Genomic DNA, 55744 nt, shown 5'->3' with positions numbered 1-55744 from the left:
GGGGGTGATACCGGATCATTCAGTCCGCTCACTTACGACAGGATGAATACATTTGTGGCGAGGGAGCTTGCTCCCGCTTGGGTGCGCAGCACCCACAAGAAGGGGCCGCTACGCTCCCCAGCGGGAGCAAGCTCCCTCGCCACGGGTTTCGCGCTGTCCTTTAGTGAACAGCATAAGGTTCATTCAGTCGGGTTTCTTCTTCAACTTGGGGTTGGGGAAGAACTGCACCGCCTGGACCTTGGCGTCCGGCACTTTGAGCGCTGAGGTGTTGACCCGGGTACCCAATTCTTTGGGCACCGACAGGCCTTGCTCGTTGAGCGTGTCGCTGTAGCCGCAGGCCACGCACTCGCGGTGCGGCACGCCGTCTTCGTTCCACATCATCAATTTGTCCGGCTCACTGCACGCCGGGCAGACCGCCCCGGCGATGAACCGTTTCTTGGTAATCACAGGCTCCTCACTCATGCTGCCGCGTCCTCGCTCAGGCCGCTGTGGCGCAAGAGTGCGTCAATCGACGGCTCGCGGCCACGGAAGTCGACGAACAGCACCATCGGCTCCTGGGAACCGCCACGGGCCAGGATCGCCTCGCGGAAGGCGCGGCCGGTGTCGGCGTTGAGTACGCCTTCTTCCTCGAATCTGGAGAACGCATCGGCCGACAGCACTTCGGCCCATTTGTAGCTGTAATAGCCCGCCGCATAACCGCCGGCGAAAATGTGGGCGAAGCTGTTGGGGAAGCGGTTGTAGGCCGGCGGACGCATCACCGAGACTTCGTCGCGCACGCCTTCGAGCACTTGCGCCACGCTGCGACCGTCGCCGTGGGTGGCGTGCAGTTCGAAGTCGAAGAGCGAGAACTCCAGCTGGCGGACCATCATCAGCCCGGACTGGAAGTTCTTCGCCGCGAGCATCTTCTCCAGCAGGTCCTGGGGCAGCGGCTCGCCGGTTTCGTAGTGGCCGGAAATCAGCGCCAGGCCTTCCGGCTCCCAGCACCAGTTTTCCATGAACTGGCTCGGCAGTTCCACTGCGTCCCAGGCCACGCCGTTGATGCCGGACACGCCGGCATGATCGACGCGGGTCAGCAGGTGGTGCAGGCCATGGCCGAATTCGTGGAACAGGGTGGTGACTTCGTCGTGAGTCAACAGTGCCGGTTTGCCGCTGTCGGCCGGGGTGAAGTTGCACACCAGGTTGGCGACCGGGCTTTGCAACACGCCGTCGAGGGTGCGACGACGGTCGCGGGCACCGTCCATCCAGGCGCCGCCGCGCTTGTTGGCGCGGGCGTAGAGGTCGAAGAAGAAGCGACCGACGTGCTGGCCGTTTTCCTTGATCTCGAACAGGCGTACGTCCGGGTGCCAGCTGTCGAAACCCTTCAGCTCGGCGATCTCGATGCCGTACAGGCGTTGCACGATGGCAAACAGGCCGCTGAGCACTTTGTCGATCGGGAAGTAGGCGCGCAGGGCTTCCTGGGCGACGCTGTAGCGTTGCTGGCGCAGTTTTTCACCGTAGAAACCGCTGTCCCAGCTTTGCAGGTCGGGGCAGCCCTGTTCGGCGGCGAAGGCTTTGAGCTGTTCCAGGTCCTGGGCGGCGAACGGTTTGCTGCGTTTGGCCAGGTCGCGCAGGAAGCTCAGCACCTGATCGCTGGATTCGGCCATCTTGGTCGCCAGGCTCAACTCTGCGAAGTTGGCGAAGCCCAGCAATCGGGCCAGTTCCTGGCGCAGGTCGAGGATCTGTTCCATCACCGGGCCGTTGTCATTCTGGCCGGCGTTCGGACCCTGGTCCGAGGCGCGGGTGCAGTAGGCGGCGTAGACTTCTTCGCGCAGGGCGCGGTCTTCGGCGTAGGTCATCACCGCGTAATAGCTGGGGAATTCCAGGTTGATCAGCCAACCGTCCAGCCCCTTGGCCTGGGCGGCCGCAGCCATTTGCGCCTTGGCCGAGTCGGTCAGGCCAGCGAGGGCGGCTTCATCGGTGACGTGCTTGGTCCAGGCCTGGGTCGCGTCCAGCAACTGGTTGGAGAAGCGACTGCCCAGCTCGGACAGCTTGCTCTGCACCTCGGCGTAGCGCTTTTGCTGCTCGGGCGGTAGGTCGATGCCCGACAGGCGGAAGTCCCGCAGGGAATGTTCGAGGATGGTTTTCTGCGCGACGTCAAAGCCGGCAGCTTCGGGGCTGTTCGCCAAGGCTTCGAAGGCCTGGAACAGCTCGCGGTTCTGGCCCAGCTCGGTGGAGTAGGCACTCAATGCCGGCAGGCAGGCCTCGTAGGCTTCGCGCAATTCAGGACTGTTGCGCACGGCGTTCAAATGGCTGACCGGGCTCCAGGCGGCGCCCAGGCGGTCATTGAGCTCGTCCATCGCCAGCACCAGGCCGGCCCAGGACGGTTGTTGACCCTGGGTCTTGAGGATTTCAGCGATGGCGGCGCGGTTGTCAGCCAGGATCTGTTCGATGGCCGGTTGCACATGCTCGGCACGGATCGCCGAGAATGGCGGCAGGTCGTAGGGCTGCAAAAGAGGATTGTTCACGCTCACGGTTGGCACCTTGGCTGGAAGAAACTTGCAGCCATAGTAATTACAATCGACGTCCACCGCAGCTAGCAGCGCCTATCAGTAGCAGAGAGAGAGCCTATCGTGACCCTTCGCACGTACCAGAATCACCGCCCGCGGCTTGCCCGAGGTGCCTTTGTCGACAGCACCTCGGTGGTGATCGGCGACGTCGAAATCGGCGAAGACAGCTCCGTCTGGCCGCTGACGGTCATCCGCGGCGACATGCACCGCATCCGCATCGGCGCCCGCACCAGCGTGCAGGATGGCTGCGTGCTGCACATCACCCACGCAGGTCCCTTCAACCCCGATGGCTTCCCGTTGCTGATCGGCGACGACGTGACCATCGCCCACAAAGTCATGCTGCACGGCTGCTCGGTGGGCAGCCGGGTATTGATCGGCATGGGCAGCATCGTCATGGACGGCGCGGTGGTCGAGGACGACGTGATCATTGGCGCCGGCAGCCTGGTGCCGCCGGGCAAACGCCTGGAAAGCGGCTTCCTGTACGTGGGCAGCCCGGTCAAACAGGCCCGGCCGCTGACCGACAAGGAGCGAGCGTTTTTCACCTACAGCGCGGCGAACTACGTGAAGCTCAAGGATTTGCACCTGGCGGAAGGTTACGATCAGGTTTGAGGCGCCCACTGTCGATCAGGGTGATTCATCGTGGCGAGGGAGCTCGCTCCCGCTGGGCTGCGAAGCAGTCCTCTTTTTTTTGTGAGCGCTTCGCGCTGGAGCGCCAGCCCGGTCAAGCGGGAGCAAGCTCCCTCGCCACGTACTCGTTTCAGTCCTTAAAATGGACGGCATTTGCACCGCTGCTGGGAGCTTTCATGCACCACCAAACCCTACTCTTCGACCTCGACGGCACCCTTACCGACCCGCGCGAAGGCATCACCCGTTCGATTCAGTTCGCCCTGGGCAAACTGGGCATCGACGAACCCGACCTGACCCGCCTCGAACATTTCATCGGCCCGCCGCTGTTGCAGGCGTTCATGCAGTTCTACGACTTCGACGAAGCGAAGGCTTGGGAAGCGGTGAATTTCTATCGCGAGCGGTTCAAGGTCACCGGGTTGTATGAAAACCGCGTCTTCGACGGCGTGCTGCCCTTGCTGGAAACCCTGGGCAGCCAGGGCCGGCAGTTGTACATCGCGACGTCCAAGCCCTGGGTCTTCGCCCGGGAAATCGCCCGCCACTTCGACTTCGCCCGGCACTTCAAAGTGATCTATGGCAGCGAACTGGACGGCACCCGCACCGATAAAGTCGAATTGATCGCCCACCTGCTCGCTGAAGAAGGCCTCGACCCGAACGACACCCTGATGATCGGCGACCGCAAACACGACCTGATCGGTGCCCGCAGCAACGGCTTGAGCGCAGTGGCGGTGGGCTACGGGTTCGGCAGCCACGAAGAACTCAGCGCCGAAAGCCCGGCGTATCACTTCCAGACGGTGGATGAGTTGCACCGGGCGTTTTTGCGGGATTGATGAAATCGCTTTTCGCGAGCAGGCTCGCTCCCACAGTGTTCCGAGGTGTTCGCAAAATGCGTGATCGCCGCCAATACCTGTGGGAGCGAGCCTGCTCGCGATGAGGGCAGCCGGTGTGGGGCGGCTTTGCGCCCAGCGGGAGCAAGCTCCCTCGCCACGGGGCTAGCGGTTGTGCATGAAGCCCTGGTTTGGTTTCAGCTCCTGAACTGGCTCGGCGCGACGCCGCTCCAGCGTACAAAGGCGTGGCGGAAGCTGGCGGTTTCGCTGAAACCCAGTTTTTCAGCGATCTGGTAGATCGGCAGTTGGGCTTCGCAGAGCATTTGCTTGGCCCGCTCGAAGCGCAGCTCGTCCAGCAAGTCCTGGTAGCTGCAACCCAGGCCCTTGAGGTGTCGGCGCAAGGTGCGTGCCGAGCAGTTCATCTGTTCGGCCAGGCCTTCCAGGCCGGGGGCGGCGTCCAGTTGGGCGTCGAGCAGTTGGCGGATTCGCCCGAGCCAGGCCTGGCGGCCGGTGAATTCGGTGTTTTGCCGGCGGCAGCGTTCGGCCATGGCCTGGTGCGTGATCGGGTCGGCCAGCGGCAGCGGTTGTGCGAGCCAGCGTCGGTCGAAGGCGAACGCATTGTCGAGGCTGTCGAACTGCACCGGGCAATCGAAGCAGGTCCCATAGCGCCCTTGGTAATCCGGCGCCGGGTGTTCGAAGCGCGCCGCGTGCAGGGGCAGCGGGTGGCCGAGCAGGTCGTTGCAGATGACTTTCAGCGAAACCATGCAGAACTCGGCATTGAACGCGGCCAGGGCCGGGTCCTCCCGGTAGTTGCTGGCGCTGAACCAGATGTGCTCGCCGTCTTCCACCAGGCTCAGGTCGAAAAGTGTTCCCAATAGCGCCGGGTAGCGCAGCGCCAGTTGCAGGGCGTCACCTAAGGTGGCACTGGTGAGCAGGGCATAGCCGAGCATGCCGTAGGACGAAACGTGCATGCTGCGCCCCAACTCCAGGCCGATGTCGCGCTTGAGGGCCACGGCGTTGGCGCAGACCTGCAGTTCCTGGTTGGTGGTGATGCGCGTGTCGGCGCGGCTCAGGTCCGCCGGGCTGATGCCGCTGCCGGCCAGCAATACCTCACCGGACAGCCCTTCGTGTTCAAAGGTGCTGAGGACCAGGGAGACGGCGTTAAGGGTGGTGAGGTGGGAATGCAGCATGTCCGTTTCCAGCCTTGGGAAGCTGGAAACGGAGCAAGTTATATGCCGGGTACTTCAGTGTGACGTCGCTGTTGTGGCGAGGGAGCTTGCTCCCGCTGGGCTGCGCAGCAGCCCCCAACAGGCAACCGGCTCTATCCAGGTCAAATGGCGCTGTCTGCTTTACGACTGCTGCGCAGCCGAGCGGGAGCAAGCTCCCTCGCCACAAAAGCCCGTCACCACAAGTTGATGCAGGGCGGTGTCAGATAAGCTCACCACACAGATCCAGCTCAACCAGCCGCCGAACCTCTTCCACCGCCAGCCCGGCGCCAATCAACGCCTGCAACTTGCCGAACGCCGCCTCGCGGGTCATGCCGCCGCCGGACAGCACGCCGACCCCGCGCAAACGGCTGCCGGCCTCGTAGACGTCCAGCTCGACGCCGCCTTCATGGCATTGCGTCACCGCTACGACCACCACGCCGTTATCCCGTGCCCGTGCCAGGCTGGCGAGGAAGGCCGGGTTGTCGCTTGGCCCGGTGCCGCTGCCGTAGCATTCCAGCACCAGCCCCTTTACGCCGCTGCCCAACAGGCCGTCGACGATTTCGGCGCTGATGCCGGGGAATAGCGGCAGCGCGGCGACATTTGCCAGCTGCTTGGGCTGGTCGTAATTCAATTGCGCAGACAAGGACGCGGCTTTCACGCCACCGCCCTGGCGCTCCAGGCGCTTGAACGGATGGCGACCGAAGCTGCGCACTTTCGCGCAGCGGGTCGGCGCCAGCAGCTCACCGTGGAAATACAGGTGCACACCCGGCGCCAGGCCCTGGCCGAGGGCGACCAGCGCACCGCTGAGGTTTTCCCAGGCATCGCTGTCGGTCACGCCGGCCGGCAGCATCGAGCCGGTAAAGCACACTCGTGCATGCAGGCCCAGCAGTTGGAAGCTCATCGCCGCTGCGCTGTAGGCCAGGGTGTCGGTGCCGTGCAGGATCAGCACGCTGTCGCAGCCCTGCACATCCACGGCATCGACCACCGCTTCGCGCAGTTGCTGCCAGTACGCCGGGGTCATGTTGGCGCTGTCGATCAGCGGCGCCATTTCCCGGAAGCGCCATTGCGGGATGACGAGTTCGGGCTGGCTGTGCAGGTAGCCGCGCATCCGCGCTTCGAAGCCGGACGCCGGGGCCAGGCCGTTGGCGCTGGCCTGCATGCCGATGGTGCCGCCGGTATAGAGCACCATGACGTGCTGGGCGGCAGGGTAAGAGGCGGAATTCATTGATGGGTCTCCTGGACGAATACACCTTGCGCCGCAGCATGCCTGCGTGCGCAAGGTGTGTCACGTCGAGTGGCAGGACGCCACTCGTTGCGGTCTGTCGCGGCGGGTGGCGGGGAGCCACCCGCCAGGGCGATCAGCGTTGCGTGGCAGGCGTGCCCTGGGCTGCGCCTTGCTCGCGTGGAGCCGATTGGCTTGGGCTGGTCGGCCAGGCCTTCAGGTCCAGGTCCAGATCGGTGAATTTGCTGGAATCGAACACTGGTTGCTTGACGCCGGCGCGGCGCTGCTCGTCGTAGTCGCGCATCACGCGCAGGCCGACCTTGAACAACATGGCCAGGGCCATCAAGTTGACGAAGGCCAGGCAGGTCATGGTGATGTCGGCGAAGGCGAACACGGTCGAAAGATCCTGCATCGAACCCCATACCACCAGCGCCAGAACCAGGCCGCGGAAAACCATCAGCACGACGCGGTTGCGGCTGAGGAACTGCAGGCTGTTCTCGCCCAGGTAGTAGTTATAGAGGATGCAGGTGAAGACGAACAGCGACAGCGCGACGCTGACGAACACGCGTCCCCAGTCACCGACCACGGCGGCCAGCGAGTTCTGGGTCAGGACGATGCCGTCACCTTCGAAGCCCGGGGTGTAGAAGCCCGACAGCAGGATCAGCAGCGCGGTGCAGGTGCAGATCACGAAGGTGTCGAGGAACACGCTGAAGGCCTGGACCACGCCCTGGGCGCCCGGGTGCTTCACGGCGGCCACGGCGGCGACGTTCGGCGCACTGCCCAGGCCCGCTTCGTTGGCGAACACGCCACGCTTCACGCCCATCACGATGGCGCTGCCGAGCAGGCCGCCGAAGGCTGGGTCGAGGCCGAAGGCGCTCTTGAAGATGGTTTCCAGCATGGCTGGCACGTGTTCGATCTGGGTGCCGATCACGTACAGGGTCACGCCGATATAGGCCAGGGTCTTGATCGGTACCAGTAGGTCGGACACCGCGGCGATGCGTTTGATGCCGCCGATGAAGGTGATGGCCAGCAGCACCGCCAGGACGATACCGGTGTGGCGTGGATCGAAGGCAAAGGCGTTCTGCAGCGAGTGAGTCACGGTGTAGGACTGCAGGCCGATGAAGGCGAAGCCGTAGGTGACCAGCAGCAGGATGGAGAACACCACCGCCATGCCTTTCAGCTTCAGGCCGTGCTGGATGTAGTAGGCCGGACCGCCGCGGTACAGGCCGTCGCCGTCGGCGCGCTTGTAGACCTGGGCCAGGGTGCATTCGAAGAAGCTGCTGGACATGCCCACCAGTGCGGTGACCCACATCCAGAACACAGCGCCCGGGCCGCCGAGGGTCACGGCGATGCCGACACCGGCGATGTTACCGGCGCCGACGCGACCGGCGAGGCTCAGCATCAGGGCCTGGAACGAGCTCAGCTGGCCTGCCTGGCCGTGAAGGGACTCTTTGAAGACACTGAACATGTGGCCGAAATGGCGGAACTGGACGAAGCGCGAGCGGATCGTGAAGTAGCTACCGAGTCCCACAATAAGCAGGATCAGCACTTTCCCTGAGAGGAAGTCGTTGATGACTTCGAGCATGAGTATTCCTCGCTGTTTTTTGTTTAAGCAAATACTGGCCATTTGGAAACATCGCGTTACATTGGTCGGCGAGCGACACAACAGGCGAGGCGATGTTTCGTCCCGGACCACTTCGCGGGTTTGTTATTAGTTCGGGTTTCGCATGTGTTGGGCCTCGTTACCGACGACCGCTCACGCGAAGAGGGGCGGCACTATACCGATCAGTGCGGTGCCCGTCTGCACGGTTGTGGTGCGTCCGCCGAAACGGACCTTTTGCAACACCTGGCCTTTCGGTCAGGTTCTTGTGGGAGCGAGCCTGCTCGCGATGGCTGGCGACACGGTTTTTTCCAACGGCAGCGCGTCATCGTTCATCGCGAGCAGGCTCGCTCCCACAGGTTCAGGCATCCTCGATTGACAGCTTTCAATTAAAAAAAAGGGCTTGGGGAAGGTCCCCAAGCCCTCAAAAGGTGAGAGGTGTCTAGTCCCTCGACCTGGTGAGCAATGGTCGCGTCGATCACGCTTTGAGCGGGACCAGACGCGGAGCGATCATGTTTTCCGGGCGCAGGATGTCGTCGAGCATGGCGTCGTCGAGCAAACCTTCTTCGCGCACCAGTTCCAGCACGCCGCGGCCGCTTTCCAGGGCAACACGGGCGATGCGGGTGGCGTTTTCATAGCCGATGTACGGGTTCAGGGCAGTGACCAGGCCGATGGAGTGTTCGACCAGTTCGCGGCAGCGCGCTTCGTTGGCGGTGATGCCGACGATGCAGTGTTCGCGCAGCATGTCCATGGCCCGTTGCAGCAGGCGGATCGAGTCGAAGATCTTGAAGGCGATCAGCGGCTCCATCACATTCAGCTGCAGTTGGCCGCCTTCGGCCGCCATGGTCAGGGCCAGGTCGTTGCCGATGATCTGGAACGCCACCTGGTTGACCGCTTCCGGGATCACCGGGTTGACCTTGCCGGGCATGATCGAGCTACCTGGCTGGCGAGCCGGCAGGTTGATTTCGTTGATGCCGGTACGCGGCCCGCTGGACAGCAGGCGCAAGTCGTTGCAGATCTTCGACAGCTTGACCGCGGTGCGCTTGAGCATGCCGGAGAACAGCACGAAGGCGCCCATGTCGGAGGTGGCTTCGATCAGGTCGGCAGCCGGGACCAGTGGCTGGCCGCTGATGGTTGCCAGGCGCTGCACGGCCAGGGCCTGGTAGCGTGGGTCGGCGTTGATGCCGGTGCCGATGGCGGTACCGCCCAGGTTCACTTCGGTCAGCAGTTCAGGCGCCAGGGACTTCAGGCGCGCCAGGTCTTCGCTCAGGGTGGTGGCGAAGGCGCGGAATTCCTGGCCGAGGGTCATCGGCACGGCGTCTTGCAGTTGGGTACGGCCCATTTTCAGGACGTGGCTGAATTCCTCACCCTTGGCAGCGAACGCCTGAATCAGGCTGTCGAGGCTGGCCAGCAACGCATCGTGACCCAGCAGCAGACCCAGGCGGATCGCGGTCGGGTAGGCGTCGTTGGTGGACTGCGCCATGTTCACGTCGTTGTTGGGGTGCAGGTACTGATATTCGCCTTTCTGGTGGCCCATGGCCTCCAGCGCGATGTTGGCGATGACTTCGTTGGCATTCATGTTGGTCGACGTGCCGGCGCCGCCCTGGATCATGTCCACCACGAACTCTTCGTGGAAATCGCCGCGGATCAATCGTGCACAGGCTTCGCTGATGGCTGCGTGCTTGGCTTCGCTGAGCTGGCCCAGCTCGCGGTTGGCGTCAGCGGCGGCTTGCTTGACCATGGCCAGGCCGACCACCAGCTTGGGGTAATGCGAGATCGGGACGCCGGAGAGACGGAAGTTGTTTACCGCTCGTAGGGTCTGGATGCCGTAGTACGCTTGCGCCGGTACTTCGAGTACGCCAAGCAGGTCTTTTTCTGTGCGGAAAGATGCAGCGGAGGACATGATAGAAATCATCTCGATAAGGACCCGGTCTGAGCCGGAACGCTGCGAATCCTAGGCCTGGATAGAAATTTGGGCCAATGCTGTTAAACACTGGCCTATGCAGATTCGGCATAATGCCGGTGTGACGCCGAAGGTGCGGCGAACGTGTGACCTGTTTTGGTGCGTCGGGAGGTTGTATGAATCTTGAAAGCAAGTGGCTCGAGGACTTCAGTGCCCTGGCCGCGACCCGGAGTTTCTCCCAAGCGGCTGAACGGCGCTTCGTGACGCAGCCGGCGTTCAGCCGACGCATCCGCAGCCTTGAAGCGGCGCTGGGCCTGACGCTGGTCAACCGTTCCCGCACGCCGGTGGAGCTGACGGCAGCGGGGCAGTTGTTCCTGGTGACGGCGCGCACGGTGGTGGAGCAGTTGGGCGAGGTGTTGCGTCACTTACATCACCTGGAAGGCGGACAGGGCGAGGTGATCCAGGTGGCAGCCGCGCATTCCCTGGCGCTGGGTTTTTTCCCACGTTGGATCGCGCAGTTGCGCAACGACGGGATGAACATCGCCACGCGGCTGGTGGCGACCAACGTCGGCGATGCCGTGCACGCCCTGCGCGAGGGCGGCTGCGACCTGATGCTGGCCTTCTACGATCCGGATTCGGCGATGCAGATGGATCCTGAGATTTTCCCATCCCTGCACCTGGGACAGACCGAAATGCTCCCGGTCTGCGCCGCCGATGCCGGTGGCAAACCGTTATTCGACCTCGAAGGTGAAACCAGCGTGCCATTGCTGGCCTACAGCGCCGGGGCGTTCCTCGGGCGTTCGGTCAACCAGTTGTTGCGCCAGCGAGCGCTGCGGTTCACCACGGTCTACGAGACGGCCATGGCCGACAGCCTCAAGAGCATGGCCCTGGAAGGCCTGGGCATCGCCTGGGTGCCGCACCTGAGCGTGCGCGCCGAACTGGCCAGGGGCGAGCTGGTAATCTGCGGCGGGGCGCAATGGCACGTGCCGCTGGAAATCCGCCTGTATCGCTGCGCCTTGGTGCGCAAGGCCAATGTGCGGCTGCTGTGGCGCAAGTTGGAGGGTGGGGTGGCACAGGGTGTCCCCCATTCTTGATAACGACACATATCCCCTGTGGGAGCGAGCTTGCTCGCGATAACGGTGGGCCAGTTTGCACCGATGTCGCTGATCCGACGCCATCGCGAGCAGGCCCGCCCACAGGGAATTGAGGTGTGCGTTCGCTGACCTTCGGGTCAATAAAATCGCCGTTTAACCGCAAATGACAGATGGTCGCGACAGGGGCTGTTTATCTGCTTCATTGCGGTATACTGCGCGGCCTTCGGCCGGTCCAGATCGGCCATTATTCGTACAACAAGCCACGCCGGTTTCCCGCGTGGCTTGTTGTTTTTTGACGCGCCTGCGGGCGCCCAGAGAGAAGAGGCACGTTGATGAGTGCATTGGTTGGCGTGATCATGGGCTCCAAGTCCGACTGGTCCACCCTTAGCCACACCGCCGATATGCTGGAAAAGCTCGGCATCCCCTACGAGGTGAAAGTGGTGTCTGCCCACCGCACCCCGGACCTGCTGTTCCAGTACGCCGAAGAAGCCGAGGCCCGTGGCATCGAGGTGATCATCGCCGGTGCCGGTGGCGCGGCTCACCTGCCTGGCATGTGTGCGGCCAAGACCCACCTGCCAGTGTTGGGCGTGCCGGTGCAGTCGTCGATGCTCTCGGGCGTCGATTCGCTGCTGTCGATCGTACAGATGCCGGCCGGTATCCCGGTCGCGACCCTGGCCATCGGCAAGGCCGGTGCGATCAACGCAGCCCTGTTGTCGGCAAGCATCCTGGGCGCCAAGCACCCACAGTTCCATACCGTGCTGAAAAAATTCCGCGCTGAGCAGACAGACAGCGTCCTGGACAATCCAGACCCACGCATTGCCTGAGGTGGTTGACGAATGAAGATCGGTGTAATCGGTGGCGGCCAGTTGGGTCGCATGTTGGCCCTGGCAGGTACGCCGCTGGGGATGAACTTCGCTTTCCTGGACCCGGCGCCGGACGCCTGCGCTGCCGCGCTGGGTGAACACCTGCGAGCCGACTACGGTGACCAGGATCACCTGCGTCAGCTGGCCGATGAAGTCGATCTGGTGACCTTCGAGTTCGAAAGCGTCCCGGCCGAAACCGTGGCCTTCCTGTCGCAATTCGTCCCGGTCTACCCCAGCGCCGAAGCCTTGCGCATCGCCCGTGACCGCTGGTTCGAAAAGAACATGTTCAAGGACCTGGGCATCCCCACGCCTGCTTTCGCCGACATCCAGTCCCAGGCCGACCTGGACGCCGCCGTCGCCGCGATCGGCTTGCCGGCGGTGCTGAAGACCCGGACCCTGGGTTATGACGGCAAGGGCCAGAAAGTCCTGCGCAACCCTGAAGACGTGGTCGGTACGTTCGCCGAACTGGGCAGCGTGGGTTGCCTGCTGGAAGGCTTCGTGCCGTTCACCGGGGAGGTCTCGCTGATTGCCGTGCGCGCTCGTGACGGTGAAATCCGTTTCTACCCGCTGGTGCACAACACCCACAAGGACGGCATCCTCAAGCTGTCCGTCGTCAGCACCGACCATCCGCTGCAGGCCCTGGCCGAGGACTATTCGAGCCGGGTGCTCAAGCAGCTCGATTATGTCGGCGTCATGGCGTTCGAGTTCTTTGAAGTGGACGGCGGCCTCAAGGCCAACGAAATCGCGCCTCGGGTGCACAACTCCGGGCACTGGACCACCGAAGGTGCCGAATGCAGCCAGTTCGAAAACCACCTGCGGGCGGTGGCCGGGCTGCCGCTGGGCTCGACCGCCAAGGTCGGTGAAAGCGCGATGCTGAACTTCATCGGCAAGGTGCCGGACACCGAGAAGGTACTGACAATCGCCGACTGCCATCTGCACCATTACGGCAAGGCGTTCAAGGCCGGGCGCAAGGTAGGTCACGCCAACCTGCGCTGTGCTGACCGGGCGACCCTGGCCCAGCAGATCATCAAGGTCGAGACGCTGATCGCCGAGCAATAATCTGCAACATGGTTGGAACCATTCGTCGGTCGAATTCTCTCATGGCAAGGTGCCAAAGCCCGACTAGGCTTTGGCATAAGCTTCTCAATCGAACGGGGAATTGCCATGGGAATCATTGGAACCATCTTCATCGGCCTGATCGTCGGCCTGCTGGCGCGCTTCCTTAAACCGGGCGATGACAGCATGGGTTGGATCATGACCATCCTGCTGGGTATCGGCGGTTCGCTGGCAGCCACCTACGGCGGCCAGGCCCTGGGCATCTACCAGGCTGGCCAGGGCGCGGGCTTCATCGGTGCCCTGGTGGGCGCGATCGTGCTGCTGGTGATCTACGGCCTGATCAAAAGAAACTGATTCAAATGCGACAAAGCCCTCTGCTCGCGGCGCGTGCAGGGGGCTAGAATGCCCGGCGTTTCACTTTTCACTCATTGCCGAGCCCTTTCATGCGCCGTCTAGTGTTGACCCTTCTTCTGTTGAGCGGTGGCCTGGTCCAAGCCGCCGAACTGCCGGAAACCGACTGGCTCGAACTGATGCCCAAATCGGACCAGAAAGCTCTCGAAGCCATGCCCGAGATCGACCACAACTCCCCCGAGGCCGACGGCACGTTCACCCATAAAGGTGGCCTGAAGCAAAGCAAAGGCTTGCCGGCGGTGATGTATTCGACCAAGACCGTGGCGTCGATGAACGACAAGCACATCCGCATCGGCGGCTACCCGGTGCCCCTGGAGACCGACGCCAAGGGCCGCAGCACCCTGTTCTTCCTGGTGCCATACCCCGGCGCCTGCATCCACGTCCCGCCACCGCCGCCCAACCAACTGGTGCTGGTGCGCTATCCCAAGGGGCTGAAGCTGGACGACATCTACACGCCGCTGTGGGTAACCGGCACGCTGAAGATCGAAAAGGTCGACAACGACCTGGCGAGCGCGGCGTATGCGCTGGATGCAGAGAAGGTGAGGGTGGTGCAGGAAGCGGACCTGTAGACGTACGACGGGCCTGACACAAATCCCCTGTGGGAGCGAGCCTGCTCGCGATTGCGGTGCACCAGTCACAAAAAAAGCTGGCTGACAGTCCGCCATCGCGAGCAGGCTCGCTCCCACATTAAGTGTTTTTGTGGTGTGGCTTAGAGCGGCTTGCTACCGATGCTCACGCCAAGGGTGTGGCTGGCCTCAGGCAACAGCGTCACCACATCCTCCATCACATTCGCCGTCTCGATGCACAGCATCCGTTGCCAGCCATCATCGGCCATGTCACTGAACGCCTTGGCGCGTTCGATCCAGGGGTTCCAGATCACCGCCGAACGCGAGCCACTGCTGGTCAGTTCAATCCGGCGCCCCCACTGTGGGTCAACGATGCTCAGGACGGGCGGAGTTTCGAGGTAGATACGGTCGGTCTCGCCGGCAAAGTTCAGGTGGCCTGTTTGAGCGACGGTTTTCCAGTCGTCCAGGGTTTCGATATAGCGCAGGCCATCTACCCCTTCGACATGCACGTTGCGTACGTCGCTCACGGCGAAATAACTGTGCAGCGCCTGGCTCAAGGTGACGGTTTCGCTGCCCCGGTTATGGCTGGTGAGGCGGATGTGCAGCTGCTCGTCCATCACGATGGTCAGGCTCAGGTCCACCTGATGCGGCCAGCCCGAGAGGCCGTTTTCGGGGTAGGGCAGGACGAATTCCACTGCCAGGCTTTCGCCTTGGGTCTGGATGCCTTTGAGTTCCCAGTCCATCGCTCGCACCAGTCCGTGGGCGGTGGCCGGGTCGTTGCTCACCCGCATGGCCTGGACGCTCTCGGGGTTGCGGGTCAGGTTACCGAACCACGGCCAGCAGACCGGTACACCGGCACGGATGCTTTTGCCGGCTTTGAACGTGGCCTGGTCGTTAAGCCAGATCAGCGGCGGCTGGCCGTCGACCTGGTAGCTGAGGATATGCGCGCCTTGCTGGGCCACCAGCAACTCGGCCTGGCCGTGGCGGATGCGCCAGGCGTTCAGTTCATCCAGTTTGACGGCTTCGACGTTGGGCGTAGGCATGTTGCATTCTCGCTCGGGAACAGGAACTGCAATGGACCACAAAACGGTCGCCGTGTTTAACGGGCGCGTGGCGGGACCGAACGCGTGCGACCGCTGCCGTCGATGGCGACGAAGACAAACACCGCCTCGGTCACTTTGCGCCATTCGCTGGACAGCGGATCGTCGCTCCAGACCTCGACCATCATCTGGATCGAGCTGCGGCCGATTTCCAGGGCCTGGGTATAAAAGGAAAGCTGCGCACCCACCGCCACCGGCACCAGGAACGCCATGCGATCGATCGCCACGGTGGCGACGCGTCCGCCCGCTACCTTGCTGGCCATGGCCGTGCCGGCCAGGTCCATCTGGGACACCAGCCAGCCGCCGAAAATATCGCCAAAGCCGTTGGTCTCACGCGGGAGTGCGGTGATTTGCAGGGCCAGGTCGCCTTGCGGGATTGGATCTTCTTGTTCGAGCTCTATCATGCCGAGGGGCCTCTGACCCGTAACTCTGTCTTGTGCTTCAGGGTGAACAGCCGTCTTTGAAAAAAACGATTCATCCCGAACATGCCAGGTTCTTCACGTTTTTCGTCAAGGCGTGCCAAGGGATACTCTGCGAAACCGGCTGGTCTTGTACTACACCACCAACGGCGTTTTCGCACAGCAACCCCTTACAGAGTGTTGCAAGGTTGCGAGTATATCGGGCGATAGGCGTCGCGACGACCATTGGGTTCCGATTTCGGCTGTCAATCACGCGCCTCTATGTGCTTTTTCGAACAATTTGCTATCGTGCCGGACCTGCCCAGGCCCCAACCCGTTTGCCAGGGTTGCAGAAACTACTATAAGAGAAGTCCTTGCCATGACCCTTGCGCCTTCGAGCACGGCGACGCCATCCCAACCCGCACGACCGTTGACCCGCAACGATTACAAGACCTTGTCGCTGTCGGCCTTGGGTGGCGCGCTGGAGTTCTACGATTTCATCATTTTCGTGTTCTTTGCCACCGTGGTCGGCAAATTGTTCTTCCCCGCCGACATGCCCGAATGGCTGCGCCTGATGCAGACCTTCGGTATTTTCGCCGCCGGCTACCTGGCCCGGCCGCTGGGCGGGATCATCATGGCCCACTTCGGCGACCTGCTGGGACGCAAGAAGATGTTCACCCTGAGCATTTTCATGATGGCGGTACCCACCCTGATCATGGGCCTGCTGCCCACCTATGCGCAGATCGGCATGTGGGCGCCGATGTTGCTGCTGCTGATGCGGGTCATCCAGGGCGCGGCCATCGGCGGCGAAGTGCCGGGCGCCTGGGTATTCGTTTCCGAACACGTTCCGGCGCGGCACATCGGCTACGCCTGCGGCACGCTGACTTCGGGTCTGACGGCCGGGATCCTGTTGGGCTCGCTGGTGGCGACCGCCATCAACAGCATTTATACCCCGGTGGAAGTGGCGGACTACGCCTGGCGGATCCCGTTCCTGCTGGGCGGTGTGTTCGGCCTGTTCTCGGTCTACCTGCGTCGCTGGCTGCACGAGACCCCGGTGTTCGCCGAGTTGCAATTGCGCAAGGCCCTGGCCGAGGAAGTGCCGTTGCGGGCGGTGCTGCGTGACCATCGTGGCGCTATCGCCATTTCGATGCTGCTGACCTGGCTGCTGTCCGCCGCCATCGTGGTGTTGATCCTGATGACCCCGACCGTGTTGCAAACGGTTTATCACTTTGCGCCGACCACCGCGTTGCAATCCAACAGCGTGGCGATCGTGCTCTTGAGCGTTGGCTGCATCCTCGCCGGTGTGCTGGCGGATCGCTTCGGCGCCGGACGCGTCTTCGTGTTTGGTTGCGCGGCGTTGCTGGCCAGTTCCTGGACCTTCTACCACAGCCTGGCCGACCACCCCGGCTGGCTGTTCCCGATGTATGCCCTCACCGGTCTGCTGGTGGGTACCATCGGTGCAGTCCCGTATGTCATGGTCAAGGCCTTCCCGCCGGTCGTGCGTTTCAGCGGGTTGTCGTTTTCCTACAACGTTGCCTACGCCATTTTCGGCGGCCTGACGCCGATGATCGTCAGCCTGTTGCTCAAGGAAAGTCCGATGGGGCCGGCGTATTACGTGGCGATCCTGTGTGGGATGGGGATTGTGGTGGGGGCGTATCTCTGGAAGAAGGGGCGCTAGGCACCGAGTCTTTCATCGGCTTTACCGGCCTCATCGCGAGCAGGCTCGCTCCCACAATGGTTCTGCGCACACCGCAAACCCCTGTGGGAGCGAGCCTGCTCGCGATTAGGGGGCATCACGAATCATCCTGCAAAACTCAATGCTGGCCTTTCATCCAATTGTCATATTTCAGCCATAGAGTGTTCACACGGCTTACCGATACTTGGCCGACTTAACACACCCTATCTGCTAGGAGTAAGGCATGAAACTGAAGCGTTTGATGGCGGCAATGACGTTTGTCGCTGCTGGCGTCGCGACTGCCCACGCGGTTGCCGCTGTTGACCCTGCGATCCCGAGCTACACCAAGACCACTGGTGTATCGGGCAACCTGTCCAGCGTCGGCTCCGATACCCTGGCCAACCTGATGACCTTGTGGGCCGAGAACTACAAGAAAGAATACCCAAACGTAAACATCCAGATTCAAGCCGCCGGTTCCTCCACCGCGCCGCCCGCCCTCACCGAAGGCACCGCCAACCTGGGCCCGATGAGCCGCAAGATGAAGGACAACGAACTGCAAGCCTTCGAGCAGAAGTACGGCTACAAGCCAACCGCTATCCCGGTGGCCGTGGACGCCCTGGCCGTCTTCGTGCACAAGGACAACCCGATCCAGCACCTGACCATGGAACAGGTCGATGCGATCTTCTCGTCCACTCGCCTGTGCGGTGGTAAAGCCGATGTGAAAACCTGGGGCGACCTGGGTGTGACCGGCGACCTGGCCAACAAGCCGGTGCAACTGTTCGGTCGTAACTCGGTATCCGGCACCTACGGCTACTTCAAGGAAGAAGCCCTGTGCAAAGGCGACTACAAGCCTAACGTCAACGAACAACCAGGCTCGGCTTCGGTCGTGCAGTCGATCAGCTCCTCGCTGAACGGCGTCGGTTACTCGGGCATCGGCTACAAGACCGCCAGCGTGAAAACCGTGGCCCTGGCCAAGAAAGGCAGCTCCGAGTTCATCGAAGACACCGAAGAAAACGCACTGAACGGCAAGTACCCGCTGTCGCGTTTCCTCTACGTGTATGTCAACAAGGCGCCGAACAAGCCGCTGGCCCCGCTGGAAGCCGAGTTCGTGAAGCTGATCCTGTCCAAGCAAGGCCAGGAAGTCGTGGTCAAGGACGGCTACATCCCACTGCCAGCCAAGGTAGCCGCCAAGGCCCTGGCTGATCTGGGCCTGTCCGAAGGCGACAGCGTCGCCAAGAAGTAACACCTGAGCCCGGGCCAATGCCCGGGCTTTCTGTGGGAGTGAGGTTACTCCCACAGACACTAATTTCCTGTCCGCTGCCGGTTTCCACGGGCGGCGGATTTGTTGCGTCACTGCATTGTCATCTTTCTGTCATACAGGATCGCTAGGGTGTGCGCATGAATGATCTGGCCAATTCCCCAATGACTACGACTTCCCCTCCCAAGCGCATTGACTTCAATACGCCTGAGCTGCAACGCAAGCGCCGCATCCGTGCGCTCAAGGATCGCCTGACCCGCTGGTACGTGCTGGTGGGCGGCCTCGCCGTCCTGGCGGCCATCACCCTGATTTTTTTCTTCCTGGCCTACGTGGTGCTTCCGCTGTTCCAGGGCGCTGAGCTGACCCGCAAGGACTCGATCACCCCGGCCTGGATGCAGGACGCCGGCAAGCCCCTGATGGTAGCCATCGAAGAGCAGAACCAGGTCGCCATGCGGGTTTCCGACAAAGGCCAGGCGTTGTTCTACAACCTCGACAGCGGTGCCGAACTGCGTCGTGTCGACCTGCCGATCCCGGCCGGCACCAACGTGGTGTCCATCGGCGAAGACCAGCCCGGCAGCCCGCTGGTGGCAATCGGTCTGTCCAACGGCCAGGCGCTGGTGTTCCGTCACACCTACAAAGTCAGCTACCCGGACGGCAAGAAGACCATCACGCCGGCCATTGAATACCCCTACGGCGAGTCGCCGATCACGCTGAACGAGCAAGGCGCGCCGCTGGAGCACGTCAGCCTCAACGCCACCGATTCGACCCTGCTGCTGGCCGGGTCCAGCGGTGCCCAACTGCACGTCCTGTCGCTGACCAGCGAAGAAAACATGATGACCGGCGAGGTCACCAGCGAGCAGACCCGCATCGAGCTGCCGCAGATGACGGAGCCGGTGAAGAACATCTTCGTCGACCCGCGCCAACAGTGGCTGTATGTAGTCAACGGGCGTGCCCAGGCCGACGTGTTCAGCCTGCGCGACAAGAGCCTCAACGGCCGTTACAAGCTGTTGGAAAACGCCGACGCCCAAGTCACCGCCGCGGCCCAACTGGTGGGCGGTATTTCGCTGATCGTCGGCGACTCCAAGGGTGGCCTGTCCCAATGGTTCATGGCCCGCGATCCTGACGGCGACCAGCGCCTGAAGCAGATCCGCACCTTCCAGATGGGCACCACGCCGATCGTGGAAATCACCGCCGAAGAACGCCGCAAAGGCTTCGTCGCCCTCGATGCGGCCGGTAAGCTCGGCGTATTCCACAGCACTGCCCACCGCACCTTGCTGGTGGACCAGGTGGTCGATGGCCAGGGCGTGTTCGGCATGTCGCCGCGGGCCAACCGGCTGATCGTCGAGCAGGGCGGCAAGTTGCAACCGCTGCTGCTGGACAACCCGCATCCGGAAGTCTCCTGGAGCGCGTTGTGGAGCAAGGTCTGGTACGAAAACTATGACGAGCCTAAATATGTCTGGCAATCGACCGCCGCCAACACCGACTTCGAACCCAAGCTGAGCCTTTCGCCGCTGACTTTCGGTACGCTGAAGGCTGCGTTCTACGCGATGTTGCTGGCGGCGCCGCTGGCAGTTGCGGCCGCGATCTACACCGCCTACTTCATGGCCCCGGGCATGCGCCGCAAGGTCAAACCGGTGATCGAGCTGATGGAAGCGATGCCGACGGTGATCCTCGGCTTCTTCGCCGGCCTGTTCCTGGCGCCGTATGTCGAAGGTCACTTGCCGGGCATCTTCAGCCTGCTGATGTTGCTGCCGATCGGCATCCTGGTGGCCGGTTTCGTCTTCAGCCGCTTGCCTGAATCCGTACGCCTGAAAGTGCCGGATGGTTGGGAAAGCGCGCTGCTGATCCCGGTGATCCTGTTCGTCGGCTGGCTCTCGCTGTACATGAGCCCGTACATGGAAGCCTGGTTCTTCGGCGGCGACATGCGCATGTGGATCTCCCATGACCTGGGCATCACCTACGACCAGCGCAACGCCCTGGTGGTCGGCCTGGCGATGGGCTTCGCGGTCATCCCGAACATCTATTCCATCGCCGAAGACGCCGTGTTCAGCGTGCCCCGCGGCCTGACCCTGGGCTCCCTGGCCCTCGGTGCCACGCCGTGGCAGACCATGACCCGCGTGGTGATCCTCACCGCCAGCCCGGGTATTTTCTCGGCGCTGATGATCGGCATGGGCCGTGCGGTGGGCGAAACCATGATCGTGCTGATGGCCACCGGCAACACGCCGGTCATGGAAATGAACCTGTTCGAAGGCCTGCGCACCCTGGCGGCCAACGTCGCGGTGGAGATGCCCGAGTCGGAAGTCGGCGGCAGCCACTACCGCGTGCTGTTCCTCTCGGCGCTGGTGCTGTTGCTGTTCACCTTCGTCATGAACACCCTCGCCGAGCTGATCCGTCAGCGTCTGCGCAAGAAATATTCGTCGCTTTAAGAAAGGTAGAAGTCTGTGAAACAGAACTCCCTGAAAGGATGGTTCAAGAGCGGCGCCCCTGGCGTCTGGATCAGCGGTGGCGCGGTGTCCATCGCGGTGATCATGACCATTGGCCTGCTGGCGGTAATCGCCGTGCGCGGCCTGGGCCACTTCTGGCCGGCGGACCTGATCCACGCCAACTACAACGTGCCGGGCATGCCCGCGCATTTGGTGGTGGGCGAAGTGGTGCAGAAGGAAGAAGTGCCACGTGAACGTCTTAAAAGCGCCGGCCTGCCGGTGCCGGACGAAGGCCCTGAGTTCATGACCCGCGAACTGGTCAAGGTCGGCAACCGTGACCTCAACGGCACTGACTTCACCTGGATCGTCGGTGACTGGTTGAGCAACCAGACCACGCCGCCGGAGCTGATGGCCATCGAGCGTCGTGAGTGGGGCAACTTCTACGGCTACCTGGTCAACGTCAAGCAGGATGGCAAGGTCATCGCCGAAGGCGAGGCCGCCTGGCCGGAACTGCAGGCCCGCGTACAGCGCGTCAACCAGCTGGCTGCCGAGCTCAAGACCCTGGAAAAAGTCGACATCGGTTCGATCAACGCCGGCCTGGAGCGCGTGCGTCTGCATGGTCGCAAGCTGGAACTGGACGGCAAGCTCGATGCCGCCGCCCAAGCCGACATGGACAGCGAGCGCGCCGAACTCAATGCTCGCTACAAGGAGGTTGAAGCGCGCCTGGCCGAGCTGCACGCTCAGTTCAACCGCGACAGCCTGACCGCCCGCGACGCCAACGGCAAGGAAGTGGAGATCGGCATCGGCAAGGTGGTGCACGCCTACCAGCCGAACGCCATGGGCACCTTTACCAAGCTCGGTTTCTATTTCAGCAAGGTCTGGGAATTCCTCAGCGACGACCCACGTGAAGCCAACACCGAAGGCGGTATCTTCCCGGCGATTTTCGGCACGGTGATGATGACCCTGATCATGGCGATGATCGTGACGCCGTTCGGCGTGCTGGCGGCGGTTTACCTGCGTGAATACGCCAAGCAGAACACCTTGACCCGAGTCATCCGGATCGCGGTCAACAACCTGGCGGGTGTCCCGGCGATTGTCTACGGCGTGTTCGGCCTGGGCTTCTTCGTGTACGTGCTGGGCGGCTCGCTGGACCGGCTGTTCTTCCCCGAAGCGCTGCCGGCACCGACCTTCGGTACGCCGGGCCTGCTCTGGGCGTCGTTGACCCTGGCATTGCTGGCGGTGCCGGTGGTGATCGTGGCGACGGAAGAGGGTTTGGCGCGAATCCCGCGAACCGTACGCGAAGGTTCCCTGGCGCTGGGTGCGACCAAGGCCGAGACCTTGTGGAAAATCGTCCTGCCGATGGCGAGCCCGGCGATGATGACCGGCATGATCCTCGCCGTGGCCCGCGCCGCCGGTGAAGTGGCCCCGCTGATGCTGGTGGGCGTGGTGAAACTGGCGCCGTCGCTGCCGCTGGATGGCAACTATCCCTACGTGCACCTGGACCAGAAGATCATGCACCTGGGCTTCCATATCTATGACGTCGGCTTCCAGAGCCCGAACGTCGAGGCGGCGCGGCCACTGGTCTACGCCACGGCGCTGTTGCTGGTGCTGGTGATTGCCATATTGAACCTCTCGGCGGTGTGGATCCGTAACCATCTGCGGGAAAAGTACAAGGCGTTGGATAGCTAACAGCCAATAGCTACAAGCGGCAAGCTAGAAGCCGCTTTTGCCCAAACTTGCAGCTTGCAGCTCAAAGCTTGCAGCTACGAACGGAGTGAGCCCATGCAACACGAAGCACATACACACGGCATCAACATGTCGGCCCTGGGTCGCGACAAGCAGAGCCTGAACCTGGCCGAGGAAACCGTCGCCATCGAAGTGCCGGGCCTGAGCCTTTTCTACGGCCAGAAGCAGGCGCTGTACGACGTCAGCCTGAACATCCCGAAGCAGCGCGTCACCGCGTTCATCGGCCCGTCGGGTTGCGGCAAGTCGACGTTGCTGCGCACGTTCAACCGCATGAACGACTTGGTGGACGGTTGCCGCGTCGAAGGCGAGATCAACCTCTACGGCAACAACATCTACCGCAAGGGCGAGGACGTGGCCGAGCTGCGTCGTCGCGTCGGCATGGTGTTCCAGAAGCCCAACCCGTTCCCCAAGACCATCTACGAGAACGTGGTCTACGGCCTGCGCATCCAGGGCATCAACAAGAAGCGCATTCTCGACGAAGCCGTGGAGTGGGCGCTCAAGGGCGCGGCGCTGTGGGACGAGGTCAAGGACCGCCTGCATGACTCGGCCCTGGGCCTGTCCGGCGGTCAACAACAACGTCTGGTGATCGCCCGCACCATCGCCGTGGAGCCGGAAGTGCTGCTGCTCGACGAACCCTGCTCGGCCCTGGACCCGATCTCGACGCTGAAAGTCGAAGAGCTGATCTACGAGCTCAAGTCCAAGTTCACCATCGTCATCGTGACCCATAACATGCAACAGGCGGCGCGGGTTTCGGACTACACCGCGTTCATGTACATGGGCAAGCTGGTGGAGTTCGGCGACACCGACACCCTGTTCACCAATCCGGCGAAGAAGCAGACCGAAGACTACATCACCGGCCGCTACGGCTAGCGGCAGCTGCGAGCCGCAAGCTTCTAGCGGCAAGTAAAGGCAGTTCAGCGTAACGACACACATCAGCTTGCAGCTTGAAGCTTGCAGCTCACAGCTTTTGCGGAGCAAAACCATGATTTCGAAGGAAGGCCTTACTCATCACATTTCCGCACAGTTCAACGCCGAGCTGGAGGAAGTGCGCAGCCATCTGCTGGCCATGGGCGGGCTGGTGGAAAAGCAGGTCAACGACGCGGTGACCGCGCTGATCGAGGCCGACTCCGGCCTGGCCCAGCAGGTGCGCGAAATCGATGACCAGATCAACCAGATGGAGCGCAACATCGATGAAGAGTGCCTGCGGATCCTGGCCCGTCGTCAACCGGCCGCTTCCGACCTGCGTCTGATCATCAGCATTTCCAAGTCGGTGATCGACCTTGAGCGAATCGGCGACGAAGCCACCAAGATCGCTCGTCGTGCCATCCAGTTGTGCGAGGAAGGCGAGGCGCCGCGTGGTTACGTCGAGGTCCGTCACATCGGCGACCAGGTACGCAACATGGTCCGCGACGCATTGGACGCCTTTGCCCGGTTCGATGCCGACCTGGCACTTTCCGTGGCCCAGTACGACAAGATCATCGACCGCGAATACAAGACCGCCCTGCGCGAGCTGGCGACCTACATGATGGAAGACCCGCGCTCCATCTCCCGGGTGTTGAGCATCATCTGGGTGCTGCGTTCGCTGGAGCGTATCGGCGATCATGCACGCAACATCTCGGAACTTGTGATCTACCTGGTGCGTGGCACCGACGTACGGCACATGGGCCTGAAGCGAATGAAGGAAGAAGTTGAGGGCACCCCGTCCGAAACCCCTAATGTTCCGGTTGAAACTGACGATAAGTAGGATTGCCAAGAAAAGCGCCCGGCCTTCTGGTCGGGCTTTTTTTTGGGTTTTTTTTAACCGAATGCAGCACCCCGTGAACGAGAAGTCCCGGCGTGACTGAAGGTTTTTGGCAATGTGCCATCAGTAAAAGCGGTATGCTTGCCGGGATTTTTTAGAGGTGTATCTGGATGAGTAAGGTCAGTGTATTGGTCGTGGACGATGCGTCGTTCATTCGTGACCTGGTGAAGAAATGCCTGCGCAATTATTTCCCGGGCGTGCGCATCGAAGATGCGGTGAACGGCAAGAAAGCCCAGGCACTGCTGGCGCGCGAAGCGTTCGACCTGGTGCTGTGCGACTGGGAAATGCCGGAAATGTCCGGCCTTGAACTGCTGACCTGGTGCCGCCAGCAGGATAACCTCAAGGGCATGCCGTTCGTGATGGTTACCAGTCGCGGCGACAAGGAAAACGTGGTCCAGGCGATCCAGGCCGGCGTTTCCGGCTATGTCAGCAAGCCCTTCACCAACGAGCAATTGCTGACCAAGGTCAAGCAGGCCCTGCACAAGGTTGGCAAGCTCGACACCTTGATGAACAGCGCCCCGACCAAGATGAATTCGGCGTTCGGCAATGACTCCCTCAGCGCCCTGACCGGCGGCAAGGCAGCCCCGGTCGCCGCTGCCGCACCTGCTGTGAATCCAGTCGCCAGGCCCGCAGCGGTGGCCGCCGCGCCGGCGGGTGGCTTGCTCAACAGCCCACCTGTCAAGGCCCCGGCTGCAACGCCGACGGGCAATCGTGGCCAGGGCCAGTTGCGCCTGTCCAGTGGAACCCAGGCCTGCGTGATCAAGGCCCTGAGCCTCAAGGAAGCGCTGTTGGTGGTCAAGCGCAGCGACGCCCTGCCACAAGTGCTCGAAAGCGCGGTGCTGGACATGGAGCAGGGCGACAACGCCGAAACCGCGCGTCTCAATGGCTACCTGCACGCTGTCGTCGCCCATGAGCAAACGCCTGACAGCGAATGGTTGCAACTGACGTTCCGCTTCGTCGACAAAGACCCGCAGAAGCTCGACTACATCTCCCGCCTGATCGCCCGCGGCACCGCCCAGAAGCACTTCGTGCCGGGTGCTTGATCGGCGGCGCCTGCTGGTCCGTCATCGCGAGCAAGCTCGCTCCCACAGGGGTCTTCGTTACGACGGGATCAGTGTGGGAGCGAGCCTGCTCGCGATGAGGCCGTCACATTCCACATCGCGTTCTGATTCACTTTTGAAACATCTGTCGACTACGCTGGTCCATCCCAGCTGCTAGGCTGCTGTGCAGGCCTTCATTTTTCGACAGAACCTTTGCCCATGCTCGCGCCCTTGTTGTTCGCCTGCGGTCTTGTCTTGGCCTCCACCTCGGCCATGGCCATGACCATCTACAAATCCACCGATGCCCATGGTGTGGTCTCCTATAGCGACCGTCCCAGCAAGGGCGCCCAGGTCTTCGTCTTTCGCGATCGCATGGTCGAGCATCTGGAGCGTCAGGTGTTTCTCGATATCAAGAAGCAGAAGGGCGCGGACGCGGTGTATGTGCGCAATGATCTTTACGCGCCGGTGGAAATAGAGCTGAGTTTCGTCGACCTGCGTAATGTCAGTGGGGCACCGAGCCGGCCGATTCGCAGGGTGCTGCCGGCACGCAGCAACCTGCGCCTGGCGCTGCTTACGGCCACCCAGCCCGGCAGGCCGCTGGTGTATACCCCACGGTTCGAATATTCCCTGGGCGACCCTGCCGGTACGGCGCAGGCCTATCGCTACCCGCTGCCGTGGCGCGGTGGGCCGTTCCGGCTGAGCCAGGGGGCGAACGGTCAATACAGCCACTACGGACCGAAGAACCGCTATGCCATGGACATTGCCATGCCCGAGGGCACGCCGATCATCGCAGCGCGGGGCGGCGTGGTGATCAAGACCGAAAACCGGCAGACCGGTCGGGGCGACGATCCGTCAGGCAATTTCGTACGGGTGCTGCACGACGACGGGACCATGGGCGTCTACCTGCATCTGCAGAAGGGTTCAGTAAGCGTGCGTGAAGGACAGCGGGTGGGCGTGGGCACGCCGTTGGCGCTGTCGGGCAACACCGGCAACAGCTCCGGCCCGCACCTGCATTTCGTGGTGCAGCGCAATACCGGGTTGGGGTTGGTGTCGATTCCGTACCAGTTCGATCGCCCGGTGGGGGAGTTGCCTAATTTTGCGGTGGGCAAGCAGTGATGCCATCGCGAGGCTCTTGTGGCGAGGGAGCTTGCTCCCGCTCGGTCGGTCCGACGCCTCGGGCGAAGCAGTCGTCGCTTTAGGGCCGCTTCGCGACCCAGCGGGAGCAAGCTCCCTCGCCACAGGTCTGCGTGTTCCCGCCTGAAAAAGCGTTCCCCTGTGGGAGCGAGCCTGCTCGCGATGGCCGCGCCGCCGACCCTCGGTCAACCACTCAATCGAGCATCAACACCTTCGCCAGGATGATCTTCGGCCCTTTCATCTTCTTGATGATGATCCGCAGGCCTTCGACTTCCAGCACTTCTTCCTCTTCCGGTACGCGCTTGAGGGTCTCGTAGACCAGCCCGGCCAGGGTCTCGGCCTCGACGTGGTCCAGGTCGATGCCGAGCAAGCGCTCGACCTTGAACAACGGCGTGTCGCCACGCACCAGCAGCTTGCCCGGCTGGTAGGCCAGGATGCCGCGTTCGGCCTTGCGGTGTTCATCCTGGATGTCGCCCACCAGCACCTCCAGCACATCTTCCATGGTCAGGTAGCCGATGATGTTGCCATCGGCTTCCTCCACCACTGCGAAGTGCGAGCCACCCTTGCGGAACTGTTCCAGCAGCTGTGACAGCGGCATGTGCCTGGACACGCGCTCCAAGGGACGGGTCAGTTCGGCGAGGTTGAACGACTCGGGGATGTGGTCCAGGGCCGCCAGTTCCAGCAGCAGGTCCTTGATGTGCAACAGGCCGACGAACTCCTGGCGCTCGCTGTCGTACACCGGATAACGGCTGAATTTGTGGCGACGGAACATCGCCAGGATTTCCTTGAGCGGCGCGTTGAATTCCAGCGTCACCAGATCTTCCCGGGAGTTGGCCCAGTCCACCACTTCCAGCTCACCCATCTCCACGGCCGAGGCCAGCACACGCATGCCCTGGTCGCTGGGGTCCTGGCCCCGGCTGGAGTGCAGGATCAGCTTGAGTTCTTCCCGGCTGTAATGATGCTCGTGATGCGGGCCGGGCTCGCCTTGGCCGGCGATGCGCAGGATGGCATTGGCGCTGGCGTTGAGCAGGTAGATCGCCGGATACATGGTCCAGTAGAACAGGTACAGCGGCACGGCCGTCCATAGCGACAACAGTTCGGGTTTGCGGATCGCCCAGGATTTGGGCGCCAGCTCGCCGACCACGATGTGCAGGTAGGAAATGATGAAGAACGCCGTGAAGAACGAAACCGCCTTGATCACCTCCGGCGACTGCACGCCCACCGCGCCCAGCAACGGTTCGAGAATGTGCGCAAAGGCGGGCTCGCCGACCCAGCCCAGGCCGAGGGAGGCCAGGGTGATACCCAGCTGGCAGGCGGACAGGTAAGCGTCGAGCTGGCTGTGGACGGTACGCAGGATGTGTCCGCGCCAGCCGTTCTGCTCGGCGATGGTCTCGACCCGGGTCGAGCGCAGCTTGACCATGGCAAATTCGGCCGCAACGAAGAAACCGTTGAGCAGAACCAGGAGAAAAGCGAAAAGAATCATGCCGAATTCGGCGAAGAGTGAAACGAGGGACAAGCCAGGGGAAGGGTCCATGATGGGGTTTTGCGGGTTCCGTAGAGTCGTAAGGTTAGAAAATGAGCACCTGAAAAGGCAGGCGCAAGTCAGCCAATGTAGCGGCTGACTCCGCAGTTGCCTAGAGGTGAATGCCGGTCGGTATCAATCGGCGGAGCTGGCAAGACGGGCGCGAACCACTTGGGCCGGGGCGAAATGGCAGGTGAACGTGCTGCCGTGGCCGGGCACGCTGCTGATCTCCATGCGCCCGCGATGCCGCAGCAGCACATGCTTGACGATCGCAAGGCCCAGCCCGGTGCCGCCGGTGTTGGAGTTGCGGCTGGAATCGACGCGGTAGAAGCGTTCGGTCAGGCGCGGCAAGTGTTTGGCATCGATGCCGATGCCTGAATCGCGCACGCTCAGGTGCGCGCCTTGCTCGTCACCCCACCAGCGCACGTGGATCCGGCCTTGCTCTGGCGTGTATTTGACCGCGTTGAACACCAGGTTGGAAAACGCGCTGCGCAGTTCCGCCTCGCTGCCTTTGAGCTGCACCGCCGGGTCGGCTTCCAGGGTGATGGTCTGTTGCTTGGTGCCGGACAGTTCCTGGGCGTCTTCGCGGATGATCTGCAACAGATCGTCGATGAGCACCGGCTGATTGTCCGATGGGTAATCGGTGGCTTCCAGCTTTGCCAGCAGCAGCAAATCGTTGAGCAGCGTCTGCATGCGCCCGCTTTGCTGGTGCATCTGCTGCAAGGCCCGGCTCCAGCGTGGGTTCACTTCCTCGACGTTGTCGAGCAGGGTCTCCAGGTAACCGCAGATCACCGTCAGCGGTGTGCGCAATTCGTGGGACACGTTGGCGATGAAGTCCTTGCGCATCTGTTCCAACTGATGGATGCGAGTCACATCCCGCACCAGCATCAAGTGCTCGTTGTTGCCGTAGCGGGTGATGTACAGCTGGATTCGCAGCCGATCATTGGTGGGCGAAGGAATTTCCAGCGGCTCGGCGTAGCTGTCCTGCTCGAAATATTCCTTGAAGCGCGGATGACGCACCAGGTTGGTCACCGGCTGGCCGCTGTCCTGGGGCGTCTTGAGCCCGAGCAGGGTTTCGGCGGCACGGTTCCACCATTCCAGGTTGCCATCGCTGTCGAGCATAATCACGGCGTCTTTCAGCGCGGCGGTGGATTCCTGGACCCGGTCGATCACCGCTTGCAGGCGCCCGCGAACGCGCTGGTCGCGGCGTTGCAGGTGATAGATGCTGTCGAACACGTCGCCCCACAGGCCGTAGCCGTCGGGCGGGGCTTCGTCGGGTTGATGCAGGCGCAGCCATTCATGCAGGCGCAGCAACTGCTTGAGGGTCCAGGCCAGGTAGAGCCCCAGCCCCGCGGCCAGGCTCCAGCCGTAATAACCACTGATCAGGCCGATCAGCAAACAGCCGGTCACCAGCAACAACATGTGGCGAATCAGGGTGCCATGCCAGTTTTGGTTCACGTGACGCGCGTCCTTGTCAGCTTGTCGGGCGGTAAGGGCTCGGATCAGGCCTTGGTGGAGAAACGATAGCCGGTGCCGCGCACGGTTTGTACCAGATTCTCATAGGCATCGCCGAGGGCCTTGCGCAGGCGGCGGATGTGTACGTCCACGGTGCGTTCTTCGACATACACGTTGCCGCCCCAGACCTGGTCCAGCAGTTGGCCGCGGGTGTAGGCGCGTTCCTGGTGAGTCATGAAAAATTGCAGCAGGCGGTATTCGGTCGGGCCCATCTCGGCGGGTTTGCCGTCGATGGTCACGCGATGGCTGATGGGGTCCAGCAGCAGGCCGCCGACTTCGATCGGCGCTTCGCCATCGGTCGGCCCGGCGCGGCGCAGCACGGCCTTCAGGCGCGCCACCAGCTCCCGAGGAGAGAACGGCTTGGTGATGTAATCGTCGGCACCGACTTCCAGGCCCTGGATCTTGTTGTCCTCTTCGCCCTTGGCGGTGAGCATGATGATTGGGATGTCACCGGTCAGCTCGTCACGCTTGAGACGCCGCGCCAGTTCGATGCCGGACGTACCGGGTAGCATCCAGTCCAGCAGGATCAGGTCGGGCTTGCGGTCGACGATGATGGCGTGAGCCTGTTGGGAGTTCTCTGCTTCCATGCAGTCATAGCCGGCCATCTCCAACGCAACGGCAATCATCTCGCGGATGGGCGCCTCGTCGTCGACGATCAGAATGCTCCTGCCAACCATGGGGTAATCCTCTTGTCATTTAACTGTCTTGCGCCGCATTAGATAACGGAATTATTGCAGTCGTGTGACAGTAATTTCATCGGCCGGCAGCGTGGGGGATCCTGGACTAAGCTTTGAGTCCGAATCCTGACAACCACAAAAGAAGGTTTCCATGACTTACTTCACCCAAACCACCAAGGCCCTGGCGTTGATGGCTGCCCTGGCACTGCCGGCCATGGCGTTCGCGGCTGAGCCGGCGATGGAAAAAGACGGGATGTTGACGGATCACAAAGGCATGACGTTGTACACGTTTGCCAAGGACGCGGCCGGCAAGTCGGCCTGCAACGACAAATGCGCGGCCAATTGGCCGCCGCTTATGGCTGACAGCGATGCCAAGTCCATGGGCGAATGGACCGTGATCACCCGTGACGATGGCAAGAAGCAGTGGGCCTACGATGGCAAGCCGCTGTACACCTTCGTCATGGACAAGAAGGCCGGGGATATGACCGGAGACGGCAAAATGGACGGCGCCTGGAAGGTTGCCAAGCCTGACTGACAAAACGCTGTTTGTGGCGAGGGAGCTTGCTCCCGCTGGGCTGCGAAGCGGCCCCCTCTTTTTGGGAGCGCTTCGCACTCCAGCGGGAGCAAGCTCCCTCGCCACGGTTCAATCTGCGCCTCAGCGCAACGCATAATCCAGCACAATCCCCACGAAAATCGCCAACCCAGCCCAGTGGTTGTGCAAGAACGCCTGGAAGCAGCGCATCCGGTCCTTGCCGCGGGTGTACCAGAACTCCCAAGCAAAGCACGCGGCAGCGGCCACCAGGCCCAGGTGGAACCAGCCACCGAGCTTGAACTGTGAGCCGGCCAGCAGCAGGCAACACAGGGCCAGGCCTTGCAGGGTCAGGATGATTACCCGGTCGGCATCGCCGAACAGGATCGCCGTGGACTTCACACCGATCCGCAAGTCATCGTCACGGTCGGTCATCGCGTAGTACGTGTCGTAGCCCACCGTCCACAGCAAGTTGGCGATGTACAGCAGCCACGCCGCCGCCGGCAAATGACCGGTTTCAGCAGTGAACGCCATCGGCATGCCCCAGGAGAATGCCGCGCCCAGCACCACTTGCGGGTAATAGGTGTAGCGCTTCATGAACGGGTAGGTACAGGCCAGCGCCAGCCCGCCGAGAGACAACAGGATGGTCGGCGCATTGGTGCACAGCACCAGCAGGAAACTGACGCTCATCAGCAGGGCGAAGAACACCAGCGCTTCTTTCGAGCTGATCTTGCCGCTCACCAGCGGGCGTTGCTCGGTGCGCTTGACGTGGCCGTCCACCTTGCGGTCGGCCCAGTCATTGATCACGCAGCCACCGGCTCGGGTCAGCACCACGCCGAGGACGAAGATCACGATGTTGGCGAGGGAGGGTGAACCGTTGCCGGCAATCCACAGGGCCCAGAGCGTCGGCCACAGCAGCAGGTAAATGCCGATGGGCTTGTCCATGCGGGTCAGTTGCACGAAGTCCCAGGCCCGGGGGTTCAGGCGGTTCAGGGATTTGAGCAGTTGCAAGTACATCAGTCAGCCTCCGAATAGGCGCGGGCGACGTTCCACAGGCGTGGCAGGAAAATTTCCGCCACCAGCACGCTCAACGCGCCGCGATCGAAGCGCGAACGGCGGCCCCAGAGTTCAGGGGCGCGTACCTCGAGCGGCAGCCACGGCTCGGGATAGTGGCAAACCTCGATGTCGCCGCGCTGGAACGCCTGATCGCAAAACAGCAGCTCCCCCAGGGAGCGGCTGCCCAGTTCATCCATCTGCAACCCGTCGCCCTGCAACGCGCTACGCGCCGCTACACTGCGGGCGAATACCCACGGCTCGCCATGACCGCGCAGGTACACTTCGCGGACCCAGCCTTCGCTGCCTTCCGGCAGGTCCAGGGCGGTGCATTCATCGCTGCGCAACGGCTGCCAACCTTCGAACAGCGGCGTCACGCTGAAGTGGTCGAGCGATAGAGCGGTCAGGCGCCGCGTCAGGGAGCCTTCGTCGAACAGCCAATCGAGTACCCCGGCATCGGGACGCGGTGCCAGCAGGTGCCGGGGCCGCCATTGAAGTGTAGGAAAAAGCGAATTTGTATGCGGCACAGAGGTCTTGAATGGCAGCAAATGAGGCGGCGAGCTTACCATGTCGGTCGAAGGTTTTGCCCGATTCAGCCCGCGTCGTTCCGATCATGCTTGCATCTGTCGCGAACGATCAGTACAAAACGCCCTGAGCCGGAAGGGCAGCTTCATATCGACCCAACCATGCCGGCAAACGCCTGACACCTGAGGAAGTATCTGAATGAAGAAGTGGCAATGTGTCGTCTGCGGCCTGATCTACAACGAAGCCGATGGTTGGCCGGATGATGGCATCGCCGCCGGCACCCGCTGGCAAGACGTCCCGGCAGACTGGCTTTGCCCGGACTGCGGCGTGGGTAAGATGGATTTCGAAATGATCGAAATCGACTGATTGTTTCTCAAAGGGAGAACAGTATGAGCGCACCTGTCGTCATCGTCGGTACGGGGCTAGCCGGGTACAACCTGGCCCGGGAATTTCGCAAACTCGACAGCGAAACCCCGCTGCTGCTGATCACTGCGGACGATGGGCGCTCCTATTCCAAGCCGATGCTCTCCACCGGTTTCGGTAAGAACAAGGATGCCGACGGCCTGAGCATGGCCGAACCTGGGGCCATGGCCGAACAGCTGAGGGCCGAGGTGCGCACCCATACGCGCATCAGCGGCATCGACCCGGGGCACAAACGCCTGTGGATCGGCGAAGAGGCGGTAAGCTACCGCGACCTGATCCTGGCCTGGGGCGCGGAAACCGTGCGAGTGCCGGTGCAGGGCGACGCTGGCGACCTGATCTTTCCCATCAATGACCTGGAAGACTACGCGCGTTTTCGCGCTGCCGCCGCCGGCAAGCGTCGGGTGCTGCTGCTCGGTGCCGGCCTGATCGGCTGCGAATTCGCCAATGACTTGATCCTGGGTGGCTACGAAGTGCAACTGGTGGCGCCTTGTGAGCAGGTGATGCCGACGCTGCTGCACCCGGCCGCCGCCGCAGCGGTGCAGGCCGGCCTGGAAAGCCTCGGTGCGCGTTTCCATCTGGGCCCGGTGCTCAACCGGCTGCAGCGGGTGGCCGACGGGCTGGAGGCGCACCTGTCCGACGGTCAGGTCATTGCCTGCGATCTGGTGGTCTCGGCCATCGGCCTGCGCCCGCGGATCGATCTGGCAGCGGCTGCCGGTCTGGTGGTCAATCGTGGCGTGGTGGTCGACCGTCACCTGAAAACTTCCCACGCCAATATCTACGCGCTGGGCGACTGCGCCGAGGTCGACGGTCTGAATCTGCTGTATGTCATGCCGCTGATGAGCTGCGCCCGTGCCCTGGCCCAGACGCTGGCCGGCAACCCCACGACCGTCAGCTATGGCGCCATGCCGATTACCGTGAAAACCCCAGTCTGCCCGCTGGTGGTCTCGCCGCCGCCCAGGGGCAGCGAAGGTGTGTGGAGCGTCGAAGGGCAGGGCGCCGACATCAAAGCCTTGTGCCGCGACGCCCGAGGCAACCTGCTGGGCTATGCCCTGACGGGGGCGGCCGTGATGGAAAAACTGGCCCTGAACAAGGAGCTTCCGGCCCTGCTGGCGTAAATACTGGTCGTTCTGTCGCAAAAACCCTACTTTTGGTCCCAGAAAGGTCGCCCCGACACTGGCGCCGTTTTCGGCCCCGTGCCATCCTCACTCCCGTCTGCCGCAGAGTAGAGCCTGCGGCGCCTTAGGGGCGGTTCCCATGAGAGCCGTCCAGACATAACAACAAAAAAACCGTCAAAAGGGGCTTCATTCATGCGTAAACCAGAACTCGCCGCCGCCATCGCGGAAAAGGCAGACCTCACCAAAGAACAAGCCAACCGCGTCCTCAACGCCGTTCTCGAAGAAATCACCGGCGCCCTGCATCGCAAGGACAGCGTCACCCTGGTCGGCTTCGGCACTTTCCTGCAACGCCACCGTGGCGCCCGCACCGGTAAGAACCCGCAGACCGGTGAGCCGGTGAAAATCAAGGCCAGCAACACCGTTGCCTTCAAGCCGGGCAAGAATCTGAAGGATCAGGTGAACCCGTAAGCACTGAGTTCGTCGGGACCAGGCTGCAATGGCAACAGAAAGGGCACGCCGATTGGCTCGGGTGCCTTTTTTGCATGCTCGCGAGGCGGCCTGACAGCGGACCTATTCTCCCGGTGCTATCCCGCTCCCATGTGGGAGCGAGCCTGCTCGCGATAAAGCCCGGTCAATCGGTATCGGTGCAATACTGTTCACTTCAAGACATCACCGCCCCGTGGCGAGGTAGCTTGCTCCCGCTGGAGCGCGCAGCGGTCCCAAGCTTCTGGGGCTGCTATGCAGCCCAGCGGGAGCAAGCTCCCTCGCCACGACAAGTGATAAATCTTAAGTGAACGGCATTGCAGTCAATCGGTGGGATCTTTCGGTCCTGCCAATGCCTCCAACGCCGCTCTGCGTTCAGCAGCCGACAACTTCCCAAGCTTTTCCACCGCCTCATAGAACGCCACCCAATCACCGCCCTCACGCCGATACAGCGCCGCAAACGCCGGCACCCACTGGCTATACAGCCCGAACGGCAATAGCCGCGCGTTGTTCAATGGCGCATAAACCCAGGCGTCGAAGTATTTATCGCCCGCCCATTGGCTATCGCGCAGGTGTTCATAGTCGGCCCGCAGGCGCTGGAACTCCTCGGCCTTTCGCTGGCGCATCTGCTCGGCCGGCAATGGTTGGGCGTACAGCTGTTCCAGCCGCTGGCGCGTGTCGAGAACCCGTTGGATAAACTGTTCGCGCTGCTGCATGCGCTTGCCGGTATCCGGCCCCAACCCACGACTGGCGCGCCATTGCCGGGTGCCTTCCTGTTCGACGAAGGTGGCGAAGGACTCATTGAACTGAGTGTCGTCCTTTACATAAACGCGCTGGTGCGCCAGTTCATGAAAAATCAGCGTTGCCAGGCGCTCGTCGCCCCAATGCATCATTGAACTCAGGATCGGGTCGTTGAACCAGCCGAGCGTCGAATAAGCCTCGACCCCGCCGATCGCCACGTCCATGCCTTGCAAACGCTGCAATGCCGCCTCGCCACGGGCCGCGCCCTGGCTGTAGTAGCCGCGATATGCGACGCAGCCGGCAATCGGGAAACAATGGTTTTGCGGTGTCAGCGAGAATTCAGGCGTGGCGAAGACATTCCAGACCACGAACGGACGACCGATGTCCGCGTACAGGCGATAGCTCTTGTTCTCCGGCAGGTGCAACCGGGCGCTGGCGAACGCTCGTGCCTCGCGGGCTTGGGCCAGGTGCTCGCGAAGCTGCGGATCGCGAGTGGGGTCGGCAATCACTTGGTCGATGGGTTCTCGTGCCTGCAGCAACCGCAACTGCCCGCCGACGAGCTGGCCGTAGTAACCGACACTGGCACAACCGTTGAGTAACAAAAGCAAGAGGCCTGGAAACAAAAACCGGAAAACACGGTCGAGTAACCGATGGCTTGAATGCGGCCTGATCAATTGCAATTACCTGGGAAAAAGTCTGCCCACAAGACTATCCCGCCTGCCCGGAGCTTCGCTATGCGCGTGTTGATGCTGACGAGTGGCCTGTTGCTGCTGACCGGTTGCGCCGGTTTGCCTGACCCCGATCCTTCCCAGGCGTGGATTGACCTTGGAAGCCACCAGGACACTGCGTTGCAAGCGCTCAAGGTCGATGACAAGACGTCGCTCGACCGTCGTTATTTCGAGGTACAACCCGGCAGCCATGAGCTGACGGTGCGTTATCAATTCGCTGTGGAACCGGGCAACATCGGTCCGGACGCCGAACCGCTGTGGCGTGATTGTCGCTTGAACGTGAAATTCAAGGATTTCAACGCCGGCCAGCGTTACCAGTTGCATGCGGGCAGTATCGGCTTCCGGCCATGGGCCAAGCTGTACGACCAACAGCGCAATGTCGTGGGGCAAGGCACGCCGGCGGGCTGTCAGCAAAGCTGATCGGCGCTATGCTCAGCCGCTGATTATCCAGGGATGCACTCCATGCGCCTTTACTTGCTGACAATGGCCGCCATCGCGATGGGCGGATGCGCAACGAGCCCGTTGCCCTCGGTCGATCCGGCCATGGCCTGGGTCGATTTTGCGACGCCTACGCCGGGTGGCAAGGTGCTGATGGCGGAAAAACTGGACGGTCAGCGCCTGCGGGACGGACGCTTTTTCCAGGTCTCGCCGGGTAGCCATGAACTGGAAGTGCGCTTCGACTTCGAAGTGTTTGGCGGTGGCGGTTTCGGAGTGCTGACCGAGCCGCAGGAGCGTTTGTGCTACCTGAGCGTGCGATACGATCATTTCGAAGCCGGCCAGCGTTATCGCCTGGAGGCGCGCAACCTGGCGTTCGCCCCTAGCGCCCGGCTCTATGACGCCAAGCGGGAAATCGTCGCCGAGGATCGACAAGTGCGCTGCATTCCCTAGGAGCGTCTAGTTGTCGTTCCTCTGGTAGACGATTTTTTTCGTGCCGTTTTCGCAAGAGCCCACCACCATGTTCTGGTCTTTGACTTCGTTGTTGGTGACTATTTCCAGCGTGTAGGAAGCCACATTCTGAGCCTGGATCTTGGCTTCGATCTCTGCCTTGAGTTCTTCGCACGGTTTAGGTGCCGCCAGGGCTGATGTAGCCAAAGCGCAACTGCCGACCAACAGGGCAAATCGTTTCATGCTCGACGTCCTCAGTGCAGCGCGCACTGCCTGTGCGCTGAAACTGCTGGCCCTCATTCGACCATAGATCTGCGCCGTGATAACAGGTGTAAGGATCGCGGCCTCCAAGAGACTACGATCCTTTCAGTGCCTCAACCCTCCAGCGTCGCTTCCAGGGTGATGTTGGCATTCAACACTTTGGAAACCGGGCAACCCTCCTTGGCCTTTTTGCTCAGTTCTTCGAACTGCTGCTGGCTGGCGCCGGGGATCTTCGCCTTCAGGATCAGTTTCACCGCCGTAATTGCGAACCCGCCATCAACCTGGTCGAGGGTCACTTCGGCGTTGGTGTCGATGCGCTCGGCCTTGAGCCCGGCATCGCCCAGGATCATGGAAAATGCCATGGAGAAACAGCCCGCGTGGGCCGCGCCGATCAGCTCTTCGGGGTTGGTGCCCCGGCCGCCTTCAAAGCGTGCCTTGAAACCGTAGGGCGCTTCGCGCAGGACGCCTGTTTCCGTGGAAATGGAGCCGATTCCGGTCTTCAGATCGCCTTCCCAGTGTGCCGATGCTTTCTTGATGATAGCCATGTCTGCCTCCTCAGGATCCGGCGCGAGGGTTCGCGCCCGGTGTTTTTTGATTGCCAGGATTGTGAGGATAGACGGACTGATAAAGTTCACCCGGTCGATTAGTCGACTAATTTAGTAGGAAAATTCGTTGCCGCTATTGAAACTCGGGTATATGCCCACATTGCATGGAACACACCTATAGAAAACGGCAGGCTTTCGCCCGTAGGAAAGCCCGGAACGCCGTTGGAGATCCCAGCCGATGAAACAGCTGTCCGAAGTGAAGTTCTCGACCCTCGACCTCGTGCCCGTTCGCGCTGACGGCAATGCCGCCCAGTCCCTGCGCAATTCCCTGGACCTGGCGCAGCACGTGGAAAAATACGGCTATACCCGCTTCTGGGTCGCCGAACACCACAACATGGATGGCATCGCCAGTTCCGCGACGGCGGTGCTGCTGGGCTATCTGGCGGGTGGCACTTCGACCATTCGGGTCGGCTCCGGCGGGGTGATGTTGCCCAACCATGCGCCGTTGGTCATCGCCGAACAGTTCGGCACCCTAGAAAGTCTGTTCCCCGGTCGAATCGACCTGGGGTTGGGCCGCGCACCCGGCTCCGACCAGATGACTGCCCGCGCTTTGCGCCGCGAGCGCTCCGGCAGTGCGGACGATTTCCCCGAAGACGTGACTGAGCTGATGCGCTACCTGGGTCCACGCACGCCGGATCAGCGGATTATTGCCATGCCCGGCACTGGAACCAATGTGCCGGTGTGGCTGTTGGGTTCGAGCCTGTTCAGCGCGCAATTGGCCGGTGAGCGCGGTTTACCCTACGCCTTCGCCTCCCATTTCGCTCCACGTTTCATGCATGAGGCGATCCGTGTCTATCGCAATCACTTCAAGCCGTCCGAGGTGCTCGACAAGCCTTACGTCATGCTCGGGGTGCCCCTGGTGGCGGCGGACACGGACGAACAGGCCGACTATCTGGCGACCTCGGTGTATCAGCGGATCCTAGCGTTGATGCGCGGCCAGAGCCTGGTGCAACGGCCACCGGTGGAGTCCATGAACGGCCTGTGGTTGCCCCATGAGAAGGAAGCGGTGGGCGATTTCCTGGGCCTGGCCATGATTGGCGGGCCAGAGAAGATCCGCGCCAGGTTGCAGGTACTGATCGAGCAGACCCAGGCCGACGAGCTGATTTTTACCAGCGACCTGTATGAGCACGCCGACCGCCTACACTCTTATGAGCTGCTGGCGCAGGTCATGAAGGGCTGAATCGGGGGCGCAAAAAAGCCGACGCACTGCGTCGGCTTTGCCGTTTCAAGAATCACTTCTTATAAACGATTTCCTTTGTATCGCCTTCACAGGTGCCGACGACTTTTCCGTCAGCCGCCGCGCCTTTGTCGACGATTTCCAGCGTATAACTTGACACACCCTTGGCATCAAGTTTCGCTGCGATTTCGCTTTTCAACTCTTCGCAAGGCTTGCCGGCCGCAAACGCACTGCCCGCAAGGCTCAGCAAGCCCAGGGCTACCATCAACTTCTTCATCGCTCGCACTCCTTGGTCGGATCAATAAGGCAGGTATGGGTAAATCGTGATGCGCATACCATAGCGCATCGCCATTCCTATGGCACTGCGCCAGCGAGCAAGTTCATCGGCGATCAGCTATTGGCGATCCGGAAGCCGACCTTGATGGTCACCTGGAAATGCGCGGCCCGACCGTTCTCGATGTGTCCACGAGTCTCGGTGACTTCAAACCATTCCAGATGCTTGAGGCTTTTGCTGGCCTCAGCCAAGGCGTTGTTGATGGCGTCTTCGATACTGGTGGGAGACGAGCCGACCAGCTCGACCTTTTTGTACGTGTGATGATCACTCATGGGAAGTCTCCTTGGGTTGTCCTAATCAGCCTAGCAGCGATTGTGTGCCTTACATGTGTCGCCGTTGACGCTTCGAAAGTTCAGATTTACTGCACTTTCAGAAACGGCTGGAGTCCCAACTCACACACGTTCAACCACTGCAGGAGAGCACCACCATGGCTAGCAATTCGTTACGCAAGGCTTCGTTGCAAAGCATGGAAGCGGAGATCGAAAGTCTGCTCAAGTCGTTGGAAAGCCTGAAGGAAGACGCTTCGGACGAGTCGCGCAAGACCCTCAAGTCGCTGAAGGCGAACGCTGAAAACGCGCTGAAGCACTCTCGGCATCTGCTCAGCGATGCGTATGAAGAGGTGAAGGTCAAGACACGTGAAACCGGGCTTGCCACTCGCGATTATGCGCAGGAGCACCCATGGACCACGGCCGGCGTCGCGGTCGGCGCCATCGGTTTGCTGGCTGCCTATCTGTTGTGCAAACGCGGTGACTGAACCGGCTGGCCCAGCTCGTGCCTGAGCCACTGGGCCAATTGGCGAGCGCGCCCGTCCGCGGCGCGCTTGGGTAACCACAGCGCCAGTCGCGCCGGGGTTTCACCGAAGCCCCACGGCGCGACCAGGCGCCCGGCGCGCACGTCCTCGGCCACCAGCGGCTCGGGGGCAATCGCCACGCCCAGCCCCGCTACGGCGGCCTCCAGCAAATAATACAAATGCTCGAATCCCTGGCCGAACTTCAATGCCTGGGGCTCCAGGTCGTTTTGTCGTGCCCAGGTTGGCCAGGCTTGCGGCCGGGATGTGGTATGCAGCAGGGGCTCATCCAGCAACGCGCCGGCGGGTGCGGTCTGTAAACGGGCAAACCCGGCGTAATGCGGGCTCATCACCGGGCCGATTCGCTCGTCGGTCAGTTCATATACTTGCATGTCCGCCGGCCATGGCGGTTCGGCGAATACCAGCAGCGCATCGAGACCCGGTCGCCTTGGGTCCAGATCTCCCTCGCCAGCAGATAAATGCAAGCGCAAGTCGGGTAAGTCGGCGTTGAGCCTGCCTAGCCGAGGAATGAACCAGCGCGCCAGCAGGCTGCCCGAGCAACCCAGCACGAAGGGCGCGTCCGCCGTGCTTTGCGTCAGCTCCGCGCAGACGCTGCGCAATCGCTCGAACGCCTCGGCGCTGGCATCGCGCAGGCGTACGCCCGAATCTGTGAGTTTCAGGCCGCGTCCGTCCTTGACGAACAGGCTGACCCCCAGGTGCTCTTCCAGCACTTTCAGCTGTCGACTGACCGCTCCGTGGGTAACATGCAGCTGTTCGGCCGCCTGGCTTACGCTGTTCAGGCGGGCAGTGGCTTCGAAGGCGCGCAAGGCGTTGAGAGGCGGAAGATCGTGGCGCATTTTATCTGTGAGTTTTCCTGACAGGATGCGGCGATCTTATCGGTTTTCAGTGAAGGATGTCAGGGGTAGAGTGAGCCTCATTGTCTTACTACGCATCTGCCTGGAGCGCCCCGATGACCCAGCCTACGACCCCTTTCAACCTGCGCAGCGGCCCTGACGCCAATGGCCTGTTCGGTGCGTTCGGCGGCCGCTATGTGGCGGAAACGCTGATGCCGCTGATCCTCGACCTGGCCCGTGAATACGAAGTGGCGAAGCAGGATCCGGCATTTATCGAGGAACTGGCGTACTTCCAGCGCGATTACGTCGGTCGTCCGAGCCCGTTGTATTTCGCCGAGCGCCTGACTGAGTACTGCGGCGGCGCCAAGATCTATCTCAAGCGCGAAGAGCTGAACCACACCGGCGCGCACAAGATCAACAACTGCATCGGCCAGATCCTGCTGGCGCGGCGCATGGGCAAGAAGCGCATCATCGCCGAGACCGGCGCCGGTATGCATGGCGTGGCCACTGCCACCGTGGCCGCGCGTTTCGGCCTGGAATGCGTGATCTACATGGGCACTACCGACATCGAGCGCCAGCAGGCGAACGTGTTTCGCATGAAGTTGCTGGGTGCCGAGGTGATTCCGGTGGTCGCCGGCACCGGCACCCTCAAGGACGCCATGAACGAAGCCCTGCGCGACTGGGTGACCAACGTCGACAGCACGTTTTACCTGATCGGCACGGTGGCAGGCCCGCACCCTTATCCGGCCATGGTCCGTGACTTCCAGGCGGTGATCGGCAAGGAAACCCGCGATCAGTTGCAAGCTCAGGAAGGTCGTCTGCCCGATAGCCTGGTGGCGTGCATCGGCGGCGGTTCCAATGCCATGGGCCTGTTCCACCCGTTCCTGGACGACAAGAGTGTCGAGATCATCGGTGTGGAAGCCGCAGGCTATGGCATCGAGACCGGCAAACACGCGGCGAGCCTGAACGGTGGCGTGCCGGGTGTACTGCATGGCAACCGCACGTTCCTGTTGCAGGACGAAGACGGCCAGATCATCGACGCCCATTCGATTTCCGCCGGCCTCGATTATCCCGGTATCGGCCCGGAACACGCCTGGTTGCACGATATCGGTCGCGTCCAGTACACCTCGATCACTGACGCCGAAGCCCTGGATGCCTTCCATAAGTGCTGCCGTCTGGAAGGGATCATTCCTGCGCTGGAAAGCTCCCACGCCTTGGCTGAAGTATTCAAACGCGCACCCAGCCTGCCGAAGGATCACCTGATGGTGGTCAACCTGTCCGGTCGTGGCGACAAAGACATGCAAACCGTGATGCACCACATGGAACAGTCCCAGCAGGAGAAACACTGATGAGCCGCCTGCAAACCCGCTTTGCCGAACTCAAGGAACAGAACCGCGCCGCCCTCGTGACCTTTGTCACCGCTGGCGACCCGAACTACGACACCTCGCTGGCGATCCTCAAAGGCCTGCCGGCGGCCGGTGCCGATGTGATCGAGTTAGGCATGCCCTTCACTGACCCGATGGCCGATGGCCCGGCGATCCAGTTGGCGAATATCCGCGCCTTGGGCGCCCAGCAAAACCTGGCGAAAACCCTGCAGATGGTTCGCGAGTTCCGTGAAGGCAACACCGAAACGCCGCTGGTACTGATGGGCTACTTCAACCCGATCCACCGTTACGGTGTGCAGCGTTTCATTGGCGAGGCGCTGGATTCGGGCGTTGATGGCCTGATCGTGGTCGACATGCCGCCTGAGCACAACAGTGAACTGTGCGAGCCGGCCCAGGCGGCGGGCCTGGACTTCATCCGCCTGACCACGCCGACCACCGACGATGTACGTTTGCCTACCGTGCTCAACGGCAGTTCGGGCTTCGTGTACTACGTCTCGGTGGCTGGGGTCACCGGCGCTGGCGCCGCGACGCTGGAGCATGTGGAAGAAGCCGTGGCGCGCCTGCGTCGCCACACCGATCTGCCGATCAGCATTGGTTTCGGTATTCGCACGCCGGAACAGGCCGCTGCCATTGCGCGGTTGGCGGACGGGGTGGTGGTGGGGTCGGCATTGATCGACCATATCGCCAGCGCAGACACCTCAGAACAGGCTATCGACGGCGTACTGAGCCTCTGCGCCGCGCTGGCCGACGGGGTGCGAAAAGCCCGCGCCTGAATCACGTTGCATAGATAAGAGGTTCAGAACCAGTTTCTGAACCCCTTTTTGCTGTCCTAGGAATGCTTGAGGGTTGCCCTTGTGGCGAGGGAGCTTGCTCCCGCTCGGCTGCGAAGCAGTCGTAGAACCGGGCGACGCGCTCTACCTGAAAAGTCGCATCCGCCTGTTTGGGGCCGCTTCGCCCGAGGCGTCGGACCGTCCCAGCGGGAGCAAGCTCCCTCGCCACAGGGTGCGGCGGCGCTATTAAGGTAGCTCCAGTCCGCCGCCGGCCTTGTGCAGTTTGCGCAGGTGTTCGCCGATCTCTTTGACGTTGGCTTCACTGGCGGCAATTTCAGCGGCGCGACTGGGTTCAAGCAGTGCCCGGACTTCCTTGTCCAGATCGCCGGTCAGGGTTTGCAATTGTTTCTGGCGCAAGCTGCTTTCCGATTCCAGTCGTTGCCACTCGCTGGGTTGCGGCAATCCATATCCACTGCTGCCGAGCAGCTCGGCGGGACGGCTGAGGAAGCCGCTGTTGGCGAGGATTTGCTGCAACGTCGCGTTGGCCCTTTCCATACCGCCGTTCTGCAATTCCCGGGCGCCGAGGTAGCGTTGCTTGACTTCGTCCTGGGCCAGTAACAACTGGCGGCGGTAACTGGCCTGTTCAAGCAGCAGCAACGCTGCGCTGGTACGCAGGTCCGCCTGTTCGAACCAGACGCGGCGTTCGGCGGCGTCCAGGGCCAGCCAGTCTTCCACCGATTCCTGTTTGATGGGCAGGTACTTCTTCAGCACATTGAACATCGCCTGGTACCGCTCGCGGAACGAGTCGAAGCGATAGCCCAGGCGCAAGGCTTCCTTGGGATCGTCCAGCACGCTGGTGTCGGCCAGGCCCCGGCCCTTGAGCACTTCCAGCAAGCCGTTGGGCATGATGCTGTCCAGGCCCTTGAGCTGGGCGTTATTGCTGCCGCTGCGCAGCAGCTTCAGGCTTTCCACCGCACAGTTGTTGGACAGGAAGTAATAGTTGCCGTCGTAGCTCCAGTGCATTTCGGCGGCGTGCTCGACCGTTTCCTCGATCTCGGCGCGCGACAGGTTCAGTGGTACTGAGGCCAGGCTGCGCAGTTCGGTCTTGGTGTATTCATCGATGACTTGGGCCAGCGGCAACACGAACAGGCGCGACGGATATTTGCCGACCAGCCCGTCCCAGCTCGACAACTGCACATCGCCCACGAAAGCGCGATAGGACAGCACCAGGTGCTGGTCCAGGTCCAGTCGGCAGTCCGGACCACGGGGCCGGCCCGGTGCGCAGATCACCAGGCGAAGCATGCTGTGGCCCCAGCGGCTGACCCAATTCTGGTTGGCTTCGGCCAGGAGATAGTCGATGGCATAGACCCGTTCGGGATCGACCTTGCCCAGCGGCGTCCTGGCGAAGTCGTTCCCGGCATTGAGGAAGGCGAACGATTGGGCGCAGGTTTCCTTGGCGGCGGGTGCCCAACCAAAATGTTCCTGGTAATAGCGATACAGTGCAGGCCGGCGGCAGGCGTAGCTGGGGTCCAGGAGAAAGTACTCCATGTTGACCGCGACGAACTCCTTGGGGCTGCTTGTCTCGTAAAGATCCGGACTACGGGCGACCTGGCGGTTGTGCTGCTCGCGCTCCCCGCGACGACCGACGTACTGCGGCCAACCGGCCAGATCCAGCAAGCGTGGATCATCACTGAGGGTAAAGCGACGGTCATTCTGGCCGCGGCATTCATCGGGCAAGCCAATCAGCCCGGAACTGCCATTACGGCGGGTACAACGCTGGATCAGCGCGCGCTCGGGCTCCGGCCAAAGACGCGAGCGATCGTAGATATGGGTGAGTTCATGGAGAACCGTGGCGAGCATTTCCCGCCGTACCGTGCCGTGGGGGCGTTGTGTCTTCTGCGTCGCGGCGCTGCCATCGGTCAGACTGTCGAGCAGATTGCTGTTGAGATCCAGCTGCGACACCAGTGAAGCCTGGCCATAGGCGTTGGCCGGCATCTGGTCGGTCCAGCCGACATCGATGCGCCGGTCCAGGCGCTCGATGAAACGTGGCGGCAATGCTTGCATCGCCTCATCAAGCAAAGCCTGGCTGGCCTGCTGCTGCGCCAGACCCAGGCCTTCGGTGTTGAGGTGCAGTTGCAAACCGGCCTGGGCGCTGTTGCCGACCAGCAGCAACGTCCAGGCCGTCAGCCAGGCGGCAAAGCGCCTCACAATGCGAGGATGGCTTCGGCGAGAACCTGGTCGCTGGCATCACGCGCTTCCGGTACACGGGTGCGCAACGTATCGAAGGCGGCTTCGAGATGAGCGCCACGAATCTCGCCATTGCTGGCGACAAAGCTGGCCGCATCGTCATGGGCTTCGCGGACGATTTTCGAATCACGGATGGATGTGGTGGTATCGGAAGTGAAATCAATCGTGCGCTGGGAAGCGCGAACGATGATGTTACTGGTGGCTACCAGGGTATGGGCCTGGGCCACATCGGCCAATACCAGCAGGCCTAGGGCGGCAGCAATCAGCGGGCTACGCATGGAACGACTCCGAGAAATGAAGATAACTATTGGACGAGAATTGCCTGTGCCAGTTCAAGGTCGCTGGCATGAAGTTTTGGCTGGGTACGCCGCAGGTAATCCAGGGCTGACTCCAGCTGTCCACCTCGCAACTGTCCGTCACTGGCGACGAATGCCGCAGCGTCGTCGCGGGCGGCGACAAGTTTATGATCGAAGGGCGCAGAGGTCACCATGCTCGTTGCATAACCGCTGACGACGACCTGCTGGGTGGACACATCAAAGGCCTGGGCAGGGACAGACCAGCAGGCTGCAAAGAGGAGCGCAATATACAGATAGGAATAGGAACGCATGGGGCTCGACAGTTGATGGCGAGCCGAAAGGCTAGCGCAAACCGCCGGCCCAGAGCCAGCGTTGAAACATCGGAACACCATTTGGCGCCCGATGTTTCATGTGTATCAGATCACCAGGATCGCCTGGGCCAGTTGCGCATCAGTGGCGTTCAGTTGCGGGGCCTGCTGGCGGATGTAATCCAGGGCGCTTTCAAGTTTCACCCCGCGGATTGCCCCTTCGCTCGCTACGAAGCTGGCGGCGTCGTCACGGGCGGCCTGGACGATCTTGTTGTCCCGCAGCGAGGAGGTTGCGTCAGAGGTGGCGTCGGACGTGGCCTTGAGTGCACCGACGATCGAGTCAGTGGTGACGATGAAGCTACTGGCGTTGGATTGGGCGGCAACGGCCAGCAAGGCCACCGCGCTGAGCAGACGAAGACGGGTCATGATGAGACTCCTTGGGTAATGAGGCAAGGCGATACGTGCAGCTGAAGAGGAGCGAATGCTCGGCTCGCTTCGCCACGTTCGCTCGGATATTAAGGCAGATCCGCTCGGATGACAGCTGCGACCTTGAGGGCGCTGCTTCGTCGCGTGGCTAAAACTGTACCTATGAATCGTTGATTTATCGACAACTGTTCTATTCCTGGATAGATCAACGGCTAGTTGCCTCTGAAACGACAAGACCCGTCGCGGTTTCCCGCGACGGGTCTTGTTTGTTCAATTCGTTGCTGGCGGTGGACCCGGTGGGTCAGGGCCAGCGGCGCTGGGTTAGCGCCAGAACGGCTTGCTCAGCTCTTCGTAGCGTTGTGCTTCGCTGATACCGGCGTCGGCCAGCAGGCGCGAATCCAGACGAGCCAGTTGGTGACGGCTGGCGATGCGGCGCTGCCACAACATCAGATTAGCGATAACGCGAAGAGGCAGGGAAGCCTGGTTTTTTTCAGCTTTGTCTTCGAAAAACATCTCGGAACTGAGTGTACGTTCCATGGTTGACATCCTTCCGCTTGTGGCGGGATTAGGTAGTGGTTTAACTGGTGCCCATGATCCTCTCGTTTGGCCAGTCTCTCTAGATACAGTTCAACTGTAATGTGATCGAGCAGTTAACTGTTAAACAGTGGTGTACTGGTCGATATTGGCGCAACTGTACTTGTCTGAACCATAATGGTGCATTTTCTGGCAGATGATCATTATGTGTGGGAGATAACTGTAGGAAAACACCGGTACAGCAGTACAGTTTTTGTCAGTTGGCGTCGTTTGGGAAGAGCGCACAAAACTGTTTCTGCTGTACTGATGGACCAGCTGTATCAGACCGCCAACATCCGCCCGGTCTCTTCAAGGTTCAGGTGCCAGCTTAGTGCGTCGCGAAGGATATGAGGTGTATGTCCGCCCAAGGCGCATGCCGCCTCAAAGTAGTCATTCAGCGCCTGGCGATAGGATGGGTGCACACAATTGTCGATGATTACCCGCGCCCGCTCCCTGGGCGCCAGGCCACGCAGGTCGGCCAGGCCGATCTCGGTAACCAGGATGTCGACGTCGTGCTCGGTGTGGTCCACATGGCTGACCATCGGCACGACGCTGGAGATCGCCCCGCCCTTGGCAATCGACTTCGTTACGAAGATCGCGAGGTGCGCATTGCGCGCGAAATCCCCCGACCCGCCGATGCCATTCATCATCCGCGTGCCACACACGTGTGTGGAGTTGACATTACCGTACAGGTCGAACTCCAGGGCGGTATTGATGCCAATGATGCCCAAGCGGCGGACGACTTCGGGGTGGTTGGAAATTTCCTGCGGGCGCAGGACCAGCTTGTCCTTGTACTTTTCCAGGTTTGTGAAGACGTCGGCATTGCGTCGGCTCGACAACGTGATGGAGCTGCCCGAGGCGAAGCTCAGTTTGCCGGCGTCGATCAAATCAAAGGTAGAGTCCTGCAGGACCTCGGAATACATCGTCAGCTGTTCGAACGGCGAGTCGATCAGCCCGCACATCACGGCATTGGCAATGTTGCCGATCCCGGCTTGTAACGGGCCGAGTTTGTTGGTCATTCGCCCTGCCGCTACCTCCGCTTTGAAGAAGCCGATCAGGTGGTCGGCGATGGCCTGGGTTTCGCTGTCTGGCGGCGTGACGGTCGACGGCGAGTCGCCTTGGTTGGTGATGACGATGGCGGCAATTTTTTCCGGCGGTATCGGTATTGCGGTACTGCCGATACGGTCGTCGACCTTTACCAGGGGAATCGGCGTGCGGGTTGGGCGGTAGGTCGGGATATAGATGTCGTGCAGCCCTTCCAGATTCGGATTGTGGGCCAGGTTGATCTCGACGATTATTTGCCGGGCGAAGATCGCAAAGCTGGCCGAGTTGCCCACCGAGGTGGTCGGCACAATGTGGCCTTGTTCGGTGATGGCCACCGCTTCGATCACTGCAATGTCGGGCAGCTTGAGCTGGCCGTTGCGCAGTTGCTCGACCGTTTCCGAAAGGTGCTGGTCGATGAACATGACCTTGCCCGCGTTGATTGCCTTGCGCAACGTGCTGTCGACCTGGAAGGGCATGCGCCGTGCCAGCACGCCGGCCTCGGTGAGCTCCTTGTCAAGGTCGTTACCCAGGCTCGCGCCGGTCATCAGGCTGATTTGCAGCGGGGTGACCTTGGCGCGTTCGGCCAGTGCGTGGGGCACCGCTTTTGCCTCACCGGCGCGGGTGAACCCGCTCATGCCGACGGTCATGCCATCTTCGATCAACAAAGCGGCTTCGGCAGCGCTCATCACTTTATTCAACAACGAAGGCAGGCGGATACGTTCACGGTACATGGTTTGTTATCTCGGGCTAAAAGCAAGATGCGCAGTCTAGTGAATTCGCGCCGTGCCCGACCCGCTACAAAAGTCGCAATTAAGGCTTCTATTACGGGCGTTTCAGGCAAAACATCATTACCGGATCGGTAACGTTTTGCCTTGATACAAATCAAAACGCCCCGACGAGTCGGGGCGCTATGGTCGACCGGGATTGTTATTCCACCGCCTTGACCATGTCCTCGATCACTTTCTTGGCATCACCGAACACCATCATGGTCTTGTCCAGGTAGAACAGCTCGTTATCCAGGCCGGCATAGCCGCTGGCCATCGAGCGCTTATTGACGATGATGGTCTTGGCCTTGAACGCTTCGAGGATCGGCATGCCGGCAATCGGCGATTTCGGATCGTTCTTCGCCGCCGGGTTGACCACGTCGTTGGCGCCGAGCACCAGCACCACGTCGGCCTGACCAAACTCGGAGTTGATGTCCTCCATCTCGAACACTTGGTCGTAAGGCACTTCGGCCTCGGCCAGCAGCACGTTCATGTGGCCGGGCATGCGTCCGGCTACGGGGTGGATGGCATACTTCACGGTAACGCCGTGGTGAGTCAGTTTCTCGGTCAGTTCTTTCAACGCGTGTTGGGCGCGCGCTACAGCCAAGCCATAACCTGGGACGATGATCACCGTGTCAGCGTTGGTCAGCAGGAAGGTCGCGTCGTCAGCCGAGCCGGATTTCACCGGACGAGCTTCTTGCGCCCCCGCCGGACCACCCGCATCGGCACTGTTGCCGAAGCCACCGAGCAGCACGTTGAAGAACGAGCGGTTCATGGCCTTGCACATGATGTACGACAGAATCGCACCACTGGACCCCACCAGCGAGCCGGCGATGATCAGCATCGAGTTGTTCAGCGAAAAACCGATGCCGGCCGCGGCCCAACCCGAATAGCTGTTGAGCATCGACACCACTACCGGCATGTCGGCACCGCCAATCGGGATGATGATCAACACGCCCAGCACGAACGCCAGGGCCAGCATCAGGGCGAAAGCGCCAAAGTTGCCCGTGGCCATGAACGTCACGCCCAGGCCCAGCGTCGCCAGGCCCAGAATCAGGTTGAGCTTGTGTTGCCCGCCAAACTGTACGGGTGCCCCTTGGAACAGGCGGAACTTGTACTTGCCCGACAATTTGCCGAAAGCGATCACCGAACCGGAGAAGGTGATGGCACCAATGGCCGCGCCGAGGAACAGTTCCAGGCGGTTGCCGGCCGGAATCGAATCGCCCAGTTGCTTGACGATACCCAGGGACTGCGGCTCAACCACCGCAGCGATGGCAATGAACACTGCGGCCAGGCCGATCATGCTGTGCATGAACGCCACCAGTTCCGGCATCTTGGTCATCTCGACGCGTTTGGCCATGATCGAGCCGGCGGTGCCTCCGATCAGCAGGCCGACGATGACATAACCGATGCCCGCAGTGGCAAGCTCGGCACCCAGCTTATAGATGAGGCCAACGGTGGTGAGCACCGCCAGTGCCATGCCGAGCATGCCAAACAGGTTGCCACGACGTGAAGTAGTGGGGTGCGACAGGCCCTTCAGAGCCTGAATGAAGCAGATGGACGCGATCAGGTAGAGCGTCGTTACCAGATTCATGCTCATTACTTGGGCGCCTCTTCTTTTACGGCTTTCGGGGCTTTTTTCTTGAACATCTCGAGCATGCGGCGCGTCACCAGGAAGCCACCGAATACGTTCACCGCGGCCAGGGCCACGGCGAGGGTACCCATGGTTTTGCCCAGTGGCGTCACGGTCAGCGCGGCGGCGAGCATGGCGCCGACGATCACGATGGCCGAGATGGCGTTGGTCACCGCCATCAGCGGTGTGTGCAGTGCAGGCGTTACGTTCCAGACCACGTGGTAACCGACATAAATCGCCAGCACGAAGATGATCAGGTTGTAGATACCGGGGGAGATGAGCTCTTCCATTGTCTGAATCCCTGCTTAGGCGTTTTTGCGGATGACCTGGCCGTCGCGGCACATCAGGCACGCGGCGACGATGTCGTCTTCCAGGTTCACGTCGAACTGACCTTCCTTGGTGAAGACCAGCTTCAGGAAGTCCAGCAGGTTGCGGGCATACAGCGCCGAAGCGTCGGCGGCGACTTCACCGGCCAGGTTGGTCGGGCCGACGATGGTCACGCCGTTCTCCACGACCACTTGATCGGCCACGGTCAGCGGGCAGTTGCCGCCCTGGGCAGCGGCGAGGTCGATGACCACCGAACCCGGCTTCATCTGCGCGACGGTCTCGGCGCTCAGCAAGGTCGGTGCCTTGCGGCCCGGAATCAACGCAGTGGTGATGACAATGTCCGCCTGTTTGGCGCGTTCGTGCACGGCCTGGGCCTGGCGCTGCATCCAGCTGGCAGGCATCGGCCGGGCGTAACCGCCGACACCGACGGCGCATTCGCGCTCTTCATCGGTTTCGTAGGGCACATCGACGAACTTGGCGCCGAGGGATTCGATTTGTTCCTTCACTGCCGGACGCACATCCGAAGCCTCGATCACCGCCCCCAGTCGCTTGGCCGTCGCAATCGCCTGCAACCCGGCCACACCAGCGCCGAGGATCAGCACCCGTGCCGCTTTCACAGTGCCTGCGGCAGTCATCAGCATCGGCATGAAACGTGGGTAGTAGTGCGCTGCCAACAGGACAGCTTTGTAGCCGGCGATGTTCGCTTGGGACGACAGCACGTCCAGGCTCTGGGCACGCGAGGTCCGAGGTGCGGCCTCGAGAGCGAACGCGGTAATTCCGTGTTCGGCCAGCTTGGCGATGGTTTCGTTATTGAACGGGTTGAGCATGCCCACCAGGACTGTGCCGCGCTTGACCAGCGTCAGTTCGCTGTCGTTGGGGGCGATCACCTTGAGAATCAGCTCGGCACCGAACGCATCATTGGCACTGCCAATAGTTGCGCCCGCTGCTTCATAAGCACTGTCGGTGACGCTCGCCTTGAGACCGGCGCCGCTTTGAACAGTGACTTTATGGCCTTGGCCGATCAGCTTCTTGATGGTTTCCGGGGTAGCAGCAACCCTTGTTTCACCCATCTGGGTTTCGAGAGGAACACCAATGTGCACGTCAAATCTCCTGCGTGATCTTATTGAGTAAACCCAGGCACTTCGGATGGTGCGGCTGGGGCGGCCGATCAGCACGATCCCGCCGAATCAGACGGGGCGCGGCATTTTGCAGGCGAAAATCCAGCCCTTCAAGGGATTATGACTGGTGACGAAAAATTAACTACAAGTCACCCTGTGACCGAATGTCGCAACACTAGCCTACGAGCCCTTGCAGGCCTTGTCTTCCAAGGGTTTCGTATGCAATTCGATAAAGCTTCCCATCGGCGTAATGAATAAGCCGCTATGACTCGGGTGATATGGCGCAAAGCCACGTATTTGAACGCTTGTGAGACTACGGTACTAATTTTTTAACAGATTGACTGTAAGCGACAAAAACTTATATCTGTAGCGCTTTTGATTAGCTTACTACCAGAGTCGGTTATACAAATTTCCTTATGAATCAAGATCATAAGTGCTTGCTTGCTGAATCAGCCAGTCGCGAAAAGCGCGAAGCGACGCAGATTCGACTTTGCGCTCAGGAATCATCAGGTAGTAAGCCTTGATGCTCGACAGCGCCTTGCGGTTAGCGATGACCAGTCTTTTTTCCGCCAGTTCACGTTGGATCAGGAAGGGCGGTATCAGAGCAACCCCCATGTCATGCATCGCTGCTTGGGCGAGCATGGAGAATAGTTCATAACGAGGGCCTGTCAGGTCGTGCGCGATGTTCAGGTTCTGCGAGCTGAACCATTGGCGCCAGGCATAAGGGCGGGTGGTTTGTTGAAGCAGCGGCATCTCGGCAATGGCCTGCGCCGTCAGGCTTTCGTGTTCACCCAATAAGGAAGGGCTGCAAACCGGCATCGGATTTTCGCCCATCAGTTTGTGGGATTCGGTCCCGGACCAATCTGCATCGCCAAAATAGATAGCGGCATCAAACTCTGTGTCCGCGAAAAGAAAGGGACGTGTGCGGTTGGTCAGGTTGACCGTAACTTCTGGATGTTGAAGTTGGAAATCCTTGAGACGGGGCAGCAGCCATTGAGTGCCGAACGTCGGAACCACGGCCAGTTCGATCACATTCGCGCCGGTATGACCCATGACTGAAAGCGTGTCGCGTTCTACGGCGTCCAGTTGGGCCGCGACGCGACGGCTGTAGGAAAGGCCTGCTTCGGTCAACTTGACGCCACGTCTTGAGCGTCGGAAAAGCTCGACGCTCAAGAAGTCTTCCAGGCTGGCGATCTGTCGGCAGATGGCGCCTTGGGTCAGGGAAAGCTCTTGCGCGGCCTTGGTGAAACTTTCATGCCGGGCTGCGGCCTCGAAACTGATCAGCGCGGCGGTACTGGGAATTTTACGACGCATGTACATCTACCTCACTCATTGGCGGCGTGAGAGCGGGCCATAGCGGCTACGGAGTGAGAAATTAGCACAAGAGTATGCGGAATCCTCGTTTGCCCTTGTAGGAAACGGCGCCTAGGATCAATTCACGAATTTCATTTGATTGGCGAGGACTCTTTCATGGCCGGTAAAGCAAGCTTCAACTGGATCGATCCATTGTTGCTGGATCAGCAGCTCACCGAAGAAGAACGCATGATTCGCGATAGTGCCGAGCAATTCGCCCAACAGAAGCTTGCGCCAAGGGTGCTGGAAGCGTTCCGTCATGAAAAAACCGACCCGGCGATTTTCCGCGAAATGGGCGAGGTTGGTCTTTTGGGCGCAACCATTCCCGAGCAGTACGGCGGCAGTGGACTCAACTACGTCAGCTACGGCCTGATCGCCCGTGAGGTGGAGCGCGTCGATTCCGGCTACCGTTCGATGATGAGTGTGCAGTCGTCCCTGGTCATGGTGCCGATCAACGAGTTCGGTACCGAGGCGCAAAAGCAGAAATATCTACCGAAGTTGGCGTCTGGTGAATGGATCGGCTGCTTTGGTCTGACCGAGCCTAACCATGGGTCTGACCCAGGCGCGATGATTACCCGTGCGCGCAAAGTGGAAGGCGGCTACAGCCTGACGGGTAGCAAGATGTGGATCACCAACAGTCCGATTGCCGATGTCTTTGTTGTCTGGGGTAAGGACGATGCCGGTGATATCCGTGGCTTCGTTCTCGAGAAAGGCTGGAAAGGGCTGAGCGCGCCGGCCATCCATGGCAAGGTCGGGCTGCGGGCGTCCATCACAGGTGAGATCGTCATGGACAATGTGTTCGTGCCGGAAGAAAACATCTTCCCGGACGTGCGCGGGCTGAAAGGGCCGTTTACGTGTCTGAACTCGGCGCGCTACGGAATCTCCTGGGGCGCCTTGGGGGCTGCCGAATTCTGTTGGCATACCGCTCGGCAGTACACCTTGGATCGTCAGCAGTTCGGTCGTCCCCTGGCGGCCAATCAATTGATCCAGAAGAAGCTGGCCGACATGCAGACTGAAATCACTCTCGCCTTGCAGGGATGCTTGCGCCTGGGTCGCATGAAGGATGAGGGCTCGGCCGCGGTTGAGATCACCTCGATCATGAAGCGCAATTCCTGCGGCAAGTCATTGGATATCGCGCGTATGGCGCGGGACATGCTGGGCGGCAATGGTATCTCCGATGAGTTTGGCATTGCTCGCCACTTGGTGAACCTGGAAGTCGTGAACACCTACGAAGGCACGCATGATGTTCATGCATTGATCCTGGGGCGTGCGCAAACCGGTATCCAGGCGTTCTATTGATAGGAGAACGCTCATGGGCGCGCTTTCGCATTTGCGGGTATTGGACTTATCGAGAGTATTGGCAGGGCCGTGGGCCGGGCAGATCCTGGCGGACCTGGGAGCCGAGGTCATTAAGGTCGAGCGGCCCGGCAATGGTGACGATACGCGTGCCTGGGGTCCTCCCTTCCTCAAGGACGGTCGCGGCGAGAATACGACCGAGGCGGCCTATTACCTTTCGGCCAATCGCAACAAGCAGTCGGTGACCATCGATTTCACGCGTCCGGAGGGGCAGCGGCTGGTGCGGGAGCTTGCGGCGAAATCCGACATCCTGATCGAAAACTTCAAGGTGGGCGGTTTGGCTGCCTATGGCCTGGACTATCCATCCCTGAAGGCGATCAATCCTCGACTGATTTATTGTTCGATCACCGGCTTTGGGCAGACCGGCCCGTATGCCAAGCGCGCCGGGTATGACTTCATGATTCAGGGGCTTGGGGGCTTGATGAGCCTCACCGGCCGGCCCGAAGGCGATGAAGGCGCGGGGCCGGTCAAAGTTGGGGTCGCGCTGACGGATATTCTTACCGGTTTGTACTCGACCGTTGCCATTTTGGCCGCGCTGGCCCATCGCGATCACGCCGGCGGTGGGCAGCACATTGATATGGCATTGCTGGACGTCCAAGTGGCATGCCTGGCCAACCAGGCAATGAATTACCTGACCACCGGCAATGCGCCGAAGCGGTTGGGCAATGCTCATCCGAATATCGTGCCTTATCAGGATTTTCCTACGGCGGACGGTGATTTCATTCTGACAGTTGGGAATGACGGCCAATTTCGAAAATTCGCTGAGGTCGCCGGTCAGCCTCAGTGGGCTGACGATCCTCGTTTTGCCACGAACAAGGCGCGAGTGGCGAACCGGGGAGTGTTGATCCCGTTGATTCGCCAAGTGACTGTATTCAAGACCACCGCCGAATGGGTGGCTCAGTTGGAGCAGGCAGGTGTCCCGTGTGGGCCGATCAATGACTTGGCCCAGATGTTCGCCGATCCTCAAGTTCAATCACGCGGACTGGCGATAGAGCTGCCTCACGCGCTCGCCGGAAAAGTCCCGCAGGTGGCGAGTCCGATTCGCCTGTCGGAGACACCGGTGGAATATCGCAACGCGCCTCCCTTATTAGGCGAGCATACGCAGGAGGTGCTCCAGCGAGTGTTGAATATGGATGAAGTTGCAGTGACCAGCCTTAGAGAGGCGGGGGTTTTGTAGTCCGCTGCTGTAGGTGAGCTGAAGTGAGTGAACAGCGATTTGACTGGGTTTGCGCAACGTATTGATAAAAAACGAATTTAAGGGTTGACGGCAGATTTCAGGTGTCTATAATTCGCCCCACTTCCGGCGCAGTCGAAACGGAAAACTCCTTGAAATTCAATGAGTTATTCGATTTTAGATAGCGGCCTGCTTCGGTTCACCGAAGCCTGGAAGGAGTCGATGGGGCAAGGTGGTAGCGCCCGGTTGACGGTTCGATCC

General features: G+C 61.3%; 56 protein-coding genes. 27 read left to right on the top strand and 29 right to left on the bottom strand.

Features of this window, described 5'->3' with window-relative positions; all coding sequences use genetic code 11:
• Positions 1-183: 183 nt before the first annotated feature.
• Both ACLEJQ_RS23500 and prlC read right to left on the bottom strand, forming a co-directional pair.
• Positions 184-462, bottom strand: coding sequence for a YheV family putative zinc ribbon protein (locus ACLEJQ_RS23500; RefSeq protein ID WP_440798932.1), 279 nt, complete (start codon positions 460-462; stop codon positions 184-186).
• Positions 459-2510, bottom strand: a complete 2052-nt coding sequence (gene prlC / locus ACLEJQ_RS23495) for an oligopeptidase A (protein WP_440798930.1) — start codon at positions 2508-2510, stop codon at positions 459-461. The genes ACLEJQ_RS23500 and prlC overlap by 4 nt, the downstream gene beginning before the upstream one ends.
• Positions 2511-2609: 99 nt before the next feature.
• Here prlC and ACLEJQ_RS23490 point away from each other — a divergent pair, with 99 nt between their 5' ends.
• Entirely contained in the window at positions 2610-3155 is a 546-nt protein-coding gene (locus tag ACLEJQ_RS23490; protein WP_440798928.1) for a gamma carbonic anhydrase family protein, read from the top strand.
• A 194-nt stretch (positions 3156-3349) separates the two neighbouring features.
• Positions 3350-4000, top strand: a complete 651-nt coding sequence (locus tag ACLEJQ_RS23485) for an HAD family hydrolase (protein ID WP_440798926.1) — start codon at positions 3350-3352, stop codon at positions 3998-4000.
• A 194-nt stretch (positions 4001-4194) separates the two neighbouring features.
• On the opposite strand, the gene ACLEJQ_RS23480 is transcribed toward ACLEJQ_RS23485, so the two are convergent.
• From ACLEJQ_RS23480 to aspA, 4 genes are all read right to left on the bottom strand, one after another.
• Positions 4195-5187 carry an AraC family transcriptional regulator gene (locus tag ACLEJQ_RS23480; protein WP_440798924.1) on the bottom strand — a complete coding sequence of 331 codons (993 nt, stop codon included), beginning with the start codon at positions 5185-5187 and terminating at the stop codon, positions 4195-4197.
• Between the two features lie 238 nt (positions 5188-5425).
• Positions 5426-6430 carry an asparaginase gene (locus tag ACLEJQ_RS23475; protein WP_440798922.1) on the bottom strand — a complete coding sequence of 335 codons (1005 nt, stop codon included), beginning with the start codon at positions 6428-6430 and terminating at the stop codon, positions 5426-5428.
• 133 nt (positions 6431-6563) lie between these two features.
• Entirely contained in the window at positions 6564-8012 is a 1449-nt protein-coding gene (locus ACLEJQ_RS23470; protein WP_053150391.1) for an alanine/glycine:cation symporter family protein, read from the bottom strand.
• A gap of 493 nt (positions 8013-8505) precedes the next feature.
• Entirely contained in the window at positions 8506-9930 is a 1425-nt protein-coding gene (gene aspA, locus ACLEJQ_RS23465) for an aspartate ammonia-lyase (RefSeq protein ID WP_440798920.1), read from the bottom strand.
• Between the two features lie 176 nt (positions 9931-10106).
• Here aspA and ACLEJQ_RS23460 point away from each other — a divergent pair, with 176 nt between their 5' ends.
• From ACLEJQ_RS23460 to ACLEJQ_RS23440, 5 genes are all read left to right on the top strand, one after another.
• Positions 10107-11024, top strand: coding sequence for a LysR substrate-binding domain-containing protein (locus tag ACLEJQ_RS23460; RefSeq protein ID WP_440798918.1), 918 nt, complete (start codon positions 10107-10109; stop codon positions 11022-11024).
• A gap of 332 nt (positions 11025-11356) precedes the next feature.
• Entirely contained in the window at positions 11357-11848 is a 492-nt protein-coding gene (purE, locus tag ACLEJQ_RS23455) for a 5-(carboxyamino)imidazole ribonucleotide mutase (RefSeq protein ID WP_003196369.1), read from the top strand.
• Between the two features lie 12 nt (positions 11849-11860).
• Complete coding sequence (locus ACLEJQ_RS23450) at positions 11861-12946, top strand: 5-(carboxyamino)imidazole ribonucleotide synthase (protein WP_440798916.1); 1086 nt, start codon at positions 11861-11863, stop codon at positions 12944-12946.
• Between the two features lie 105 nt (positions 12947-13051).
• Complete coding sequence (locus ACLEJQ_RS23445; RefSeq protein ID WP_003187057.1) at positions 13052-13297, top strand: GlsB/YeaQ/YmgE family stress response membrane protein; 246 nt, start codon at positions 13052-13054, stop codon at positions 13295-13297.
• An 89-nt stretch (positions 13298-13386) separates the two neighbouring features.
• Positions 13387-13923: a DUF3299 domain-containing protein gene (locus ACLEJQ_RS23440; protein WP_440798914.1), complete on the top strand. Its 537-nt coding sequence runs from the start codon at positions 13387-13389 to the stop codon at positions 13921-13923.
• A gap of 140 nt (positions 13924-14063) precedes the next feature.
• On the opposite strand, the gene ACLEJQ_RS23435 is transcribed toward ACLEJQ_RS23440, so the two are convergent.
• Both ACLEJQ_RS23435 and ACLEJQ_RS23430 read right to left on the bottom strand, forming a co-directional pair.
• Positions 14064-14963: a D-hexose-6-phosphate mutarotase gene (locus ACLEJQ_RS23435; protein WP_440798913.1), complete on the bottom strand. Its 900-nt coding sequence runs from the start codon at positions 14961-14963 to the stop codon at positions 14064-14066.
• Positions 14964-15019: 56 nt separating this feature from the next.
• The gene (locus tag ACLEJQ_RS23430) at positions 15020-15424 is read right to left on the bottom strand and encodes an acyl-CoA thioesterase (RefSeq protein ID WP_003177184.1); all 405 of its coding nucleotides are present in this window, start codon (positions 15422-15424) and stop codon (positions 15020-15022) included.
• A 373-nt stretch (positions 15425-15797) separates the two neighbouring features.
• On the opposite strand from ACLEJQ_RS23430, the gene ACLEJQ_RS23425 reads away from it, so the two are divergent.
• The 8 genes from ACLEJQ_RS23425 to ACLEJQ_RS23390 all read left to right on the top strand — a co-directional run bounded on the left by ACLEJQ_RS23425 (position 15798) and on the right by ACLEJQ_RS23390 (position 26477).
• On the top strand, positions 15798-17096 hold the full coding sequence (locus ACLEJQ_RS23425; protein WP_440798911.1) for an MFS transporter: 1299 nt from the start codon (positions 15798-15800) through the stop codon (positions 17094-17096).
• 241 nt (positions 17097-17337) lie between these two features.
• Positions 17338-18336, top strand: a complete 999-nt coding sequence (locus tag ACLEJQ_RS23420) for a phosphate ABC transporter substrate-binding protein PstS (RefSeq protein WP_440798909.1) — start codon at positions 17338-17340, stop codon at positions 18334-18336.
• A 407-nt stretch (positions 18337-18743) separates the two neighbouring features.
• Positions 18744-20777, top strand: coding sequence for an ABC transporter permease subunit (locus ACLEJQ_RS23415; RefSeq protein ID WP_440798952.1), 2034 nt, complete (start codon positions 18744-18746; stop codon positions 20775-20777).
• A gap of 15 nt (positions 20778-20792) precedes the next feature.
• Positions 20793-22463, top strand: coding sequence for a phosphate ABC transporter permease PstA (pstA, locus tag ACLEJQ_RS23410; protein WP_440798907.1), 1671 nt, complete (start codon positions 20793-20795; stop codon positions 22461-22463).
• Positions 22464-22556: 93 nt separating this feature from the next.
• Complete coding sequence (gene pstB / locus ACLEJQ_RS23405; protein ID WP_440798905.1) at positions 22557-23390, top strand: phosphate ABC transporter ATP-binding protein PstB; 834 nt, start codon at positions 22557-22559, stop codon at positions 23388-23390.
• 112 nt (positions 23391-23502) lie between these two features.
• Positions 23503-24264 carry a phosphate signaling complex protein PhoU gene (gene phoU / locus ACLEJQ_RS23400; RefSeq protein WP_440798903.1) on the top strand — a complete coding sequence of 254 codons (762 nt, stop codon included), beginning with the start codon at positions 23503-23505 and terminating at the stop codon, positions 24262-24264.
• Between the two features lie 167 nt (positions 24265-24431).
• Positions 24432-25364 carry a response regulator gene (locus ACLEJQ_RS23395; protein WP_440798900.1) on the top strand — a complete coding sequence of 311 codons (933 nt, stop codon included), beginning with the start codon at positions 24432-24434 and terminating at the stop codon, positions 25362-25364.
• A 216-nt stretch (positions 25365-25580) separates the two neighbouring features.
• A complete protein-coding gene (locus ACLEJQ_RS23390; RefSeq protein ID WP_440798898.1) occupies positions 25581-26477 on the top strand; it encodes a peptidoglycan DD-metalloendopeptidase family protein in 897 nt (298 codons plus the stop codon).
• 211 nt (positions 26478-26688) lie between these two features.
• On the opposite strand, the gene ACLEJQ_RS23385 is transcribed toward ACLEJQ_RS23390, so the two are convergent.
• From ACLEJQ_RS23385 to phoB, 3 genes are all read right to left on the bottom strand, one after another.
• A complete protein-coding gene (locus ACLEJQ_RS23385; RefSeq protein ID WP_440798896.1) occupies positions 26689-28029 on the bottom strand; it encodes a hemolysin family protein in 1341 nt (446 codons plus the stop codon).
• 123 nt (positions 28030-28152) lie between these two features.
• Positions 28153-29439, bottom strand: a complete 1287-nt coding sequence (phoR, locus tag ACLEJQ_RS23380; RefSeq protein ID WP_440798950.1) for a phosphate regulon sensor histidine kinase PhoR — start codon at positions 29437-29439, stop codon at positions 28153-28155.
• A gap of 80 nt (positions 29440-29519) precedes the next feature.
• Complete coding sequence (gene phoB, locus ACLEJQ_RS23375) at positions 29520-30209, bottom strand: phosphate regulon transcriptional regulator PhoB (RefSeq protein WP_003177195.1); 690 nt, start codon at positions 30207-30209, stop codon at positions 29520-29522.
• Positions 30210-30360: 151 nt separating this feature from the next.
• Between phoB and ACLEJQ_RS23370 the strand changes: the two genes are divergently transcribed.
• On the top strand, positions 30361-30744 hold the full coding sequence (locus ACLEJQ_RS23370; protein WP_440798894.1) for a COG4315 family predicted lipoprotein: 384 nt from the start codon (positions 30361-30363) through the stop codon (positions 30742-30744).
• Between the two features lie 120 nt (positions 30745-30864).
• On the opposite strand, the gene ubiA is transcribed toward ACLEJQ_RS23370, so the two are convergent.
• On the bottom strand, positions 30865-31755 hold the full coding sequence (gene ubiA / locus ACLEJQ_RS23365) for a 4-hydroxybenzoate octaprenyltransferase (RefSeq protein WP_440798892.1): 891 nt from the start codon (positions 31753-31755) through the stop codon (positions 30865-30867).
• Positions 31755-32318 (bottom strand): chorismate--pyruvate lyase family protein, encoded by a 564-nt coding sequence (locus ACLEJQ_RS23360; RefSeq protein WP_440798890.1) that lies wholly within the window; start codon positions 32316-32318, stop codon positions 31755-31757. Before ACLEJQ_RS23360 ends, ubiA begins: the two co-directional genes overlap by 1 nt.
• 196 nt (positions 32319-32514) lie before the next feature.
• Here ACLEJQ_RS23360 and ACLEJQ_RS23355 point away from each other — a divergent pair, with 196 nt between their 5' ends.
• The 3 genes from ACLEJQ_RS23355 to ACLEJQ_RS23345 all read left to right on the top strand — a co-directional run bounded on the left by ACLEJQ_RS23355 (position 32515) and on the right by ACLEJQ_RS23345 (position 34322).
• Positions 32515-32682, top strand: a complete 168-nt coding sequence (locus tag ACLEJQ_RS23355) for a rubredoxin (RefSeq protein WP_440798888.1) — start codon at positions 32515-32517, stop codon at positions 32680-32682.
• Positions 32683-32705: 23 nt separating this feature from the next.
• The gene (locus ACLEJQ_RS23350; RefSeq protein ID WP_440798886.1) at positions 32706-33854 is read left to right on the top strand and encodes an NAD(P)/FAD-dependent oxidoreductase; all 1149 of its coding nucleotides are present in this window, start codon (positions 32706-32708) and stop codon (positions 33852-33854) included.
• 192 nt (positions 33855-34046) lie between these two features.
• Positions 34047-34322, top strand: coding sequence for an HU family DNA-binding protein (locus ACLEJQ_RS23345; protein WP_440798884.1), 276 nt, complete (start codon positions 34047-34049; stop codon positions 34320-34322).
• A 338-nt stretch (positions 34323-34660) separates the two neighbouring features.
• On the opposite strand, the gene ACLEJQ_RS23340 is transcribed toward ACLEJQ_RS23345, so the two are convergent.
• Positions 34661-35752, bottom strand: coding sequence for an aminopeptidase (locus ACLEJQ_RS23340; RefSeq protein ID WP_440798882.1), 1092 nt, complete (start codon positions 35750-35752; stop codon positions 34661-34663).
• Between the two features lie 60 nt (positions 35753-35812).
• On the opposite strand from ACLEJQ_RS23340, the gene ACLEJQ_RS23335 reads away from it, so the two are divergent.
• Together ACLEJQ_RS23335 and ACLEJQ_RS23330 are read left to right on the top strand one after the other, a co-directional pair.
• Positions 35813-36226: a PA0061/PA0062 family lipoprotein gene (locus ACLEJQ_RS23335; protein ID WP_440798880.1), complete on the top strand. Its 414-nt coding sequence runs from the start codon at positions 35813-35815 to the stop codon at positions 36224-36226.
• Positions 36227-36268: 42 nt separating this feature from the next.
• Positions 36269-36694: a PA0061/PA0062 family lipoprotein gene (locus tag ACLEJQ_RS23330; RefSeq protein ID WP_440798878.1), complete on the top strand. Its 426-nt coding sequence runs from the start codon at positions 36269-36271 to the stop codon at positions 36692-36694.
• Positions 36695-36700: 6 nt separating this feature from the next.
• Here ACLEJQ_RS23330 and ACLEJQ_RS23325 read toward each other — a convergent pair whose 3' ends face one another.
• Complete coding sequence (locus ACLEJQ_RS23325) at positions 36701-36934, bottom strand: DUF1161 domain-containing protein (RefSeq protein ID WP_440798876.1); 234 nt, start codon at positions 36932-36934, stop codon at positions 36701-36703.
• A gap of 131 nt (positions 36935-37065) precedes the next feature.
• Entirely contained in the window at positions 37066-37497 is a 432-nt protein-coding gene (locus ACLEJQ_RS23320) for an OsmC family protein (RefSeq protein ID WP_440798874.1), read from the bottom strand.
• Positions 37498-37735: 238 nt separating this feature from the next.
• On the opposite strand from ACLEJQ_RS23320, the gene ACLEJQ_RS23315 reads away from it, so the two are divergent.
• Positions 37736-38737 carry an LLM class flavin-dependent oxidoreductase gene (locus tag ACLEJQ_RS23315; protein ID WP_440798872.1) on the top strand — a complete coding sequence of 334 codons (1002 nt, stop codon included), beginning with the start codon at positions 37736-37738 and terminating at the stop codon, positions 38735-38737.
• 52 nt (positions 38738-38789) lie between these two features.
• Here the strand turns inward: ACLEJQ_RS23315 and ACLEJQ_RS23310 are convergent, their stop codons facing one another.
• Positions 38790-39011 carry a DUF1161 domain-containing protein gene (locus tag ACLEJQ_RS23310; protein ID WP_440798870.1) on the bottom strand — a complete coding sequence of 74 codons (222 nt, stop codon included), beginning with the start codon at positions 39009-39011 and terminating at the stop codon, positions 38790-38792.
• A 113-nt stretch (positions 39012-39124) separates the two neighbouring features.
• Positions 39125-39340 carry a dodecin gene (locus ACLEJQ_RS23305; protein ID WP_003177209.1) on the bottom strand — a complete coding sequence of 72 codons (216 nt, stop codon included), beginning with the start codon at positions 39338-39340 and terminating at the stop codon, positions 39125-39127.
• A 155-nt stretch (positions 39341-39495) separates the two neighbouring features.
• On the opposite strand from ACLEJQ_RS23305, the gene ACLEJQ_RS23300 reads away from it, so the two are divergent.
• A complete protein-coding gene (locus ACLEJQ_RS23300; RefSeq protein ID WP_440798868.1) occupies positions 39496-39822 on the top strand; it encodes a DUF883 family protein in 327 nt (108 codons plus the stop codon).
• Here the strand turns inward: ACLEJQ_RS23300 and ACLEJQ_RS23295 are convergent.
• The gene (locus ACLEJQ_RS23295) at positions 39795-40712 is read right to left on the bottom strand and encodes a LysR family transcriptional regulator (protein WP_440798866.1); all 918 of its coding nucleotides are present in this window, start codon (positions 40710-40712) and stop codon (positions 39795-39797) included. The genes ACLEJQ_RS23300 and ACLEJQ_RS23295 overlap by 28 nt on opposite strands.
• Positions 40713-40825: 113 nt before the next feature.
• On the opposite strand from ACLEJQ_RS23295, the gene trpB reads away from it, so the two are divergent.
• Together trpB and trpA are read left to right on the top strand one after the other, a co-directional pair.
• Complete coding sequence (gene trpB / locus ACLEJQ_RS23290; RefSeq protein WP_440798864.1) at positions 40826-42058, top strand: tryptophan synthase subunit beta; 1233 nt, start codon at positions 40826-40828, stop codon at positions 42056-42058.
• Positions 42058-42867, top strand: a complete 810-nt coding sequence (trpA, locus tag ACLEJQ_RS23285) for a tryptophan synthase subunit alpha (RefSeq protein WP_440798862.1) — start codon at positions 42058-42060, stop codon at positions 42865-42867. Before trpB ends, trpA begins: the two co-directional genes overlap by 1 nt.
• A 243-nt stretch (positions 42868-43110) precedes the next feature.
• Here the strand turns inward: trpA and ACLEJQ_RS23280 are convergent, their stop codons facing one another.
• From ACLEJQ_RS23280 to ACLEJQ_RS23235, 10 genes are all read right to left on the bottom strand, one after another.
• Positions 43111-45072 carry a DUF7844 domain-containing protein gene (locus tag ACLEJQ_RS23280; protein WP_440798860.1) on the bottom strand — a complete coding sequence of 654 codons (1962 nt, stop codon included), beginning with the start codon at positions 45070-45072 and terminating at the stop codon, positions 43111-43113.
• Positions 45069-45389, bottom strand: a complete 321-nt coding sequence (locus ACLEJQ_RS23275) for a DUF2388 domain-containing protein (protein ID WP_003187020.1) — start codon at positions 45387-45389, stop codon at positions 45069-45071. The genes ACLEJQ_RS23280 and ACLEJQ_RS23275 overlap by 4 nt, the downstream gene beginning before the upstream one ends.
• Positions 45390-45415: 26 nt before the next feature.
• Positions 45416-45718: a DUF2388 domain-containing protein gene (locus ACLEJQ_RS23270; protein WP_440798858.1), complete on the bottom strand. Its 303-nt coding sequence runs from the start codon at positions 45716-45718 to the stop codon at positions 45416-45418.
• 105 nt (positions 45719-45823) lie between these two features.
• The gene (locus tag ACLEJQ_RS23265; protein ID WP_440798856.1) at positions 45824-46141 is read right to left on the bottom strand and encodes a DUF2388 domain-containing protein; all 318 of its coding nucleotides are present in this window, start codon (positions 46139-46141) and stop codon (positions 45824-45826) included.
• 321 nt (positions 46142-46462) lie between these two features.
• Positions 46463-46678 (bottom strand): DUF1127 domain-containing protein, encoded by a 216-nt coding sequence (locus ACLEJQ_RS23260; protein WP_440798854.1) that lies wholly within the window; start codon positions 46676-46678, stop codon positions 46463-46465.
• A gap of 317 nt (positions 46679-46995) precedes the next feature.
• Entirely contained in the window at positions 46996-48489 is a 1494-nt protein-coding gene (locus ACLEJQ_RS23255; protein ID WP_440798852.1) for an acetyl-CoA hydrolase/transferase family protein, read from the bottom strand.
• A 196-nt stretch (positions 48490-48685) separates the two neighbouring features.
• A complete protein-coding gene (locus tag ACLEJQ_RS23250) occupies positions 48686-50122 on the bottom strand; it encodes an NAD(P)(+) transhydrogenase (Re/Si-specific) subunit beta (RefSeq protein ID WP_440798850.1) in 1437 nt (478 codons plus the stop codon).
• On the bottom strand, positions 50122-50445 hold the full coding sequence (locus ACLEJQ_RS23245; RefSeq protein WP_003187010.1) for an NAD(P) transhydrogenase subunit alpha: 324 nt from the start codon (positions 50443-50445) through the stop codon (positions 50122-50124). Before ACLEJQ_RS23245 ends, ACLEJQ_RS23250 begins: the two co-directional genes overlap by 1 nt.
• 15 nt (positions 50446-50460) lie before the next feature.
• Positions 50461-51582, bottom strand: coding sequence for a Re/Si-specific NAD(P)(+) transhydrogenase subunit alpha (locus ACLEJQ_RS23240; protein ID WP_440798847.1), 1122 nt, complete (start codon positions 51580-51582; stop codon positions 50461-50463).
• Positions 51583-52014: 432 nt separating this feature from the next.
• Entirely contained in the window at positions 52015-52914 is a 900-nt protein-coding gene (locus ACLEJQ_RS23235) for a LysR family transcriptional regulator (RefSeq protein ID WP_440798845.1), read from the bottom strand.
• Positions 52915-53070: 156 nt separating this feature from the next.
• On the opposite strand from ACLEJQ_RS23235, the gene ACLEJQ_RS23230 reads away from it, so the two are divergent.
• Both ACLEJQ_RS23230 and ACLEJQ_RS23225 read left to right on the top strand, forming a co-directional pair.
• Complete coding sequence (locus ACLEJQ_RS23230; RefSeq protein WP_440798843.1) at positions 53071-54252, top strand: acyl-CoA dehydrogenase; 1182 nt, start codon at positions 53071-53073, stop codon at positions 54250-54252.
• Positions 54253-54265: 13 nt separating this feature from the next.
• Positions 54266-55486 (top strand): CaiB/BaiF CoA transferase family protein, encoded by a 1221-nt coding sequence (locus ACLEJQ_RS23225; RefSeq protein ID WP_440798842.1) that lies wholly within the window; start codon positions 54266-54268, stop codon positions 55484-55486.
• Positions 55487-55744: the final 258 nt, after the last annotated feature.

The sequence above is a fragment of the Pseudomonas sp. SMV71 genome (assembly GCF_052042015.1).
Taxonomy (GTDB): domain Bacteria; phylum Pseudomonadota; class Gammaproteobacteria; order Pseudomonadales; family Pseudomonadaceae; genus Aquipseudomonas.
Note: the sequence above shows the minus strand (reverse complement) of the source record. Positions and strands in the feature narration are given on the sequence as shown.

Coding starts and splice junctions, on each gene's coding strand:
- ACLEJQ_RS23500 (WP_440798932.1), bottom strand. CDS start 462: ATGAGTGAGGAGCCTGTGATTACCAAGAAACGGTTCATCGCCGGGGCG.
- ACLEJQ_RS23485 (WP_440798926.1), top strand. CDS start 3,350: ATGCACCACCAAACCCTACTCTTCGACCTCGACGGCACCCTTACCGAC.
- ACLEJQ_RS23480 (WP_440798924.1), bottom strand. CDS start 5,187: ATGCTGCATTCCCACCTCACCACCCTTAACGCCGTCTCCCTGGTCCTC.
- ACLEJQ_RS23475 (WP_440798922.1), bottom strand. CDS start 6,430: ATGAATTCCGCCTCTTACCCTGCCGCCCAGCACGTCATGGTGCTCTAT.
- ACLEJQ_RS23470 (WP_053150391.1), bottom strand. CDS start 8,012: ATGCTCGAAGTCATCAACGACTTCCTCTCAGGGAAAGTGCTGATCCTG.
- aspA (WP_440798920.1), bottom strand. CDS start 9,930: ATGTCCTCCGCTGCATCTTTCCGCACAGAAAAAGACCTGCTTGGCGTA.
- ACLEJQ_RS23460 (WP_440798918.1), top strand. CDS start 10,107: ATGAATCTTGAAAGCAAGTGGCTCGAGGACTTCAGTGCCCTGGCCGCG.
- purE (WP_003196369.1), top strand. CDS start 11,357: ATGAGTGCATTGGTTGGCGTGATCATGGGCTCCAAGTCCGACTGGTCC.
- ACLEJQ_RS23450 (WP_440798916.1), top strand. CDS start 11,861: ATGAAGATCGGTGTAATCGGTGGCGGCCAGTTGGGTCGCATGTTGGCC.
- ACLEJQ_RS23445 (WP_003187057.1), top strand. CDS start 13,052: ATGGGAATCATTGGAACCATCTTCATCGGCCTGATCGTCGGCCTGCTG.
- ACLEJQ_RS23440 (WP_440798914.1), top strand. CDS start 13,387: ATGCGCCGTCTAGTGTTGACCCTTCTTCTGTTGAGCGGTGGCCTGGTC.
- ACLEJQ_RS23435 (WP_440798913.1), bottom strand. CDS start 14,963: ATGCCTACGCCCAACGTCGAAGCCGTCAAACTGGATGAACTGAACGCC.
- ACLEJQ_RS23430 (WP_003177184.1), bottom strand. CDS start 15,424: ATGATAGAGCTCGAACAAGAAGATCCAATCCCGCAAGGCGACCTGGCC.
- ACLEJQ_RS23425 (WP_440798911.1), top strand. CDS start 15,798: ATGACCCTTGCGCCTTCGAGCACGGCGACGCCATCCCAACCCGCACGA.
- ACLEJQ_RS23420 (WP_440798909.1), top strand. CDS start 17,338: ATGAAACTGAAGCGTTTGATGGCGGCAATGACGTTTGTCGCTGCTGGC.
- ACLEJQ_RS23415 (WP_440798952.1), top strand. CDS start 18,744: ATGCAGGACGCCGGCAAGCCCCTGATGGTAGCCATCGAAGAGCAGAAC.
- pstB (WP_440798905.1), top strand. CDS start 22,557: ATGCAACACGAAGCACATACACACGGCATCAACATGTCGGCCCTGGGT.
- phoU (WP_440798903.1), top strand. CDS start 23,503: ATGATTTCGAAGGAAGGCCTTACTCATCACATTTCCGCACAGTTCAAC.
- ACLEJQ_RS23395 (WP_440798900.1), top strand. CDS start 24,432: ATGAGTAAGGTCAGTGTATTGGTCGTGGACGATGCGTCGTTCATTCGT.
- ACLEJQ_RS23390 (WP_440798898.1), top strand. CDS start 25,581: ATGCTCGCGCCCTTGTTGTTCGCCTGCGGTCTTGTCTTGGCCTCCACC.
- ACLEJQ_RS23385 (WP_440798896.1), bottom strand. CDS start 28,029: ATGGACCCTTCCCCTGGCTTGTCCCTCGTTTCACTCTTCGCCGAATTC.
- phoR (WP_440798950.1), bottom strand. CDS start 29,439: ATGTTGTTGCTGGTGACCGGCTGTTTGCTGATCGGCCTGATCAGTGGT.
- phoB (WP_003177195.1), bottom strand. CDS start 30,209: ATGGTTGGCAGGAGCATTCTGATCGTCGACGACGAGGCGCCCATCCGC.
- ACLEJQ_RS23370 (WP_440798894.1), top strand. CDS start 30,361: ATGACTTACTTCACCCAAACCACCAAGGCCCTGGCGTTGATGGCTGCC.
- ubiA (WP_440798892.1), bottom strand. CDS start 31,755: ATGTACTTGCAACTGCTCAAATCCCTGAACCGCCTGAACCCCCGGGCC.
- ACLEJQ_RS23355 (WP_440798888.1), top strand. CDS start 32,515: ATGAAGAAGTGGCAATGTGTCGTCTGCGGCCTGATCTACAACGAAGCC.
- ACLEJQ_RS23350 (WP_440798886.1), top strand. CDS start 32,706: ATGAGCGCACCTGTCGTCATCGTCGGTACGGGGCTAGCCGGGTACAAC.
- ACLEJQ_RS23345 (WP_440798884.1), top strand. CDS start 34,047: ATGCGTAAACCAGAACTCGCCGCCGCCATCGCGGAAAAGGCAGACCTC.
- ACLEJQ_RS23335 (WP_440798880.1), top strand. CDS start 35,813: ATGCGCGTGTTGATGCTGACGAGTGGCCTGTTGCTGCTGACCGGTTGC.
- ACLEJQ_RS23330 (WP_440798878.1), top strand. CDS start 36,269: ATGCGCCTTTACTTGCTGACAATGGCCGCCATCGCGATGGGCGGATGC.
- ACLEJQ_RS23325 (WP_440798876.1), bottom strand. CDS start 36,934: ATGAAACGATTTGCCCTGTTGGTCGGCAGTTGCGCTTTGGCTACATCA.
- ACLEJQ_RS23320 (WP_440798874.1), bottom strand. CDS start 37,497: ATGGCTATCATCAAGAAAGCATCGGCACACTGGGAAGGCGATCTGAAG.
- ACLEJQ_RS23315 (WP_440798872.1), top strand. CDS start 37,736: ATGAAACAGCTGTCCGAAGTGAAGTTCTCGACCCTCGACCTCGTGCCC.
- ACLEJQ_RS23310 (WP_440798870.1), bottom strand. CDS start 39,011: ATGAAGAAGTTGATGGTAGCCCTGGGCTTGCTGAGCCTTGCGGGCAGT.
- ACLEJQ_RS23305 (WP_003177209.1), bottom strand. CDS start 39,340: ATGAGTGATCATCACACGTACAAAAAGGTCGAGCTGGTCGGCTCGTCT.
- ACLEJQ_RS23300 (WP_440798868.1), top strand. CDS start 39,496: ATGGCTAGCAATTCGTTACGCAAGGCTTCGTTGCAAAGCATGGAAGCG.
- ACLEJQ_RS23295 (WP_440798866.1), bottom strand. CDS start 40,712: ATGCGCCACGATCTTCCGCCTCTCAACGCCTTGCGCGCCTTCGAAGCC.
- trpB (WP_440798864.1), top strand. CDS start 40,826: ATGACCCAGCCTACGACCCCTTTCAACCTGCGCAGCGGCCCTGACGCC.
- trpA (WP_440798862.1), top strand. CDS start 42,058: ATGAGCCGCCTGCAAACCCGCTTTGCCGAACTCAAGGAACAGAACCGC.
- ACLEJQ_RS23275 (WP_003187020.1), bottom strand. CDS start 45,389: ATGCGTAGCCCGCTGATTGCTGCCGCCCTAGGCCTGCTGGTATTGGCC.
- ACLEJQ_RS23270 (WP_440798858.1), bottom strand. CDS start 45,718: ATGCGTTCCTATTCCTATCTGTATATTGCGCTCCTCTTTGCAGCCTGC.
- ACLEJQ_RS23265 (WP_440798856.1), bottom strand. CDS start 46,141: ATGACCCGTCTTCGTCTGCTCAGCGCGGTGGCCTTGCTGGCCGTTGCC.
- ACLEJQ_RS23260 (WP_440798854.1), bottom strand. CDS start 46,678: ATGGAACGTACACTCAGTTCCGAGATGTTTTTCGAAGACAAAGCTGAA.
- ACLEJQ_RS23255 (WP_440798852.1), bottom strand. CDS start 48,489: ATGTACCGTGAACGTATCCGCCTGCCTTCGTTGTTGAATAAAGTGATG.
- ACLEJQ_RS23250 (WP_440798850.1), bottom strand. CDS start 50,122: ATGAGCATGAATCTGGTAACGACGCTCTACCTGATCGCGTCCATCTGC.
- ACLEJQ_RS23245 (WP_003187010.1), bottom strand. CDS start 50,445: ATGGAAGAGCTCATCTCCCCCGGTATCTACAACCTGATCATCTTCGTG.
- ACLEJQ_RS23235 (WP_440798845.1), bottom strand. CDS start 52,914: ATGCGTCGTAAAATTCCCAGTACCGCCGCGCTGATCAGTTTCGAGGCC.
- ACLEJQ_RS23230 (WP_440798843.1), top strand. CDS start 53,071: ATGGCCGGTAAAGCAAGCTTCAACTGGATCGATCCATTGTTGCTGGAT.
- ACLEJQ_RS23225 (WP_440798842.1), top strand. CDS start 54,266: ATGGGCGCGCTTTCGCATTTGCGGGTATTGGACTTATCGAGAGTATTG.